Consider the following 57,671-nt stretch of genomic DNA (forward strand, 5'->3'; position numbering starts at 1 on the left):
CTAGTCTAAAAACTAGTATTAAGACTATCACTAACTTAAGTGATACCAACTGTCTGGAGATTCATGGGGCCAGTCTACAATCTTCAGCACGACAAAAAGCGATTGATGATCTTCTTAGCTACCCGCCAGTTGATGATATCGATGCTAAAGCAAAAAAGATCAGACAGCAGATGACCCCGAAAGTCGTTATGGTCATGCCGGATAATTGTGTGAACAAGCAGCAGCAGGCTGCTCTGGTAGCTAAACGTTCGGAAGAAGATCGGAAGTTACAGCAATGGGTAGCACAACAAAGTTTGACGGAGCTATGTCGTCGTACTGGCAACTGCTAAGGGCCTTCCAACAACACCAAAGCGACCCCTTACCAAAATCAGGAGCATCATTTTTGAACCAATTTCTTAAAGCCCTACCTTTCATCGCAGGTTTGACGTGGTGCCATTCGCAACCCGCACAGGCCGACGAACAACGCTATATCAGTATCCGTAACACCGATACAGTCTGGACTCCCGGCAATATTTGTGTTTATCAGTTTCGCCTCGATAACGGCGGAAGTGGGACAGGTTTCGGCCAACTGAATGTGTCACTGGATTTGAAAGACAAAGCTGGCAGAACGCTCGCGCAGGGCGTCATGGAAGTTGGTCCCTTTGGAGAAAGCGACGCAACACGTTCACAGGACGCTTTTCTGGAGCATGAATGTGTTGAAGGTGTCAGTGCCGTTGAAATTTTGAAGGTAACTGAATTACATGCAGGTCATCAGACTGATCTGCCACTGTCCATCTTCGATCCGCAATATTACCAGCCATTGTCAGTATCAGTTGCCGTGAATTAATCGTCGCGGTTGGCTGAGACGGGCATCTGCCACACCTCAGCTACCACTCACTTAAAACATGCCAGGCCATGCCTCCTACGGGAAGCATGGCCTTTTTGTTTTCAAACCACTCATACGGAATCACCATGAATCAAACCACATCACCCGTCACCGCTTCACCTGTACCCGACAGGCAGCGTCTCAACTTCTGGCCCAAGCACTTCGGCAAAATCCCTCAGTGGATGCTGCTGGAGCCCCGCGCCTTCGCCTGGATGGATCGCCTGTGCGAATCCTACAACGGTGGATACTGGAATTATTACACGCTCAGCAACGGCGGTGCCTTCATCGCACCTGACAGTGAGGATAACTGGGCCATTTTCAACAAACTGAATGGCAACAGCGCGGAGATGAGAAGCGAAGCCGCTGGCATCGCCGTCTGCCTGCTGAACTGGAGCCACCACGCCTGCAGAACCGGCAGCCCCGCCATGAGCGAACACTACTATCGCCTGCGCGAATTTGCGCTGAGCCATCCTGAAAGCAGCGTCATCATGCACATAATCGACTGATGCCGGAGGACGTTATGGAAACGACTGCATTATCTCTTCCTCTTTCATCACACCGCACCATAAAACGCGCCCTGACGCTGATCGAAAATCACCTGCGTGAGCCGGGCGTGTCGTTTACCTCAGCATCACTCACCCGCGACTGGCTGCGGCTGAACCTCGCAGGGCTGGAGCGTGAAGTGTTCATGGTGGTGTTTCTGGACAATCAGAACCGGCTACTGGCACACGAAATGCTGTTTCACGGTTCCATCGCGAGCACGGAAATTCATCCCCGCGAAGTGGTTAAAGCCGCACTGCGGCACAACGCCGCTGCGGTCATCTTTGCCCACAACCATCCCTCCGGGTATGCCGAGCCCAGTGACGCAGACCGACGCATCACTGAACGGCTGAAAAAAGCGCTGGCGCTGGTAGAGGTGCGCGTGCTGGACCATCTGATTGTCGGCAGCAAAGAGATTGTCTCGTTCGCCGAACGCGGCTTGCCCTGAAGGAGGACATATGCATTCTCAACAATGGGGGCTTACGTGCAGTAAAACACCGAGCTTCGATGCCAGGCTGGTGCAGGAAGGCAACCGACTGCACTTTCTGGCGGACCGGGCAGGATTTACCGGCGACTTCAGCGACGATGAAGCACTACGCCTTGACCAAGCTTTTCCGCTGATAATGAAAAAGCTAGAGCAGATGCTTACAACCGGTGAGCTGAATCCTCGCCATCAGCAACGTGTTATCCTGAATCACATTGAACTGACCTGCGAAGCCGACACGCTTGGCTCGCACGGTTACGTTTACATCGCGGTTTACCCGACAACTCAGTAGCTCTCTCAAAGGAAAATCAATATGCCAACCTCAGCAATAAACCCGGGGCGGGCGGCATCGTGCAGCCTGTCACCTATAGCGCACTGGCGAACACTGCTTGTCTACCTGCTGGAAAAGCACTACGGGCTGGAATTAAACGATACGCCATTTTGCAGTGAGTCAGTAATCCTGCAACACATTGAGGCGGGTATTACCTTGGCCGACGCCATCAATTTTCTGGTGGAAAAATATGACTTGGTGCGTATCGATACCCATGGCGATACCTATTCAGAGCCAGAAATCTTCCTGACCGCCGCCGACATACTGAAGGCAAGTCACGCTACCGGATTAACGCAGCGTAATCTCGATTAAATTCTGCATAGCGAATTCCAGATTTACCTTTCTGCTGCTTTTCTCTTCTATCTAACAACGCATAATGCCTCTGCCATCACCGGCAGAGGCATTTGCCTATATGGATTTTTTGCGATGCAAACAAAACCTGAAGTGATTACCGAACATACTGAGCTGATTAACTCGACCAGCATCGAACGCATCGTCACCGGGCGTGATGCAGCGCTGCTGCAGATTGAACAGTTGATTCAGCAGCTCAACGCCATTTCCCAGCTCACTGCCGGAATCGGTGGCGGCAACGCTGCCGACTGGGCGATGAAGCAAGGACATCGCTATGACTGCTGGCTGATGGAAAAGCCGGAGAAAGCGATGCCAGCAATCACCCGCAATGTTGACCGCAGCCTGTGGCGCGACCTGATGCTGAAATCCGACATGCTTTCGCTAATGGATGCCCAGGCGCGTGACCAGTGGTATCAGAACCTCGAAGATGGCGACCTACCGGCCATCAGTGAAGCCAATATTCTCAGCACGTTTGAGCAGTTGCACCATAGCAAAACGGAGGTGTTTGAGCGGGGGATTATCAACGTTTTTAAAGGTCTATCGTGGGATTACAAAACCAACAGCCCTTGCTACTTTGGCAAGAAGATCATCATCAGCAACCTTGTAACGCACAACCGCTGGGGCTACAACCTGACATGGGGGTTTCGTCGCGACCAGTTGGCAGACCTAGAAAGGATGTTGTTCTTGCTCGATGGCAAAGCGATACCTGACAATCGTGCAAATATTTCCATTAACTTGATGAATCACATTCGCGATAACCCTGGCAAGGATGTTTATGACGATTCATACTTCTCCATCCGCTACTTTCAGAAGGGTACAGCGCATCTCACGTTCAAGCGCCCTGATTTAGTCGAGAAGATGAACGACATTATCGCTAAGCATTATCCGGACCAGCTCCCAGCTTCTACTAAACAGCGTTGTTAGGTGATGAAAAACGAGCTGAAAAAAATGAAAAAATGTTTTAGGCACCCTCTTAGGCACCAATGAAAAGTTGAATTGATAAATTAAGGATTTAATTCATTTAGTTAGCAAACCAATTCAGACTCCGCCAGCCCACCAAAATTCTCCATCGGTGATTACCAGAGTCGACTGATGAAGTCCTGAAAGCCCGCACGGCGCAAGCCCTGCGGGCTTTTTTGTATTTATCATTGTCCGAGAACATCCGGCTAAATCCGGTGATTATTGGTATACGTTTAGGTAAACGGTAGGATGTATACCTAAAGCTCATACCAATTCATGAAGGAGCGGCCACAGTGGCACGGACAACACGCCACCTGACCAACACCGAAGTTCTGCGTGCTAAAGCGCTAGAGAAGGATCTAACGCTGCATGATGGCGACGGGCTTTTCCTGATAGTGAAAACCAGTGGCAAAAAACTCTGGCGTTTCCGTTATCAACGTCCGGCAACAAAGCAGCGGACAATGATGGGGCTCGGAGCCTTCCCCGCCCTATCACTTGCAGATGCCCGAGGGTTAAGAGCGGATTACCTTGCCTTGTTAGCTAATGGCATCGACCCTCAAGTTCAAGCTGAAGTTGCAGAGGAAGAGCAGCAAATCGCTCTGGACAGTATTTTTTCGACAGTTGCCGCTAACTGGTTCCAACTCAAAAGCAAAAGCGTTACCCCTGATTACGCAAAAGACATTTGGCGCTCACTGGAGAAAGATGTATTCCCTGCCATCGGTGAGATCCCCGTTCAGCAAATCAAAGCCCGGACACTGGTTGAAGCTCTTGAGCCAATCAAAGCTCGTGGGGCGCTTGAGACTGTACGTCGGCTGGTGCATAGCATTAACGAGATAATGATTTATGCCGTAAACACTGGTCTGATTGATGCCAATCCAGCATCAGGTGTTGGAATGGCCTTTGAGAAACCCAAAAAACAAAACATGCCGACACTACGACCAGAAGAATTACCAAAGCTAATGCGTTCTCTGGTGATGTCGAATCTCTCTGTTTCGACTCGCTGTCTGATTGAATGGCAACTTTTGACCCTCGTGCGCCCCTCTGAGGCCTCCGGTGCACGTTGGGCTGAGATCGATCTCGATGCAAAGCTCTGGACTATTCCAGCCGAGCGGATGAAGGCCAAGCGTGAGCATATTGTTCCCCTATAGCCGCAGGCATTAGATATTCTAGAAGTGATAAAGCCAATCAGCGCTCATCGTGAACATGTTTTTCCGAGTCGAAATGACCCAAAACAAGCAATGAATAGCCAGACGGCAAATGCTGCTTTAAAACGAATTGGGTATGGAGGTAAATTGGTTGCACATGGATTGAGGTCTATTGCAAGCACAGCTTTAAATGAAGAGGGTTTTAATTCTGATGTCATTGAGGCAGCTTTAGCGCACAGCGATAAAAATGAAGTCAGGAAAGCTTATAATCGCTCTACGTATCTTGAACACAGGAAACAACTAATGGATTGGTGGGGGAACCATGTATCTTCTGCGTAATAATAATTTTAAGGGCAGCATAAGTACTGCCCTTACCTCTATACAATATACACACCTATAATGTTTCGATAATAAATAGCTGCCCCTCCCCCTCGTACAATAACCTCCATTGTATGTAAGCCTCTAAAAGATGTTGCTTCTGACAAGGTTAATATTAAACCTTCGCTATCGCGTTTTAAATTTATTCGAGAAGCGTTATCCACCTTAATTAAGTTTTCATTTTCCACACGAACAACATAATCCTCGGATAAATCATCCTTAGCTTCTTCCCCATGATTTTTTTTGCAAAAAATTATATTTAGATTACCTAATCCAGGGTAAATCCTTAATTTAAATATTAATTTTTTTTGTTTTGGCAAAAATCGAGATATTGATTTATATTCTACTTCTTTATCATCCTCGTCAACATAACAACCAAAAATAAAATGATTAGGATGTAAAACAGATGAGGACATTTTTTTATCATTCAATTTGAATGGCAACAAGCTTTGATATTCATCCATATTTAATAATCGAATTCGCCTGTCTATAGGCCTTCCTTCCTTATTCGTTATATTCGGCTCTATAAACTTAATCTCTCGCCCTGCTTTACTCTTCAATGAAGTATATTCCAAAGGAAAATCAATATAATCTAAAATCCCTTGTCCTAACATGGCTGTATTTTTGTCTGCTAGTTGTTGTAACTTGGCTGTCATATCAACTGGAAGCCCTAATGCTGTTACTTCGCACGATTCTCCTAAACCAAAGTTACCCCAAATAACTTCATCTTCTGACCCATAATCCAAGCCAATTCGGACACCTAGATCAATTTCAGTGCCAAGGTCCTCGTTCAAAGATGGGAATATATATTCCTTCAAAATCAATCTGAGTGTTGATGCAGCGTTTATAGCATCTGCTATTGCATCCTCTTTGCTTACATCAGACCTACCAAAGAAGGCCATCAAAGCATCGCCCATAAGTCGATGAGGATAACCATCTAGCGCTCGAACAATGTCAATGCAAGCTTGAAGTATTCTATTTTTAACGATATATGCTTGTTCTAGCGGCAATAAAAGTGATAAGCGGGAGCTTTTACGTATATCAATAAACATCGTCACTATGTATTGATTATGCGTTACACTAAGACCATTTAACATTGTAAGTTCAGGATGGGTGCCAATTTTATGTTCGTTTAATCCAAGCTTATTAAACAGAGGTCTAATTTCACGCTGATAATCATACTCCAAGAAATTGCTCGGGCTTGTTGAAAAAGATTCTGAAATAAGTACCGAATCTCCCCTCCGACTTTCCATACCAACAGACAAAGCGCCATCCATGGTCATTCCTTTTCTTAAGGTTATATTTTTTATACCCTTAAAGTTTTTCTCGGTAATATCTTTAAAACTCATAATAGAACTCCATTTGCAAAATCAACGAATTTTGAAAAGCAAAGACAAATCATGCAAAAATATGCATATTTCAAATATCTAACCGCATCAGAAAACAACAAGAACTTTTCCTTGGCAATTCCCGCCAAAATATAGCTTTGAGCACACATATCCCTTAATAACCCTTCATCATCTTCGTCATTATATTTTGAAAAGTATTCATTCACATCGTTTAGATTACCAATAAAGACAAATGAAACCAGTGATCCACTTGCCTCGTGAACTTTATTTACCGCCTTCATTTTTGGAATAATACTTCGCAGCGAATAAACCACAGATAAAACAATAAAAAAACCGATCAAAAAAACCATTACACAAAAAAACAAGTTATACAAATTGCTACCTAGAAACAAACCTTTAAAGCTTCCTATTTTATTCGAGAATATTGTTAAACTTGCCCCACCCGCAGCCAAAAGCAAGGCTGCCTTGTTATTTGTGGTGGAAATATAACCATCAGTCCTTTTTATTATATCAAACTGTAGTTTTATTTTCTCTTTGTTTTCTTGAATATCCACTTTACCCCCTCAGACATATACTTTTAATATTATTTTTTTGTCGCCCATCTTACAACTTACTCTCCAAAAAATTTGTTATGCATCACAATATATTCTTGAAGCATTGCTATTGAATCTTATAACACTAACTTCTAATAGATGTGACACTTCATAATCATAATGCATAATGCATAATGCATAATGCATAATGCATAATGATTATGCCCGCACAATTCCCTCCCCCACACACCAGGCCGCATATACTACGTGAATGTACGGATTGGGCACTACAGAATTCAAATGTAATCACTTATCTCCTAAATGAACGATTTCTGTTAACTCAAGGTAGCGCTTGTAACACCTTGATGAAACGCCTCACAACATCATCATTTTGTCTCCACTTATATTGGCCATAAATCTCTTGGTGAATCCGCGTGTCACTGAGACTCGTTCAGACAGAGAAAATAAATAAGCGAATTACTTCTGGCGCGCAATGCTCTCCCCGCCACGCCTGCCCGCTTAAGGGGGCGCTTTTAATGCAGATGCAAGACCAGCTTCAGGGTGCGCCAGTGCTGGTGCTGGCGGGGGATCCAGTGTCGCTAAAACGCATGCAAAACCATGCACCTTATGCATGCATGGCTTTTATACGTAAAAATGGCGGGATTTTCGGGAATTTTTAAGCGAACTACTGCACGGCCAGTTCTGCACGGCGGCGGGTGTAATTCAGGTTCTGTGCAGGCGTGAATTTTTCACGATTATCATCGCGCGAAGCCGCGTCAGGCCTGAAACCGATGGCCGTTAAAATGTCATTATCCTGCGCCAAATAATTAATTTTTTTTCACCGGCTGACAGCCAGAGCTGTAGCGCCTCGCGCAGATAATCGAGTGAGTGCTGCATAGCGCAGCGCTGAACGGCGGAATGTTGCCCGGAATAATTCATCAGTTCAAGGGCAAGGGCGGCGGCCACCTCCGCGCCGTGCGCCTGCATAAAATCATTTAATCGGTCGCAGATGCTGATGCGCTGCACCTCCTCATGCGAGCGGATATAACGCCCGGCAGCCTGATTAATTTCCCACTTTTTCACGTCAATAATTTCACGCAGCGTTTGCAGGCTCCGGTCGCTGTGCCCGCTGCCGGCAAGCTGTTCGCAGTATATCTGTTCGGCCTGCGTCAGCTAATTCCTACGTTGTAGCCAGGCGGAATTATTTGCCTGACAGGCCTCAAAGGATTTCCGTAGTATCAGTGTGGTCCCGTAAGTTTTCAGTTATGCCTGATCGTGTTAACGCATCTGCGCGGTAGCGGTGGCTCCCGGTGCAGGCATGTGGATAACCGGCTCAATCGCCGGTGAACGAGTAATCCCTTAAGTGGATTAAAGTGCGCGGAACGTGCAGTAAAACATGCTTATGCCACATTTCAATAAGCCATCTTTAGCCTGCTTTTCGAGAAGAACATAAAATCGGCCCACAACCAAAGAGCGTTGAACCATCAAAGTAATCCCCATTAACAACAATCTCTATTCTTTTTAAAAGGCAAATCGTTCATAACGAAGCCCCCTAACGCACCTCATATAACATTGAAAGAAAAAGGAAAAATATAAAACTTAAAGCTTGCCTAATAAATATTAAAAAGACGTTTTGCCGATAATGTGCTAGAAATTTGTTCAACGCATCTCAGAGCCAATGACAGGAACAATGAGAATATGGATACGACGTTGCTGAGCGCATTAGATACCGATGGACGCGACAAATTCGAAAGCGCGATGAATGCCTTACAAGGCGATGTTTCCGCTGCGGCCGCGAGGTTGTCAGTTGATCCCCGCTTACGCCTTGAGTACTCAAAAAGAATCAAAGAAATGTCCGTAGACTTACGCGCAAAGGCCAATGCTGGTGTGATCTCCTGGGACAAAGCGGCACGAGAGGCTCAGGAAACGAGAAATTTGATCATGGAGATGGTGCGCTCTCGCAGCACTCCACTCGGACGGGCAATGGCCGAACGAATAAAAAGCGAGGGTAAGACGCTTAATGAGTTGGTAGCAAAAAAAGCGAAAGCTTTATTCGGCCCACAGGCAAATTTTAACAACCTTTCGGAAGTACAAAAAAATCAGATATATGCAGGTATCGTTGAATCCGCAGGCAAGTCTAACCCACAGGTAAACATGAAAATGATGCAGCTCTCGCGCGTTGGAAGGGGGTTAATTGTTCTTTCGATTGCGATTTCTGTTTACGAAATTTATGCCGCTGATGATAAGGTTTCTGAATCAGGCAGACAGATAGCGATTAATGGTGCAGGTATTGCCGGTGCTGCCGCAGGTGGTGCAATGGCGGGATTAATGTGTGGGCCAGGCGCACCTGTTTGCGTGCTCATCGGTGGCTTCGTCGGCGGCGCGCTTGCCGCATGGGAAATGGGACGTTTGTGGAATTGATTATGCAACAGGTTAATTCAATAACATTGGTTAAGGTTAGTGACGCGACCGATGTATCCCAGGCTCAATCTGACGTTGTGCTCAATGGTAAAAGCACCGGCATTAATGTGCCGGGGCAAGTGCTTGAAGCAGCGGTCCAGGTTAATGAGCAACGTTATATCCTGTTTCTGACGGATGACATTATTTTTGAAGAGTCCCTGACGATTGCCCTTATTGACGTTCATGACGGGCTTAAAGAAATTGTTCGCTTGGGCAATGAGTACTCGACAGGAACTTTTGCGGATCTCCAGGTCACTGACGATAGCGTGGACTTCAGGTTTATTGGGGGTTATATCTGGACACTGAAAGTATCCGATTCACCTCGCCTGCGGCTTCCTTTTGTTTCCGATCCAAAAGGTGTTAAACGGGAGTCTGGTCTGAAAAAATACATAACGATCTCTGCCACACCGGCGTCGGAAAACGTAAGCTGAAGTCATTATTTAACAGAATGAAAAGGCTTTCTGCTGAGCGGGATAAATGCACTTGAGAATTATGCAAACTCAGATAGCCAACCAGAATCTCCATCAGTAATAACCCTATTTATCTGATGAAATCCAGAAAGCCCACACGGTACAACCCCTGTGGGCTTTTCAGTACCATCCCCCCACCGTTTTCCTCTCCCTTTGACCAACATCAACGACACCGCCCCTCCCCCTATGGAGAATAAAAAAACACCCCCACCCAGCGCTACGGAATAGCCGCTCAACCCGGAAGGAACCCCATCATGTACAGACCCATAACCGTCATAATATTCATTCTCCTGACGCTCGCCGCCCTCGCGGAAATAGGCGTTTTATCCTTTGGATAATCCTCAGGCTAAATACCTCTCATCAGGGCATGTTGATCTCATTACAGTTTTTTCCTAAAGCCATCCCGTTTCGCCTGTGCCATGCTGAATCACGCTCATAACCGATAACGTTAAATGAGGATATTATGAAAAAAACAATTATCGCATTATCTGCCGTTCTGCTGGCTTCCCCAGTATTTGCTGCGACCACACATGCAACTGACGATACCGTCGCGGCGGCGAACGCAAACGCCAACGAGGCGAAGCAAAAACTGCACGAAGAGCAGAACAAAGGTGAAGAGCTGAAGCTGAAACAGAAGCATGCTGCGGAAGGTAAAAGCGAAAGCTTTGGCAGCAAGGTCAGCGAAGATTCCCAGAAAGCCTGGCATAAAACCAAAGAAGGCACCGAGAAAGGGTGGGATGCCACCAAAGAAGGCGCGGAGAAAGGCTGGAACAAAACCAAAGAAGGTGCCAGCGAGCTGGAAAAGAAAGTCACTGAGTAAGTCGTTATACTCACGAAAAGGTCGCGCTTGCGGCCTTTTTTATTTCTTCGAATATAATTTGCACCTCAGGCGTTTACGCAGTGCGCACTTATCGGAGAAACCACTATGTATCGCCTTTTGGCCTTTCTGACCGTTCTGCTGTTATGCCCTTCCCTGCATGCTGCCCCGAAAAGCTACCTTATCGACACCGAAAACACCGCCATTCGGCTCTCGTGGCATGCCTTCGGCGGCATACTCTCCTGGGCGACGTTCAGCGGCGTGACGGGTGCCGTAACGCTCAATCCGGATAACGACGTTGACGACCACATCCACGTCACCATTCCAGTGGCCACCCTGGTGGCCTCAAACACGCTGCTCGCCTGGCAATTAAAAAGCGACATGTTTTTTGATGCGGAGCACTACCCGACCATCGAGTTTATCAGTTCCCGGGTGGTCGCCCAGGGCGGCGGACGGTTCAGGGTGTTCGGCACGCTGACCGTTCGAAACATTGCCCGGCCGGTGATCCTGGAGGCCGGGGTGAAAGACCCGCATGCGCAGGCCCTCACGCTGGATGCCACCACCGCGATATCACGCGCGTCCTACGGGATGGATAAGTTTGCCCTGGTCGTGGACGATCGTATTGCCATCGCCATTGCGATAAAGACTAACAAGGTGCCGTCATCCTGAGATCACGCGCTGTAGCCGCTCAGCGTTTCCCCGCAGGTGAGACGGCGGGTTGCGGCCAATCAGGACAAACTGATAGCCCGCCTCCTGCCACCACGCCAGGTTCATGCTGTGCCGCTGCTCCTGTTGGAGCGAGACCGTCGTCTTCTCATCAACAGGCGAAATACAGAGGGCCATCGGGCCGTAGTCGGCGTTGATCCAGGCTATCTGCGCGATAGACGTCGTTTCATAGCGCAGCATGCGCACCATTTTAAGCTCTGCCCCCTGCAGGGTAAGCTGCGACAGGTTTAGCGTCATGCCGATGTCCTGCGCGGCCCGTTCCAGCCCGCGCTGCAGAACCGGCGTTGCGCCGTCCATATCCAGCAGCGTCTCGACGCTGTACAGGGACATATATTGCGCTTCGAGGTCGCGGATATGGGCGTTCTCATCCGCAGGCGCAGCTGAGGGACGCAGCAGATACCCCAGCCCGGAACCCACCAGCAAAAAGCTGGCCGAGGCGGCGATCAGCGCCCGTCGGCTGACGCCAGCCGCCGTCGAGACCTGCGGGTCGGGAAGTGCCGCAAGACGCGCCTGCATCCTCTCAAGAGGCGCATCATCCAGCAGGCAGGCAAACGCCCCGGCGTAATCCTGGCTGCTTTTCATCAGTTCGTCGGTTCGCCCGGCGAGGCGTTCGTCACATTTTAACTGTTCTTCAAATAACTGCGCGTCGGCGCGGCACATCTCGCCATCTATCCAGGCCACGATGGCGTCGTCGTTATAGGGCGGTGCAAAACGGTGCGCGTTCAAGAGCGTTTCTCCTTTACCGGAGGCAGTGCGTCAGCGGATTTGGCAAGCCGAGCCCTCGCCGTCGCCAGCCGGCTCATCACGGTACCGATCGGCACCGCCAGGGTCTCCGCCGCCTCCTGGTAGGTAAAGCCTTCGACATAAACCAAAAATACCGCGTTGCGCTGGGCTTCGGGCAGCGCGTTCACGCGCTGCATCACCTTCAGGTAATGCAGGCGCGTCTCATCCTGTTCGCGGGTGTCGGGCGCCAGCAGCTCGTCGCTGGGGACAAATCCCTGCCCCTGGCGAACGTGTCGTGCCCGAAGCTCAGAGATCCAGATGGAGTGCAGGATCGCGAACAGCCACCTGTCGATGCGCGTGCCAGGCGTGTACTGGCCGCTTCTTTCAAGCGCGCGCACGCAGGTGGACTGAACCAGCTCTTCGGCGATATCCCTGTTTCGCGACAGCACCAGCCCATAACGCCAGAGGCGCGTCAGGTGTGCGGCGAGCTGTTGACGAACCTCACGGGATGCGATGGGTTTTCCCTCCACGAGAAAATCAGGATTCCGGGTGTCCATTGATGGCGGCCTGCAGGTCACGGTACTCCTCGCAGGACTGGCCACAGATTCCGGCAATGACCTTCAGCTGTTCTTTCGCGAGGTCGGGACGTCCTTTCACCATCCACGCTTCACCGAGATACTCCCGGGCTTTGGCGTAATCCGGGGCGATAGCCAGCGCACGCTGGTAATAACCAATCCCTTCGTCCGTTCGGCCCAGTTTGCGCGTGGCGAACCCGCGATAGTTCCACGCTTCAGCCGTGTTGCTATTTTTCAGCGAATCCAGCAGGTTCAGCGCCGCCTGGTACTCGCCTTTCTTCGCGAGATGGTACGCATAGTTGGTTTTGTCCTGGTCGCTGAGGCTGCTGCTTTTGTCCGGCACGCATTTCTGCGTGGCGCTGTCATACACCTGTCCGGAAGGACAATCAGGCGTTTTGCTCTCGGTACTATTATTGCCCATGGCCAGCGCCAGTGGAGACAGCAGAGAAAAAATCAGCACCGGGATCAAACGAAACGAGGTTGTGCGCATATAAAACTCCAGGGTGAGTGGGGAGTGACGTCAGTAAACGTCCGGGTGAGGATTTTTATTCATTCTTCGGTGAATTTTTTTCTGTCCTAAAACCCTGCCTGCACTTCAGTTGTAAAGGTAATAAACCAGGGTATTTTTTGTCTTCTCGTTATTATTACTTGCGCCCACTAGCAGAGTTTTAACCCTGTACAAGAATATATTTCATTACCTAAGTGACATAATATATCTTACATCAAAAACGTTACCCTAACTTAAACACACATTAAGCGCACTTAAATAATAACGTTTGGCATGATATTTAAAATGCTCCCTACCAATTATCATACTGGGTCGTAAACGTTAAATAACAGAACCACAAAAGAAAACAAAAAGACAATAAAAACAATTATATAAAAAACAACAATTATAAAAAAGAGCAATCCATTAATGCCCCACTCATTGTTTCCATCTTTATTTACCAAAGCTTAATTTGCACAACCCTCATTTTCTGTCTATATCATTTTTATATTCCAGAAACCAATTCCTCTATTAATTACAGGGTTTTATAAAATACAAAACACCCATTAAACGTTTTTTTCATAAGTCATTAGATTCGCTCTGATGTTGCCACTCTGACGCATGGCGGGCATCGTGCGCGCTGAAATCTACGGTGAGCGCTGTTTTATAACAGCAACTGCGCCGGGGGCGCCCTTTACCTTCAGCAGAGATGGCTCGTCTTGCTCGCCGTTCATGACACTTCTGCTGGAGTAATAACGAAATGAGCCAAATCTCTGTTATTTCAAAACTTACTGGCGTAGAAACGACCCTGGAAGGTACACAGGTTACGCTGAACCATTCCTCTGTCGTTGAGCTTCACGTCGAGCGAGCGAGCGTCTCACACTTCGCGCGAAGCGGTAACGACCTGCTGGTGACATTGCACTCCGGCGAGGTGATCACCCTTAAAAACTTCTATGTGGCGGACGCGCAGGGCGTGAGCCAGCTGGTTCTGCAGGACAGCAACGGCGCATTATGGTGGATTGAAGATCCGACCGGGGCCGCCACGTACGAATCTATCGCGTCCACGGACGTGCTGCTTGCGGCGTCAGGAAGTGACGCTGGTGGTGCCGCCATCTGGCCATGGGCCCTGGGTGGTATTGCCGCTGCAGGGGGCATCGCGGCCGCGGCAAGTAGCGGCGGCGGTGGCGGCGGTGGTGGCAGCAGTAACAATTCGGCCGATCCGGATACGACTGCACCAAATGCACCTTCCGGCCTTAAGTTCTCCTCAGACGGTAAAACCGTCACCGGTTCCGCCGAACCCGGCAGTACCATCACGCTGAAAGACGCGAACGGCAACGTCATTGGTACAGGAAAAACGGGCAGCGACGGCAACTTTAGCGTCTCCCTCGGGACACCGTTGACCAACGGCGAGCAGGTAACAGCCACCGCAACGGATAACGCCGGGAATATCAGCCAGGGTTCAAGCGTCACCGCACCGGATCTCACCGCACCCGATGCACCAACGATTGGCAGCGTAATCGACGATATCGCCCCTCAGACGGGGACGGTGACCAACGGTGGCAGCACCAACGATCGGCGGCCGCAACTCTCCGGCACCGCCGAAGCGGGCTCCACCGTGACGATTTATGACGGCGGAATAGCCATTGGCACCGCGGTCGTCGCCAGCAATGGCACATGGACATTCACCCCGTCCATCGACCTGAACGAAAGCATCCACCAGATTACCGTACGGGCAACCGACGCCGCCGGCAACACCGGGCCAGCCTCACCGGTATTCACCCTCACCGTCGATCTTACCCCTCCGACAGCGCCCACCGCGATTGTGCTGCTCGACGATACGGGCCTTATCCGAGGAACAATCACGTCGGGCGTGCCTACCGATGCCTCGCAGCCGATCCTGGCGGGAACGGGCGAACCCGGTGGAACCATCACCATTTACGATAACGGCGTGGCGATTGGCACAACGACGGTGCTGCCTAACGGTACATGGAGCGTTACCCCAGGGGGCCCGCTCCCGGACGGAACGCACTCGATCACCGTCACTGAAACCGATGCCGCCGGAAACCAGAGTACGGCCTCTGAGCCTATCATCTTTACCGTGGACACCACGCCGCCGTCGGCCCCAGGAAACCTCGTGGTGTCGAATGATGGCGGCACCATCAGCGGCATTGGAGAAGCAGGCAGCACGGTGACCATTCGTGAAGGCGATTTCACCCTTGGCACAGTGGTTGTTGATAGCCAGGGGAACTTCAGCCTGACGCTGAGCCCGCCGAGGATCAACGGCGAAATCCTGACCGCTGACGCCACCGACACGGCGGGTAACACCAGTCCGACCACCTCCGCGGCGGCACCGGACATTACCCCGCCGCAGACCCCGGTCATCCTGTCGGTGATCGATGACGTGCAGGCCACCACCGGCCCCGTGGCCCAGAATGGGCTGACCAACGACCGGGCACCGACCGTGAACGGCACGGGCGAGGCAGGTTCGACCATCACGATTTATAACGGCAGCGATGCCCTCGGTACGGTGGTTGTTCCCTCCTCCGGCCAGTGGAGCTTTACGCCGCCCACACCGCTGACCGACGGCACCTGGGTGCTGACCGCGAAGGCGACGGATCCCGCCGGTAACCCGAGCGGGATATCAAACACGTGGACAATTAACGTTGACGGGACGGCACCTGGCGCCCCGGTGATTTTACAGGTTGTAAACGATATTCCAGGGCAGACCGGCGCGATCGACGTGAACGGGACCACCAACGACGCCACCCCGACGCTCAGCGGTACCGCTGAAGCAAACGCGACGATCAGCCTGCGCGTGGACGGTGTGGAAATCGGTACAACCGTTGCCAATGGCCTCGGCGTATGGAGCTTTACCCCTTCCTCCTCAATCGGTGAAGGCCCCCACGCCCTGACCGCCGTCGCAACCGATGCGGCAGGCAACCCCGGCCCCGTCTCCAACACCTGGACCCTGACGGTTGACAGCGTCGCGCCTGCGGCGCCGGTCATTACCCAGGTGCTGGATGATGTGCCGGAGCGCCTCGGCGCCCTCAATTCTGGCGACAGCACCAACGACACCACGCCAACGCTCAGCGGCACGGCTGAACCGGGCTCAACCGTCACTATTCGCCTGGATGGCGCCGATCTTATTACGATCCCGATCGATGGCAGCGGCACCTGGACCTATACCCTTTCCACGCCGCTTGACGAAGGTCCTCATACCTTTAGCGTCATCGCCACCGACGCGGCGGGTAACACCAGCCAGCCGTCAGACGACTTCACCCTGAACGTCGATATCGCTGCGCCAGCGGCGGCCACCATCGCCACCGTGACCGACGACGTCGGCGGCGTACTGGGTTCGCTCAACAGCGGCGATACCACGGATGACACTCGCCCCCTGCTGCAGGGCACCGCCCCGGCAGACACGGTGATCACCGTCTATGACGGCACGACTCTGCTTGGCACCGCCATCCTCAACGGCAGCGGCGGCTGGAGCTTCACGCCCGTGACCCCGCTCACCGACGGTCCGCATTCCCTGACGGTGCACGCCACGGACGCCGCGGGCAATACCACCATCTCAACGCCATTTGAACTGACGGTGGATACCGTTGCGCCTGCCACGCCGGATATCCCGGCCATTACCGTCAATCCTGACGGCACAACAACGCCGCTGAATCCGGGCGAAACCACCCGCGACACCACGCCAACCCTGAGCGGTACCGGCAATCCAGGTGATACCGTGACGATCTACAACGGCGGCGTCAAACTTGATGATGTGCTCGTGGACGGTAACGGTAACTGGACATGGACACCAGCCACCCCGCTACCTAACGGAACCTATGACATCACTCTGACCGTCACCAACATGGACGGCACGGGCAACGAAAGCGCCCCGTCGCAGCCGGTCACTATTACCATTGATACCGAGGCGCCGGCTACGCCTGCGGCACCGATCGTCACCGACAGCGTCACCCAGATCACCGGCCCCGTCCCCAATGGCGGCACCACCAACGATCCGCGCCCGGTGCTGAGCGGCACCGGTACGCCAAACGACGTTATCAACATCACTGACACCGTTAACGGTACACCGACCGTTGTGGGCACCGTCACGGTAGACAGCAACGGCAACTGGAGCTGGCGTCCCGGCAGCGACATTGCCGAGGGCAGCCACGCCTATACTGCCACCGCCACCGATGAAGCGGGCAACGTCTCTGACCCGTCGTCAGCGATTACGATCATCGTGGATACCCTGGCGCCGGATACACCGGTGATTAGTGCAGTGGGAGGTGCGCCTGATGGTGGCTTTATCACAGATACCAGGCCGACAGTGGGCGGAACCGGGGTTAACGGTGAGACGGTGATCGTCTACAACAACGGCGTCGAATTGGGCCGTGTCGTGGTGGTGAACGGAGAATGGAGCCTGACGCTGCCAGCGCAAACGGACGGCCCGCTGAACATTACCGTAGCGGGCGTGGACGCAGCGGGCAACCTCAGCGCGCCGAGTTCAGTCTTTACCGTCACGCTCGACACCGTTGCGCCCGGGATACCGCAAATTAATGCTGTCTCAGACAGCCAGCTCACCAACAACGTGCTCTACACCCGCGACGGTACGCCGACCCTAACCGGGACCGGCGAGCCCGGCACCACCGTTATCGTCTCCGTCGACGGTACTGCGTCAGGTGTGCCGATCACGATCCAGCCGGACGGCAGATGGAGCTGGACCGCAGGCACAACGCTCTCAGAGGGTCCGCATACCTTCACTGTCTCCGCTACCGATCCTGCGGGTAACGCTTCAGGAAGTTCAGCCCCGCTGAACGTGACGGTGGACACCCTCACCCCGGACGCCCCTGACAATCTGAACCTGGCACCAGAAGGTACGCCACTAACCGGTAGTGCCGAAGCGGGAAGCCTTATCACGGTGAAAGACAGTAATGGCAACGTCATTGGTACCGGGGTTGCCACCGGCGGTAACTTCTCCATCGCTGTCAGCCCCGCTCAGCAGGATGGCGCGACCCTGACCGTGACCGCGACAGATGCTGCCGGGCATGAAAGTCCCGTTGCGAATTACACCGTCACCGGCACGGAGCCGAATCTTCCTGATGTACCCGTCATCACGGCGATCAACGATGACGTCGACCCAATCATCGGCGACGTGAAAGGCAAAACGACCAACGACACCACCCCAACCCTCACCGGTACGGCTCAGGCGGGAAGCCAGATCGCTATCTACCTGGACGGTGGCGTGACGCCCGTCTCGACGGTCACTGCTGACGGCAGCGGCAACTGGAGCTATACCCCAGCCGCGCTTGGCGAGGGGCTGCACACCTTTGAGGTGACCGCGACCCTTAACGGCCAGACCAGCGGCCGCTCTCCGGCGGCCAGCGTCACCGTTGACCTTACCGCACCGGGCACGCCGACCATCGGCGCCGTGATTGACGACGTTGGTCCGGGCACCGGCCCGCTGACCAGCGGCCAGACCACCAACGACAACCAGCCGACGCTCACCGGCACCGGCGCGGTGGGCGATACCATCTCGATCTACAACAACGGCGTGCTGCTGGACAGTGTGGTAATCGGCAATACCGGCACCTGGAGCTACACCACGCCTGTCCTGGCAGAGGGCAATCACGTCCTGACCATCCGCGAGACCGATCCGGCGGGGAACCAGAGCGGTCCTTCGGCGGGCTTCACCGTCGTGGTGGATTCCGTTTCCGCCACGCCGGTCATCACCAACGTCACGGATAATGTGGGCAATGCCGCCACCACGGTGGTCAGCGGCGAGCTCACCAACGACGCCACGCCAACCCTTACAGGGACAGCAGACGCAAACAGCGTGGTGACTATTTTCGACGGCGGCACCCAGATTGCCGTGGTCACGGCTGACAACACGGGTACCTGGACGTTTACTCCTGATACCGCCCTCGGCGAAGGCTCGCACAGCTTCACCGTCCGGGCGACCGACCCGCAGGGCAACCTCAGCGCGGTCTCCGCCCCCTGGAGCGTGGTGGTTGACCTGACTGCTCCGACGGTTCCGACGCTGGATAATGTGAACGACGACGTCTCTGGCGGCGTCCAGGGTAACCTCACCAGCGGCCAGGTAACCAACGACAGCACCCCAACCATCAGCGGCACCGGGCTGGCGGGCAGCACTATCCACATCATGAATAACGGCACGCAGATTGGTACTGCAACCGTTGACGTAAACGGGAACTGGTCCTTTACCCCAACCACGCCGCTGGGCGACGGCAGCTACTCCCTGCGCGCGTATGCAACGGATGCGGCAGGCAACGCCTCGGCCAACTCATCGGTCTTCGCCTTTACCGTGGATACCGCAGCCCCTGGTGTACCGGTAGTCACCAGCGTGGTTGACGATGTCGGTCCGGTCACCGGGACGCTCACGTCGGGTAACAGCACCAACGACGCGCGTCCGACCTTCAGCGGCACGGGCGAAGTGGGTTCTACCGTGCACGTGCTCGTTGATGGCAACGAAATTGGCACGGCGGTGGTCAATGCCCAGGGCAACTGGAGCTTCACCCCGGGCAGCGATCTGGCCGAAGGTCCACACGCCATCACCTTTAACGCGACCGATGCGGCAGGCAACACCGGCGCCACAACGGCACCGTTTAACCTGACGGTCGATACGGGCGTGCCGTTAGCGCCGGTCATCTCGACCGCGGGTGACAACGTGGGCAGTATTCAAACCCCGCTCTCTTCCGGGCAGAGCACCGACGACACCACGCCGACGCTGAACGGCACCGCGACCGCCAACGCCACGGTTACCGTGTATGAAAACGGACAGCCGGTCGGCACCGTGCAGGCGGACGGCACCGGCGCATGGAGCTTTACGCCATCAGCGCCGCTGGGCAACGGCAGCCATACCTGGACCGCCACGGTCACCGATGCAGCGGGCAACGTCAGCCCGACCTCGCCGGGCTTTACCCTGATTGTTGATACCGCGGCACCGAACGCGCCGGTTATCAGCCAGGCAATCGACGTCGTGGGCAGTATCACCGGCCCGCTCACGTCCGGACTGACGACCGACGACACCCAGCCGCAGCTTGTTGGGACCAGCGAACCGTTTGCCACCGTGAAGATCTATGAGGGCACCACCCTGGTCGGCACGGGCACCGCGGACGGCAGCGGCAGCTGGAGCATCGTGCTCACCCCTCCGCTGACCGCGGGCGCGCACAGCTTTACCGCGCAGGCCACGGATGCGGCAGGCAATACCAGCTTGTCGTCCACCAGCTTCAGCCTCACCGTCGACACCACGCCGCCTGCGCTGCCGGTGCTGACCAGCATTCTGGATGACGTGGGCAATGCGGCGACGCCAGTTGCCAACGGTGGGTTCACCAACGACGCGCAGCCGACCCTCAGCGGTACGGCGGAAGCGGGAGCCACGGTGAAAATCTTTGATAACGGCGTACAGATCGGCAGCGTGACGGCGACCGGCGGCGCGTGGAGCTTTACGCCATCTCCGGCGCTGAGCAACGGCGCGCACACGTTGACCTTCACCGCCACCGATGCGGTGGGCAACGCCAGCGCCCCCACCGCCGGATATGTCATTAACGTCGATACCCTCCCGCCAGCCGCGCCGGTCATCAGTTCGGTCATTGATGATGTCGGCAGCGTCACCGGGCCCGTGACCGGTACGAACCCGACTAACGACACCCGCCCAACGCTGAGCGGGACCGCCGAAGCGAATGCCACGGTCCGGATCTACGACGGCATCACGCTGGTGGGCACGGTCACCGCCGATGGCAGCGGCAACTGGACCCTGCCACAAACCACCACCACGTTGACGCAGGGCACGCATAACTTTACCGCGACGGCCACCGATGCGGCGGGCAACACCAGCGTGGCGTCAGCCGTGACGACGATTATCGTCGATACGACCGCGCCAACGGCGCCGACCGGCACCTTCAACGCCGACGGTAGCATCCTGACCGGGAGCGCGGAGGCGGGCAGCACCGTCACTATCCGCCTTGCAGACGGTTCAACGGTGACCGCCATTGCGGGCAGCAACGGCACCTACAGCTACACCTTCATTAACAAACAGATCGAAGGCCAGACGCTGCAGATCACCGCGACCGACGTCGCAGGCAACACCTCCCTGCCGGGCTCTGCCCTTGCGCCGGTGGTGCCGCTCTCCGCCAGCAATAACGTTGAGGAGCTGAACCTCAGCACCACGGCGACCGTGACCAACAGCCAGTACAGCGACTACGGCTTCCTGCTGGTCGGCGCCGTGGGCAACGTCCTGACGCTGATCGGTAATGACACCGCGCAGGTGAACTTCACGGTGGGCAACGGCGGCAGCGCGGACATCGTGGTAAACGCCAACGCCACGGGGGCGGTGCTCTCTCTGCTCAATACCCTTGAGCTGGTGGTGCAGCACTACGTCAACGGTGTCTGGACAACCGTGGTGGATACCGGCCAGCCGCAGTTTGCCGATCTCCTGACCCTCGGCGCCACCGGCGTCTCGCTGAACCTGACCGGGCTGGCCGACGGCAACTACCGCGTGCTCAGCTATAACACCAACCTGCTGGCGACCGGTTCCTACACCAGCCTCGACGTGGCGGTGAAAGAGACCGGTCCGGGTACGGTCACCGGCGATACCAGCCTCAACGGCAACGTGATCCTCGATACGGACCCGACCGCCGGCAGCGACAACGCGCCGGCCGGCACCACTATCTCCACGGTCACTAACGCGCAGGGCGTGACCACCAGCGTGAACGCCGACGGCACGGTGATCCAGGGCAAATACGGTACGCTGACCATCAACCGCGACGGCAGCTATACCTACAACCTGACCGACACCAGCGCCGCGGTCGTTGGCCGGACGGAGAGCTTCACCTACACCATCACCCATAACGGCGTCAGCGCGTCGGCAAACCTGGTGCTGTCTCTGGGTGCCGGTACGGTCATCAACGGCATTGTGGCAGTGGACGACACGGCCTCGCTGACCTTTGACACCACCGTGAGTGAGGTGAATAACGGCGCCTCGTCTCAGAACGGTTTTACCCTGGTGGGCATTAATCTCGGCAGCACGCTGGGGCTTAACCTGCTGGACGACCTGACCAACCCGATTATTTACAACGTGGAGGAAGGGACGACCCGTACCATGACCATCCAGGCCTCCGTGGGGGGCGTGGCGCTGGCATCGGTGTTCGATCTGTACGTCTATAAGTTCAACAATGCGACCCAGACCTTCGAGCAGGTTCGCGTCGAGTCGGGCTGGCTGCGCGCGCCGCTGCTGGGGGGCACGTCACCGCAGCTTACGCTGAACCTGCCTGCCGGGGAGTACCTGTTCCTGCTGAATACCGCGTCCGGGATCACCGCCCTGACGGCCTACACGCTGAGCGTCCTGCAGGACCATGTCTACAGCGTGGCGAGTATTAGCGAAACGACCACCGGCGACGTGCTGGCGAATGACCCGGTTCCGGCGGGCACGCTGGTTACCGAAGTGAACGGCGTGACGGTCAACAGCAGCGGCACCACCACCATTCAGGGGGAATACGGCACGCTGACCATCAATGCGTCCGGTCAGTACACCTATACCCTGAGGAACGGCGTAGGCGCGGACCATATCAGCACGCCGGATACGTTCGTCTACACCGTTACCGCGCCTGACGGCTCGAAGGATACGGCATCGCTCAACATCACCCCAACCGCGCAGGCAATGAATGCGGTCAACGATGTCAGCGCCACGATGGACCTTACCTCGGTGCACCACACGTCGGTCTACTCGGATACCACCGTGGGCGTCGCCAGCTGGACCACGGCCCTGCTCTCGTCAACCCAGGGCAGCGGCAGCGGAACCTTTGTGGTCGACCCGAACACCGCGCTGCACAACGCGTCGCTGCACTTTAGCGTGGCCTCGCTGCTGGCGCTGGGCGGGCTGACGGTGAACTGGACGATTAGCGATGCCAACGGCGCGATCCGCAGCGGCTCCTTCAGCGGCGCCTCGCTGCTGGGCGGCAGTATCGACGTCCCGCTGACCGGGCTGGATCTCAACGCCGGGACCTATACGCTGAGCTTTACCGGTAGCGTACCGGGGCTCAGCGTTGGGACCATCACCATCACGCCAAGCGTAAACGGCACCACCTACTCGCTGAGTAATTTCGACGTCACCGGCAGCCACACCGTCAACGGCAATATCTTTGACGGCACCGACTCTGGCGGCGTGCTGGATCAGCTCCACTCGGTGGATACCCGTCTGAGCGTGACCGGCTACAACGGCGTGACCACCACGCTGGATCCGTATACCGGCAGCGCAACGGTGAACATTGTCGGCCACTACGGCACGCTGGCGATCGGCGCTGACGGACACTACACCTATACCCTGAACAGCGGGGTATCGCTCTCAACCATGACCTCGAAGGAGACCTTCAACTACACCCTGACCGACTCTGCCGGAAGAACGGATACCGCTACGCTGACCATCAATATGGCGCCGCAGTTCATCAGCTCGGAACATAACGACGCCATCACCGGTACGGCCTACGGCGATACGCTGATTTACCAGGTGCTGAACAGTACGGTGGGGAATGCCACGGCGGGTAACGTCAGCAGCGCCGGAGGCGATCACTGGACCGGGTTCTCGCTGGCGCAGGGAGACAAGATCGACATTGGCGATCTGCTGGTGGGCTGGGACGGTAATACCGCCTCGTTGGGGAATTATATCCATGTCACACAAAGCGGTAGCAACACTGTGATCTCCATCGACCGTGATGGTGCAGGGTCCACCTACACTAATACTGCACTCGTTACGCTTGATAACGTTCAGACCACGTACGACGAGCTTGTTAACCAGCAACACATCATTACCTGATAGCACCTGCAACAGATGACCCGGGCGCACAGCGCCCGGGCATTAATAATAAAGCTGTACTTTTTTATTAGGGACATGACATGGGAATGAAGATGCCTTACTGGTGGCTCTCGTGCTGCCTGATATCTGTGCCCGCTTTCTGCGCAAATCCGGCGGCAACCATCAATACCGGACAGCTTCGCGAAACGCAGGAACTCCCCTCGCTCAACGGTCGCGTGGCCCCGGTGGCTGGCAACGCCGCGCCCGGCTCATTACAGCTTGGCGAGGCCGTCAACCGTGCCGTCACCTGGCATCCGGCCATCAGCGAAGCCGTGGGCAAACTCTACCAGCAGAGCGAAGAGGTGGACGTCGCAAAATCAAAATACTATCCGCAGATTAATGCCGGCGTGGACAACGGGTATTCCCACGACGGCGACCAGAACGGCTTTACGCCGTCGCTGGTGCTTTCCCTCTCACAAATGCTCTACGACTTCGGCAAGGTGGCCAGCCAGGTGCGCGCCGAAAGCGCCGGCGTGGCCCAGCAGCAGGCTAACGTGCTGGTGAGTATCGACACCATCGCCCACGATACCGCCGTCGCCATGGTACAGGTGCAAACCTGGCAGCAGATGGTCGACACCGCCAAAGAGCAGCTTGAGGCTCTTTCCTCCATTGGCACGCTGACCCGCCAGCGTAACGACGAGGGGGCTACGTCGCTCTCTGACGTGGTACAGACCGATGCCCGTATCGAAGGCGCGCGCGCCCAGCTGATGCAATACCAGGCCAGCCTGGACAGCGCCCGCGCGACGCTGATGAGCTTTCTCGGCTGGAACAGCCTGAACGCGATCAGCAATGATTTTCCGCAAAAGCTGGCCCGCAGCTGCGATGTCGCCGAGCCGGACGACCGACTGGTTCCCGCGGTACTCGCCGCCTGGGCGCAGGCTAACGTCGCCCAGGCTAACCTCGACTACGCCGACGCGCAGATGACGCCCACCGTCTCGCTGGAGCCGGAGGTGCGCCACTACATGAACGATCGCTACGCGGGCAGCGACACGCGGGATCGCACCCAGTATTCCGCCTGGGTGAAAGTGCAGATGCCGCTCTACCAGGGCGGCGGCCTCACCGCCCGGCGTAACGCCGCCGGACACGCGGTGGAAGCGGCACAGTCCACCATTCAGCGCACGCGCCTTGACGTTCGCCAGAAACTGCTGGAAGCCCGCAGCCAGGTGATGAGCCTGCAAAGCACGCTGCAAATTCAGGGTCGCCAGGAGGCGCTCAGCGCCCGCACCCGCGAACTGTACCAGCAGCAGTATCTGGACCTCGGCTCGCGCCCCCTGCTCGACGTGCTCAACGCCGAACAGGAGGTTTATCAGGCGCGCTTCACCCAGCAGCAGACCGTTGGTCAGCTGCACCAGCTGCAGCTCAACTGCCTGTATAACACCGGGCAATTGCGTCATGCGTTCGACCTTGATAACCGCACCATCCAGACCGTGGAGATCCAGCCATGAAGCAGCGTGATATCCCGCAAGGTGAAAACATGACGGATGCGGCCCTGGCGCAGTGGGCGCAGGCCTTTGGCTTTATCGCCACCCGCTACCGCGTTGCCTGCTCGCCCGGCGCGCTGATCGCAGGCGCACCGTGGCTGAAAGGCAAACCGATGGTGCCCGCCCTCACCCAGCTCGCCCGTGAAGCGGGGCTGTCGTTTCAGCTGCTCACCGCTGACCAGCAGTCAATCAACAGCTGGCGTCTGCCGGTGGTGGTGGCGCTGAATGACGGCCGGGTCGGGGCGATCGAGCACTTCGACGGCGACGACACGCTGGAAGTCAGCTTCTTCGACGACCAGACCTACACCAACCGGCTGTCGATGACGGCCATGCTGCCCGCTATCCGCCACGTCATTGCCCTGCGTCCCCTTGCCGCGCTGAAGGACAGCCGCGTGGATGCTTATATCTCAAAATATCGCCCGGACTGGCTCTACCGGCTGGTGATGCGCGATCTCCGCCCCTACAGCTGGGTGATGCTCGCCGCGCTGTTTATCAACGTGCTGTCGCTTTCCGGGATCGTCTTTTCCATGCAGGTGTATGACCGGGTGATCCCCGCCCAGTCCTACCCGACGCTGTACGTCCTGACCATCGGGGTGCTGATCGCCACCCTGTTTGGCTTCGTGCTGCGCGTGGCGCGCGGCCACATTATGGATCTGCTCGGCAAGCGCTCGGATATGCGCGTCTCGGATCGCGTCTTCGGCCACGCGCTGCGGCTGCGCAACAGCGCGATTCCCCGCTCCACCGGGAGCTTTATCTCACAGCTGCGCGAGCTGGAGCAGATCCGCGAGATGGTCACCTCGTCCACCATCTCGACGATTGTCGACCTGCCCTTCTTTCTCCTGTTCGTGGTGGTGCTGGCGATCATCGCCCCGCAGCTGGCGTGGATCGCTCCGGTCGCGGCGGTGATCATGGTCCTGCCCGGCCTGCTGCTGCAGAAGAAGCTGGCGGAGCTGGCAAAGCAGTCGGCCCATGAATCGACCCTGCGCAACGCGGTGCTGGTGGAGAGCGTGCAGGGGCTGGAAGACATCAAGCTGATGCAGGCGGAAAACCGCTTTTTGCAGCAGTGGAACAGCTATATCCAGATCACCGCCGAATCCGGCCTGCGCACCCGCGAGTTGACGCAGAACCTGATCAGCTGGGGGATGACCATTCAGAGCCTGGTTTACGCCGCCGTGATTGTGGTCGGCGCGCCGATGGTGATCGACGGTACCCTGACCACCGGCTCGGTGGTCGCTGCATCGATGCTGGCCTCCCGCATGATCGCCCCGATGGCGACACTGTGCGGCGTGCTGGCCCGCTGGCAGCAGGTCAAAGCGGCAAAAGAGGGGCTGGACAGCATCATGCAGCTTCCCACCGAAAACCAGCGCGAGGAGACGCCGATCCGCCAGGACGTGCTGCGCGGCCACTACCTCTTCGAGCAGGCGCAGTTCCGCTATCAGCCGGACGATCCGCGCATGGCGCTGCGCATTAACCGCCTCGAGATCGGGCCGGGTGAGAAAGTGGCGATCCTCGGGCGCAACGGCGCGGGCAAATCGACCCTGCTGCAGGCGATGGCGGGCGGGATGGATCTGGCGGCGGGCGAGCTGCGGCTCGACGGCTTCAGCCTGCCGCATCTCGACGTGGCGGACGTGCGGCGCAACGTCGGCTTTATGACCCAGAACGCGCGGCTGTTTTACGGCACCCTGCGCGAGAACATCACCCTCGGCATGCCGCGCGCCACCGACGAAGAGATCTTCGAGGCGCTGGAGCTGACCGGCGCGGCGGGCTTCGTGCAGAAGCTGCCCAAGGGGCTGGACTACCCGATCATGGAAAACGGCGTGGGGCTCTCCGGCGGGCAGCGCCAGTCGATTCTGCTGGCGCGAATGCTGCTGCGCGATCCGAATATCGTGCTGATGGATGAACCCACCGCCTCGCTGGACGAGCACACCGAGCGGGAATTCATCCAGCGGCTGGGCGACTGGCTCGGGCACCGCACCCTGATCGTCGCCACCCATCGCGTACCGGTGCTGGAGCTGGTGGAGCGCGTGGTCGTGTTGAAAGATGGGATGCTGGTGATGGACGCGCCAAAAGCCCAGGCGCTGAGCAACAGCCGCATGCAGCAGCAACAGCAGCAGGCAGCAACCGGACGGGAGTGGAAAAATGAAAATCAGTCAGCGTGACGTGGCGGCAATGGACGATCTGGATAACGCCCTCGACTCCGAAAGCGGCTACACCGGCGCGCGCCGGATCGTGATCTTCTCGCTGCTGATGTTTGTGGTGCTGGGCGTCTGGGCGTGGTTTGGCGTGCTGGATGAGGTGTCAACCGGATCGGGGAAAGTGATCCCCAGCTCGCGCGAGCAGGTCTTACAGTCTCTCGACGGCGGGATCCTCACCGAGCTGAACGTCCACGAGGGCGATCAGGTGCAGGCCGGGCAGGTGCTGGCGCGGCTTGATCCGACCCGTTCCGAGTCAAACGTCGGCGAAAGCGCGGCGCGCTACCGCGCCTCGCTGGCCTCCAGCGCCCGCCTCTACGCCGAGGTAAACGATCTGCCGCTGAAGTTCCCGCCTTCGCTGGCGAAATGGCCGGATCTGATTGCCGACGAAACCCGGCTGTACAACTCGCGCCGCGCGCAGCTGGAGGATACCCAGCGGGAGCTTCGCGCCGCGTTAGATCTGGCTAACAAAGAGCTGGCCATTACCCAGCGGCTGGTAAAGACCGGGGCCGCCAGCCACGTGGAGGTGCTGCGCCTGCAGCGGCAGAAAAGCGATCTGGAGCTGAAGCTCACCGACGTGCGTTCGCAGTATTACGTCCAGGCCCGCGAGGCGCTCTCGAAAGCCAACGCGGAGGTGGATATGGTCTCGGCGATCCTCAAGGGCCGTCAGGATTCCGTCACGCGCCTGACGGTGAAATCGCCGGTGCGCGGGATCGTCAAAAACATCAAGGTCACCACCATCGGCGGGGTGATCCCGCCCAACGGCGAGCTGATGGAGATCGTGCCGGTGGACGATCACCTGCTGATTGAAACCCGCCTCTCGCCGCGTGATATCGCTTTTATCCATCCGAACCAGGAGGCGCTGGTCAAAATCACCGCCTACGATTACGCCATTTACGGCGGGCTGCACGGCGTGGTCGAGACCATTTCCCCGGATACCATTCAGGACGAGGCCAAGCCGGAGGTGTTTTACTACCGGGTATTTATCCGCACCAGCCAGGATTACCTGGTCAATAAGGCGGGCAGGCATTTCTCAATTGTGCCGGGGATGATTGCGACGGTGGATATTAAAACCGGCGAGAAAACGGTGCTGGATTACATGATTAAGCCGTTCAACCGGGCGAAAGAGGCGCTGAGGGAGCGGTAGTCAATCGCCGGGTGGCGGCTGCGCCTTACCCGGCCTACATGGTTTTCTCCCTCTCCCTGTGGGAGAGGGTTGGGGTGAGGGCATCAGACCGGAACCCGGGCGACATAGACTCCAACATAGCGCGCAAATTTCCCGATAAAGACGCCGGCAAACATGCCGCCGGAGACGATCGCCAGCGCGCTCATGGCGGGCTGCTGCATCGTCTGGGGAGAGACCGCGCTCATCACGCCCAGCACATACTTCACCCCGAACGCCAGCATCATAAACGGCAGCGCGGTGTAGTCGGCCTGCCGGTAAAGGCTGCGCGGCGCCTCTGCGCGGGTAATCACAGCCTGCTTAATCAGGACATACCCCAGCGCGGCACCGGCAAGGATCCCCGCCGTCCACAATGCAACAGTCCCGGGAGTCAGCGTGCGATAGACTATCAGATCGTAAATATCCCAGATAAGAAAGATGCCCGGAATAATGGCAAGCCGCTCCAGCGTCACGGTGGCGGGCCGTCGGGCTTTAATGCCGCGGGAGATAAGGAAGATAAACAGCACCCACACCCAGACGGGCGTGTGCGTCACAACACCGATCAGAAATTCAAACATGGAGATCTCCATGGACGATTGCGGCCCGTGCCGCCCTGAACGCGTATTGCGCATAACGGCAAAACTACCGTTATGCGCAGGTCTTTTACAGCGATTTTTTCAGGCGTCGAACCGCTTCTATCAGCTGCTCATCCGTTGGGGTGACGAATGACATGCGCAGCGTTGTCTGGTCCGGCTCGTTGCAGTAGAAAAATTCGCCCGGCACAAAGACCACGCCGTTGCTTAAGGTTTTTTCCAGCCAGCGGGTAGTGTTCATGCCGTTGTTCATTTTCGCCCACAGGAACATGCCGCCCTTCGGCTTGTGGAACGACATCACGTCGCCCAGCTCGGCTTCCAGCTCCGTGGCGAACGTCCGGTATTTCTGGCGATAGGCCTCGCGGATCGTTTTAATCTGATCGGCCAGACGGCCGGTCTTCAGGTACTCGTATGTCATCAGCTGAGACAGCGTGCTGGTGTGCAGATCGGTGGTTTGCTTAAGGTTCACCACCGCGCGCTTCAGCCACTCCGGTACCACCACCCAGCCCACGCGGGTACCCGGCGCGAGGATTTTAGAGAAGGTGGAGGTATACACCACGTTCTCTTCGTTGCCGATATCTTTGGCATGGGCAATTAACGGGCGGAAGACCTCATCGGTATAGTTAATTTCGCTGTACGGATCGTCTTCGATAATCACGAAGTCATAGCGCTTCGAGAGTGCCACCAGCTGTTTACGGCGCGCCTCAGACAGCGTAACGCCACCTGGGTTACCAAAGGTTGGAACGATATAGACCGCTTTGATGGTTTTCTTTGCCACCAACGCCTCAAGTTCATCGACCTTCATGCCGTCACCGTCGGTGCCGACGGATTCAAAGTTGGCCTGCGCCAGGCCAAAGACCTGCAGCGCAGCAAGATAGGTTGGACGCTCAACGACAACCGTATCGCCCGGATTAATTAACGCGCGCGCCAGCACGTCCAGAGATTGTTGAGAGCCGGAGGTAATGACGACATCATCGGCCTTACAGGTGATGCCGCGCCCCTCGCAGATGCGTTTAATTTCCTCGCGCAGCCCCGGCACGCCTTCCGTCAGGCCATACTGGAATGCTTCCCCAAAATGCTGCGATAAGACGGCATCAGAGGCAATTTTCAGCCCTTCGCGATCGAACAGGTCCGGGTTTGGGATACCCCCACCCAGCGAAATCACGCCCGCCATTTTGCTATGTTTTAATAATTCACGGATGGCAGAGGATTGCAGGCCCTGCGCGCTGCGGGCGAGTTTGTTTGCAGACATTCTTTGATTACCTTCTTTTTTTATATTGTGCCCAATCTTAGCAGAATATGGGCAATAAATTCCGTCAGCTTAGGCAGCGGCCGCAAATCCTGACGCCACAGTAAATGCACCGGCCTCGGCGCGGGCGTATACGGCTCCAGCACCCGAACCAGCCTGCCGCTTGCCAGCTCTTCCGCCACCAGCACCTCCGGCTGCAGCAACAGCCCCGCCCCCGCGCGCGCCGCCATGCGTAAGCCGTAGCCGTCATTGCATCGTAAAACGGCATCGCGCTTCCAGCGGACCTCCCCTTCCACGCCCGGCAGCCGCCACTCGTTGCGCGCGGTCCACACCGTGTGCGAAAGACAGAGGTGATCCACCAGATCGTCTGGCGTTTGCGGCGTGCCGTGTTGCGCTAAATAGTCCGGCGCGGCACAGATCACCATGTTGTAGGGGCACAGGTATTTCGCCACCAGATCGTCGTTGTGAATGTCGCCAATGCGAATGGCCAGATCGACGCCCTCTTCCACCAGATCGACCATCCGGTTAGTCAGATCCAGCTCGATGCGTACCTCCGGGTAGCGCTGCAAAAAGGTTGCCGTCAGCGGGGCGATCGCGCAGCCGCCAAACGACGTAGGCGCCGTGACGCGCAGGGTGCCTGACGGCGTGGCACGCAGCCGTTCAACCGCGCTTTCGGCAATCGACACCTGCTCCAGAACCCGTCGGGCTTCTTCAAAATAGACGCGTCCGGCATCCGTCAGGCTCTGGCGGCGCGTGTTACGCTCCAGCAGTCGGGTGCCCAGCTGTGCTTCCAGCAGCGCAACGTATTTGCCCACCATCACCGCCGACATCTCCAGCCGCGCCGCCGCGCCGGTGAAGCTGCCGCTTTCCACCACGGCAATAAACGTCTCCATGCTGCGAAGCTTATCCATATTCCAAACCTCTGGTTAGCAATCTTCTAACTTTAGCCCAGTTTATCCGACTTTTAATTTATTAAAGAATGAAGGCTCACAACATAAGGAGTCGGCTATGAAAATCGTCATTATTGGTGCCAGCGGTACGGTCGGTCGTGCGGTAACGGATGAGCTGAGTCGTCGCCACGAGGTCATCCGCGTGGGCCGCACGCAGGGCGACGAGCAGGTAGATATCACCTCGCAGGCGAGCGTTCAGGCGCTGTTTGAGAAAATCGGCCAGGTGGATGCCATTGTGTCCGCCAGCGGCGGCCTCTACTTCGGCCCGCTCGCGACCATGAAGGACAGTGACTTCAACCAGGGCCTGCAGGATAAGCTGCTCGGGCAGGTGCGTCTGGCGCTGACCGGCCAGCACTACCTGAAAGAAGGCGGCTCGATTACGTTGATAAGCGGGATCGTGGCGCACGAGCCGATTGCGCAGGGGGTAAATGCCACCACGGTGAATGCCGCGCTGGAAGGGTTTGTTCGCGCCGCAGCCTGCGAACTGCCGCGCGGGATCCGCATCAACCTGATTAGCCCAACGGTGCTCACCGAATCGGTCGACACGTACGATGGCTTCTTCCCGGGCTTCGAAAGCGTGCCTGCCGCCACGGTGGCGCAAGCCTATCGTCGCAGCGTGGAAGGCGTGCAGACCGGGCGGGTGTACAAGGTCGGCTACTGAGCCTTGCGGGCGGCGATCAGCACCAGCATCGGGCGCTCCGACTCTTCGGCCAGCGCGGGCCAGGCGTCAATCTGCGCCTGCGTTGGCCCCCATTCGTTGACGTTGCTTATTGTTAATCCGGCCTTGATCAGCGCGTTAAGCGTGGTGCCCAGCGTACGATGGTATTTGATCACCCCGTCCGCCAGCCAGTTGCTGACGCGCTGGCCTTCGTCCTGATAATGGTTCACGCCCCAGAACCGCTCGCCGTTATCATCGGTCAGCCAGCCCTGACGCGAGGCGCAGGTGTAAATCGGGTGCTCCATGGAAAAGACCAGCCTGCCGCCGGGCTTGAGCGCGCGCTGAACCCTGGCAAATAACGTGTCCAGTTCCGGAAGGTAATGCAGCGCCAGCGAGCTGTAGACGAGGTCGAGGCGGCTTTCGTCGAGCTTGAGAGCGTCCAGATCGCTCCGCTGATAGTGAATCTGTGGGTCCACCGTAAGCTCCGCTGCGCGGGCGAGCATCTTTTCGGAGATATCAACGCCCGTGACCTCAGAGGCGCCCAGTTCGCGCGCGGCGCGGCAGAACCAGCCGTAGCCGCAGCCGAGATCGACAACCGATTTGCCGGTTAAATCGGGCAGCATGGCCTTAAGCGCGGGCCACTCCGGCGCACCGTCCAGCCCCTGCACCGAGCGCGGAAGCTGGGCGTAGCCTTCGAAAAACGCCGGGTTGTCGTAGATGTTTTGTGCCATGGCAGATCCCTCTTTAATAATGTGACTCCCAGTATAAAACATTGCCGGGTGGCGCTGCGCTTACCCGGCCTACGATTTGAGGGTTTCAGTAGGCCGGGTAAGGCGAAGCCGCCACCCGGCTCGCTTTTAGCCCACCGTACCCCAGACCAGATTGCCCTTATGGAACGTCGCGGTGCGCGGGGAGATGCGCGCCACGGCTTCGGCGGAACAGGAGGCGTTCACCAGCACAAAGCTGGCGTCGTCCTGCGCTTTCGGCCACACGCGTTCGCCTTTGTCGTTCAGCGGCAGCACGTCGCCGGTCGCAATTCCCAGCGCGCGGGAGAGCGTCTGCTCGTTCGGGCGAATGTAGAGCTGGGCGTAGAGATTCGCTTTTTCCAGCATGTCCCCCAGACCGTACGGCGACCAGTGGTCGATTACGCTGTCGGTGCCGGTCATCACAAACACGCCTTTATCGCGCAGCTGCTTCAGCGGCATATGCAGGGTGCCAATCGGCACGGTGGAGGCGATGGTCACCTGCTGCGCCGCCATGCGGGTAGCAATCTCATCCACCTGCTGCTCGTTGAGCATCGCCAGCGCGAAGGCGTGGCTGATGGTCAGCTTGCCCTTCAGTTGCGGGGTTTTCTCCACCGTTTCGACCATGTAGTTCACCGCCGCCACGCCCGCCGGGCTGGTTTCGTGCAGGTGAATGTCCACCCCTTTGTCATAGTCCAGCGCAATCTGGAACATCAGATCGAGAGATTTCTCCATCGCCCCGTCGACGTTGGTCGGGTCCAGCCCGCCCACGTAGTGCGCCCCGGCCTGCATCGCCTCGCGCATCAGCTTTTCGGAATTCGATAGCAGCAGCCCGTGCTGCGGGAAGGCGACGATTTCGCAGTCAAATCCGGGTTTGCGGCGCGCCAGGACCGCCTGCAGGTTTTCGAGATTCTTCAGGCCGGAGGTCGGCTCTATATTGCAGTGGCTGCGGGCGAGGGTGGAGCCTTTTGACTGGATCAGGTCGATCAGCTTTTCCGCACGCTCCTGGGTGTAGGGCTGCAGCTCAGGCAGCAGCTTCTGTTCCAGGCGGATCATATCCTGAATGGTGGTGCCCGCCGGGCGGTTGAGGGAACGCCACGGGCCGCCGTAAAAGGTTTTATCCAGGTGAATGTGCATGTCGCGCATCGCCGGAAGCATCAGCTTTTTACCCGCGTCGTAGTGCGGCAGGGTCGCGTCGGCGTGGCTGCCGTTATCGCGCAGGGCGACAATTTTCCCGTCTTTGATCTCCAGCGTTTTCAGCTCGGTGCGGGTGCTCGTCGCCACGTTGCCGTCGAAGTTAAACCCGGCTTCGAGCAGCACGTTGTCCAGATAGTAATGTTTCGCGGTGATGGTCATCGGTTTACCCGTCTCGCAGGTTGGTTTTGCGGAGTCGGCAGCATACGCGACGGAACCGGTCGCGCCAAACAGCGCGCAGGCGGTCACCATTTTTCCGCTCTGGCTGATGAATTCACGGCGGCTTTTATTTTCACTCATCTTATCTTCCTTCATTCACAATATGGGTACCGGTTTCTCCGCGCAGCGCGGCGGGCAGGCAGTCCGGCGAGGTGATAATCACGCGCTTGCCGCCGTGGTGTAAAAACGCCAGCGAGGCGACGATTTTGGGTAGCATGCTGCCCGCCGGGAAATGGCCCTCGTCTTTGTAACGCGTCATCTGCGCCACGCTCACCGCGTCCAGCGCCTGCTGATTCGGCTTGCCAAAGTGGATGCACACTTTTTCAACCCCGGTGGTGATCACCAGCACGTCGGCGCGAATCTCGCGCGCCAGCAGCGCGGTGGAGAGATCTTTATCAATCACCGCGTCGACGCTCTGGTAATCGCCCTGCTCAGTACGCACCACCGGAATACCGCCGCCGCCCGCGCCAATCACCACAAAGCCTTTTTGCGTCAATGTCTTGATCGCATCGGCCTCGACAATGCGCAGCGGCTGCGGGGAGGCCACCACGCGACGGTAGCCCCGGCCCGAATCCTCAACAAAGTGCCAGTCCGGATGCGCGCGCTGCAGCTCGTCGCGCTGCGCCTCGCTGAAGAACGCGCCGATCGGCTTCGTCGGGTGCGTAAAGCCGGGATCGTTTTTATCCACCTCCACCTGCGTGACGACCGTGACCGCTTTTTGCTCCCCGCGCGCGGCAAGGCGGTTGTTCAGCGCCTGCTGAATGAGGTAGCCGATGCCGCCCTGGGTGTCCGCCACGCAGTTTGCCAGCGGGGTCAGCGGGAGCCCTTCCCGCTCGTGGGCGATTTCGGCGCGGCGCAGATCCAGCCCCACCTGCGGACCGTTGCCGTGGGTGAGCACGATGTCATAGTCGGAGGCCAGCATTTCGAGCACCGACTCTGCCACCGCTTTAACCGCCTGCGCCTGATGTTCAATCGACTGGCTGGCGTTGTCTTTGATAATGCTGTTGCCGCCGATGGCAACGACCATAAGCTCTTTCATACGTGTTCCTTCGCAACAGTACCCGACGCAGCGCTCGTCACTTCCCGGCTGTCGAGAAAATGCTTCACCACAAACATGCCGCCCATCATCAGATACGCGGTGACGAACATCAGCGAACTGCCTTCGGCAAAGCCCACCACCGGCGCGTGGATCACCCCGAACAGCGCCAGCAGTGCCCCGCCCGCAGCGGCCACGGCGCCGCGCAGCGGTTTATTGATGATGGCGAAAATGGCGATACAGCCCCAGAGCATACTGGCGAGCGGTGCCCCGTTCCCCAGATGGACGAGTCCTTCGTAGTAGATCCCTTTGCTGTGCAGCACATCGGTACCGATTTTGGCGGCATTCGTGCCCGCCGCCCCCATCACGCTGTTCATCATGGTCAGCGCCCAGTTGGCGATCCACGGGAACAGGCAGATGAAGATCACCGGCACTTCCACTTTCGGCGTTTCCCTCACCACCTGGTTGGCGGTGACCACGCCGATAAACACCAGAATCGGCACGATGGCGGTCATCGGGATGATGGCGAGCATAAAGGCTCCCAGCCCGAACAGCGGCACGATGAACATGGTCACGCCGGAAGCCAGGGTGTAGCCGATGCTCGCGCCCATCGCTTTCCAGCCGGGATGGCCGACGTAGACCGTCACCGGGAACGGGTTGCCCATCAGGCAGCCGAGCATGGAGGCCAGACCGTTCGCCAGCATGACTTTACGCGTCGGGTATTCATCCCCCGCCGCGTGAGCGCTTTCGATGTTCTCCAGGTCAAAGATGTAGTTCGCCAGCCCCAGCGGCACGGCAGAGGCCAGATACGGCAGCGCGTGCGGCAAGCCCTGCAGGAAGCCCTCCACATGCACCTGCGGCGGGTTAAAGCCGAACGATGACATGGAGGCTTTGATCGCTTCCGGGCTTTGCAGACCGGAGATCCACGCCAGGGCCGTACCGGCAATCAGCAACAGCAGACCGGTCGGGATTTTGGCGAAAATCGGCTTTTTACCGAACCAGTTGATGAAGATCAGCAGCAGGACGATGAACGACACGGTCGGCGCTTCGAACGCCTGCAGCATCGGGTTCATCGCCAGCAGCAGCAGGCCCAGGCCGGAGAGGCACGACAGCAGCACGGTGCGCGGGATCATCTTGCGGATGGTTTCACCGAGGAACGAACCGCCCGCCAGGATCATCGCCTCCACGAAGCACCACACCAGGCCAATCTGAATCGCGAACTCCGCATCGCCCGTTTGCTGATAGACCGGCATCAGCACCAGGAAGGTCACGGTAAAAATGGACGGCGCGCTGGGGCCGGACGGCAGCGCGGTGACGTCCGTACGCCCGGTCTGGCGCGCCATCTGCATGCCGAACCACGCATAGCAAATACTCGCGGCCAATACCGCCAGCCCGAAGGCTGGCGCAATGCGTCCATAAACAATCTCCTTCGGGATGCCGACGACAAAAATGAGCAACCCCATCATGGTCAGCAGATTGGTCAGGTTGTTGGTCATCAACCCGAAATACGCCGCCCAGTCACCTCTTTTCCACTCCAGTTTCATGTTTTTCATGGATGCATGCCTTATAAAAAGTAGCGATCGCGGAAGGTCAACAGCGCCTTTTCAAAACAGCTAAACGGCGGGTGAACGATGCCCGCCCCAATCATGCCGATGCCCGCGTCTTTGTGGGCAATGGCGGTATTAATGACCGGCAGAATACCGCTGCCCGCGACCTTCGTGATGTCGATGGCGGTCGGGATCCCCATAAAGGAGAGCAGCGGAATGGTGACGTTCGGGTTTTCGCCAAGGGTGATTTCGCGCATCTGACGGGAGAAGTCGATGGCTTCCTCCACCGTGCCGCCCACCAGCGCCACGATTGCCGGCGCCGTCGCCATCGCAAAGCCGCCGATGCCGTAGGTTTCGGTGATCGCGCTGTCGCCGATGTCCAGCCCGGAATCCTCCGGCTTATAGCCCGCGAACATTGGGCCAATCACCTGCTGCGCCGGGCCGGTGAACCACTGCCCCGGCAGGCCGGAGACGCGCAGGCCGAACTCGTAGCCGTTGCGCGCCATGGTGGTCACGACGGTGCTGTATTCAATGCCGTGGGCGGCGTCCAGCGCGGCTTTACACATCGCCATCCACGTCGGGCCGGAGAAGTAGTCGCTGCTGGCGACAAACTCGAACACCTCGCGCTGCTGCTTAACCGGATAGCCCGCCTGGATCAGCCCCGGGGTCAGCGCCTGGATCAGCAGCGTGGTGCCCGCATTGTTGCGGTTGTGGCACTCATCGCCCATGTGCAGCGCCTGGGCCAGCATCAGGCGCAGGTCGATTTCGCCGATAATCTTCATCGCGTCGCGCAGCATCGGGCCGAGCACGTCGCGCATCCAGTTCAGGCGATCGATGACGCTCTGGTCGTTGGCGCCCATGCGCAGGATCTTCGCCATCTGCTCGCTGAGGTTGGTGAACGCGCGGTTGCCGTAGGTTTTGTTCTCCACGATGTGCATAAACATCGACGCGGAGGTGACGCCCGCCATCGAGCCCACGCAGTCGTGCTCGTGGCACGGCGAGAAGGCGATCTCCCCGGAGGCGGCAAGCCTGGCCGCATCCTCCAGATCCGTCGCCAGACCTTCAAACACCAGCGCCCCGGTGACCGCGCCTTTCATCGCGCCGCACATGTTTTCCCAGGAGACTGGCGGACCGGCGTGCAGAATGGTGGTGCGGGTCATCCCCGGCACAACGTTAATCGCCTGGTCATACCCCACCAGCACCGGATGGGACTGAATAATGCGCTCAAGGGCGATTTGGTTAGCGGCGGCAATCTTCTCCGCCAGCGGTTTTTTCGCCAGCTGGTCGAGCGCTTCCACCACCTGCATATTGCCCTGCCCCGGCGGCGTCCAGTCGAGCGGGGTCACGGGTACGTGCTGCTTTTTAAGATCGTCGCTGAACATCGCGAGACCCACGTTAATGACGTTCAGCGGCTGGTTAAATAAGGTGGTCATTATGCGTTCTCCCCTTTGCAGACAAATTCGCGTGCGAGTAATCCGGTATTGGTGCTGCTGCTGGCCCAGATGACGCCTGCGTCGGTCAGCCGCTGGCACTGCTGCGCCAGCGACTGCGGATCCTGGTCGGTGCCGAGCACGTAGCCGAGGATCTCAAGCCGACGGTTATCGGCCTTCGCCATGGCCTGCGCCTCTTTGATCGCCTCGATCATCACCCCTACCGGATCTTCGTGCGCGCCGAAGCCCAGCACGAAGTCCATCACGATGACGCCCACTTCCGGATCGCGCGCCTCCTGCAGCAGGCGGCTGATGCGGTTGGTCGGGTCGATCATCGGGTGCGGCTTGCCGTTGGTGAACTCATCGTCGCCAAAGTCGAGGAAGGTATGGGCTTTACTGACGCTTATGTCGCTCAGGCGCTTAGCCGGATCCGGCTGGATGTTGCTGTAGACGTCGTCGAATTTCGCAAGCGCCGCAAACATCGCCTCGTCGCACAGGGTGCCGCCGCAGAACAGGCCGCGAATGTACTTCTGCTGCGGGGTCAGGCGGGCGCGCACCTCTTCGATCAATGGCCAGTTGAGCGGGTGCAGATCGAGGGACTCTTTTTTGATGCCGGTAAGCAGAACGGCCTTCAGCGCCGCCTCTTTGGTGCCGCGCGCAAACTGCAGTCCGTCCTCATCGGCGGGCGGTTCATTGCGCCCGAGGAAGCAAACAACCACCGGCTTGCGGCAGGCTCTGGCGCGGGCCAGCACCTTTTCTGCCACGGCAGGAGCCGCTGGTTTGGAGATCAGCGCGATAACCTCTGTGCCCTCGTCGGCTTCCAGCATGTCGATGGCGTCGAGCATCATCAGGCCGCCGATCTTCTCGCTAAGATCGCGCCCGCCGGTGCCAATCAGCTGCGACACGCCGCCGCCGAATTCATGGATGCGCACGCTTAACTCCTGGCTGCCGGTGCCGGACGCGCCGACGATGCCAATCGGCCCGCGACGCACCGCGTTGGCGAAGCACAATCCCGCGCCGTTGATAATGGCGGTGCCGCAGTCCGGCCCCATCATCAGCAGTCCTTTCTGGTGCGCCAGCTGCTTCAGCGCCAGCTCGTCGTCGAGCGACACGTTATCGGAGAAAAGCATCACGTTGAGATCGTTTTCCAGCGCCTGGCGCGCTTCGCGGGCAGCGAAGGTGCCGTTAACGGAAATCACCGCGAGGTTGCTCTCCGGGCGATGTTTTTTGGCGCTGGCAATCGTCGCGTAGCGTGCTTCATGGGTGCCGCTGCTCGCTTTATGGGTAAATAAAGCTTCTATTTCCGCCAGCGTTTCATCGTTCGCCGCGTCGCCTTTAATCACGATCATCAGGTCGCCATTTTTGGCTTCCGCTAATTCCGGCGTGAGCAGCCCGAGATTTTTCAGAACGCCTTTATTCATTTCCGTCGCCATTGCCACAAACGCCTGTTCGACGCCCGGCAATTTATTGGCTTTGGTGGAAACCGACATTAAGGAAACCGAATCGAAATACGTGTTCTTTTTTATGACGATTTTGGTTGGCATTGTTTTCTCCTGAATACGGATAAAAGGGGGCCGCCGTCGTGCAAAATGCACGTCGGTAAAAATGCTTTTTTAAATTAGCGGCCAGCCGGAACGGGCTGACCGGTCGTTTTACGCGCCCGCGGCCAGCAGCAGGTCGGCAATCTCAGTGAAGCCTTTCTCCCGCGCCAGTTCGAGCGGGGTTTTGCCGTATTTGTCGGTCATGTGCGGGTTCGCGCCGTGATCCAGCAGCAGCTTCACAATCTCTTGCTGTTTCGCACCGCCGTCGTTTAACACAATGGCTTCCAACAGCGGCGTCCAGCCGACAAAGTTGGTGTGGTTAACGTTAATGTCGGTTTTTTCCAGCAGCTCGCGCACGATCTCCACGTGCCCTTTTTCACTGGCAGGGGTAATGCCCACGCCGCCGAAGCGGGTAAGGCGGTCGAGATCCGGATTCGCGGGTAATACCAGCCGCAGGAGGGTTAAATCGTTCGTCAGGCAGCTGATCAGGAAGGGGTTAAAACAGGTCTGGTCCTGTTTATCAATATCTGCCCCGGCGGCAATTAATAACGCCACGCAGGAATAGTGTTTTTTGAGGCTGGCAATCGTAACGGCGGTTCTTTTCTGGCGGTTAGTGGCGTTAATATCCACGCCTTTTTCCAGACAGGCTTTTAGCGCATCGCTATTTCCCTCTTCTGCCGCCAGCAGAAATTCCGTAACCAGTTCAGTTGCAGACATATTCAGACTCCCGATGTTTTATTGCTCTTGACCCGAGAATAGCAACAGCCTGGTCATAAAAGAATCCGCTTAAAAATGATTCATCGACAGTGAATTCATTGTTGAGATAAATTCAACAGTAGGGATAAAACGTGCGTCCGTGCAACCTTTTTCTTATGTTTAACCGCTTTTTAGCGCCTCAGGCTGCATTATCCTTATGGTTGAAAAAGCCTTGCATGACGGGGCTCTGCGTAAAGGGTCAGAACTGTGATCGGCTTCAAATGTGTTGTAAAGGCGTTGTTAAAATATGTTCAAAACTGATGACTGAGGAAGCTATGATATGAATTCCATCTTTACCGAAGAGAACCTGCTGGCCTTTACCACCGCCGCACGCTTCGGCAGCTTCAGCAAGGCGGCTGCCGAGCTGGGGGTCACCACCTCGGCCATCAGTTACACCATCAAGCGGATGGAAACCGGGCTGGACGTGGTGCTGTTTGTGCGTAACACGCGCAGCATTGAGCTGACCGAGTCCGGGTTCTACTTTTACCGCAAAGCCACCGACCTGCTTAACGACTTCCACGCCATCAAGCGCGGGATTGATACCATTTCACAGGGCATCGAGGCGCGGGTGCGCATCTGTATCAACCAGCTGTTATATACGCCGCGCCATACCGCGCGGCTGCTCCAGGTGCTGAAAAAGCAGTTTCCTACCTGCCAGATCACCGTCACCACGGAGGTCTATAACGGCGTGTGGGATTCGATCATCAATAACCAGGCCAATATCGCCATTGGCGCGCCGGACACGCTGCTCGACGGCGGCGGAATTGACTACACCGAGATCGGCGCCATCCGCTGGGTGTTTGCCATTGCGCCGACGCATCCGCTGGCGTTCGTTCCGGAACCGATAGCGGAGAGCCAGCTGCGCCTGTATCCCAACATCATGGTGGAAGATACCGCACACACCATTAACAAGAAGGTGGGCTGGCTGCTGCACGGTCAGGAGGCGATTCTGGTGCCGGACTTTAATACCAAATGCCAGTGTCAGATCCTGGGCGAAGGGATAGGTTTTTTACCGGAGTATATGGCGCGGGACGCGGTGGAAGACGGGCTGCTGGTGACGCGACGTATCAATAACCCGCGTCAGGACTCGCGCATGCTGCTCGCTACGCAGCATGCCGCGACAGGCCAGGTCACGCGCTGGATCAAACAGCACTTTGGTCCAGCGGGGATGCTGACCGATATCTACAGCGATTTACTGTGGCGCGCTTAGCTTTTGCTCTGTACCCAAAATGCGTGAATGAGGCCGGGGAAGTAGCCCAGCAGCGTCAGAAGAATGTTGATGATAAACGCCCAGCCAAGCCCTTTGCCCAACAGCACGCCCAGCGGCGGCAGCAGGATGGTAAAAACAATACGCCAAAAACCCATATTAACACTCCGTGCAAGCTAATCCATTGAAAATAATAGAGAGAACCCTTTCTAAGCATAGCCAGTTTACCTGTCTGCGCCAGTTCTCTGCTCCGCGTTTACCCTCTTTTACGCTTTTGACGCTGGCGTAATGCGCACAATTACTTTAGCATTACCTTAATTAAGAAAACTCTAAAGTACTATGACTGAACTCGAACAGCTTCAGGCCAGCGCAGAGCAGGCCGCAACGCTTTTAAAAGCGATGAGCAACCCGCGTCGGCTGCTGATCCTCTGCACGCTGTGCGCCGCCCCCGGCACCAGCGCGGGGGAGCTGGCCCGCGCGACGGGTCTGAGCCCTTCCGCCACGTCGCAGCATCTGGCGCGCATGCGTGAGGAAGGCCTGATCGCCAACACCCGCGAGGCGCAGCGCATTCTCTATTTCATTAAAAACGACGCGGTGCATCAGCTCATCAGCACCCTGAAAACCCTTTATTGCCCGTAAGGAGCCGCCATGTCACTTCCCCTTCTTTCGCCGCGCGAGGCCTATGCCCGCATCGCCGATGGCGCAAAACTGATTGATATTCGTGATGCCGACGAGTACGCCCGCGAGCATATTCCCGCCGCGCAGTCCGAGCCGCTGGATACCTTACCCGGCGGACTTAAAACGCAGGCGGGTGAAACGGTGATTTTTCACTGCCAGTCTGGCGCCCGCACCTCAGGCAATGCCGATCGCCTTGCGCAGGCTGCCGCCCCCGCTCAGGCATTTGTGGTCGAAGGAGGCATTCAGGGCTGGAAGCAGGCGGGTCTGCAGACAGTCGAAGACAAAACCCAGCCGCTGCCGCTGATGCGTCAGGTGCAAATCGCTGCCGGGCTGCTCATTCTCTGCGGCGTAGTGCTGGGCTATAGCGTCTCAGACGGCTTTTTCCTGCTCAGCGGCTTCGTGGGGGCCGGGCTGCTGTTCGCCGGTGTGACCGGTTTTTGCGGCATGGCGCGGCTGCTGAAGGTGATGCCCTGGAACCGGCGTACCTCATAAGCAGTAATCGGTGAAATACGCTGTACCCGGTGTCATACGTGGGCTAAGGTGAAGATCGCTAAAACGATGAGGAGGTAATATGTTTTCTGTCGGTGATTATGTACAACCGCGTAAAGGCGGCCCGAAGCTGAAAGTGCTCGAAGTGAACGGTGAAAGCGTGGTGGCGGTACAGGCCAGCAATGAACAAGGCGAGAAATATACCCTGAAAGCCGCCGAGCTGGCGCCGTATACCGAAGACGGTGATTTCGGCGTCTGCTGAAAAGAGTGCCGGGCGGTATGTTCCGCCCGGTTCACGCATTAGATCAGAAAATCATCCAGTGATTTCCCCTCTGCCAGCGCGCTGGCAATAGGCTTTGGCGTACGGCCCTGGCCGGTCCACGTTTTCTCTTCACCGTTCTGGTCAATAAAGCGGTATTTCGCTTCACGCGGCTTACGCTTTTTCGTGGATTTACCCGTCTGCGCCAGTTCAGAGCCCAGCAGATCGGTCGGTGAAATACCATCGGCTTTCATCCGCTCCAGCAGAGCATTAATTTTCTCCTGCTGCTCGGCTCTCTGCTGCTCTAATTCCGCCAGCTCACTACGTTTCTCTTCAGCAACGACCCTGACTTTTTCCAGCATTTCCTCAAGAACGTCCAGGGATAATTCGCGTGCCATGGCGCGCAGAGTTCGGATATTATTAAGATTCTGTAACGTCAAAGACATATTATTTGAAAACCTTTTGTTTAGGGTAAATAGATAAATCACCGACAGAATAATTCATTTCCGCTGAAATATCTACCCGCAGGCTGGCCAGTCAATAGCGTAAATATGTTTAACTGTCGCCGTTAATATTATCTTATAACGTCTGAGCGATACGCAGGGATTCAATCATCACTGCAATATAAAGGGTCAACCTTAATCAAAATTTCAGCATTCTGCGCTACCCACAAAAGCACTGACTCACCTTTCAACATCAAGATAGTTAAGCCAATGATTTAAAACCAAAAATCATCGCACGAGACAGATTATAACGAAGCGAACAAAAAACCATCAATTTTAGAGAGTTTTGTGGACAAAACGCGATTAAATAAAAATTAATCACTAGTTGTCACTTCAAACGTAGAGATATACGCTATACACGTCAAACAAACCAACCTAAAGCACTAACCGCTTCGGGAAAATCGTTTCTTTTGTGTTCTTCTCAAGGAGTTCAGACATGTTCTCACCGCAATCACGCCTTCGCCATGCTGTGGCGGATACTTTCGCGATGGTTGTCTACTGTTCCGTTGTGAACATGTTGATCGAAATATTCCTCTCCGGAATGTCCTTCGAGCAGTCACTTTATTCTCGTCTGGTGGCGATTCCGGTCAATATTATTATTGCCTGGCCTTACGGTTTATACCGCGATGCCGTCATGCGCTTCGCGCGGCGTATCAGCCCCGCAGGCTGGGTGAAAAACCTGGCAGACGTTCTGGCCTATGTGACGTTCCAGTCGCCGGTTTACGTGGCCATTCTGCTGACGGTGGGCGCGGACTGGCACCAGATCGCGGCGGCGGTCAGTTCGAATATTGTGATTTCAATGCTGATGGGGGCGGTGTATGGCTATTTCCTCGACTACTGTCGCCGCCTGTTTAAGGTCAGCCAGTACAGCCAGGCTAAAGCGTGATGTGAAGCGACTGGCGCAGGCCAGTCGCAAATTTACTGTACGTCGCCAAACAGTCCCTTCAAAAACCGTTCCAGCGCCATACGCGAGCTGAAACCATGCGGAATACCATAATGCTCATGCGTCTCTCCGCCTAAATAGAGCGGAAATTGCTGATAATGATCGCAGGTTTTAATATCCGAGGCAGGCTCAGCAAATGACAGACTTCTGTCTTTCAGCGTCGGGTGAATAATGAGAGCGGTACGGCCCATTCTTGCTTCACGATTAACGTAAACATAATTCTCGCCACGGCGATATCCATACGCTTTTGGCGTCACCTCATCCATGGTGAATCCCTCTTTTTCAAGAACGCGTGCCACCTCGTCAGGTCGTAAATACATATCTTTTCCTCGTTATCTTTTCCTGCCCGGCAACCTTACAGTATTCAGCATTAGCAGGGCTTTCAGAATAGTCCATAAACTGGCGGATATCGCGTGATGCGCTTCAGATATTAAATTTCTGAACTAAACTGAACGGGAACACAAAATTACGGAGGATCGTATGTTTAACAGACCGAACCGAAACGATATTAACGACGACGCTCAGGATATTCGTAATGATGTCAGCCAATTAGCAGACACGCTGGAAGAGGTGCTGAAATCCTGGGGAAGTGACGCGAAGGACGAAGCGGATGCCGCAAAACGTAAGGCTCAGTCTCTGCTCCGTGAAACCCGCGCACGCCTAAATGGCCGCACGCGTACCACACAGGCTGCCTGCGATGCGGTCAGCTGCGCAACGACCTTCGTACGCGAAAAACCGCTCTGCACGCTCGGCACGGTAGCGGCAGTCGGGATCTTCGTCGGCGCTCTGCTTAGCCTGCGTAAGTAAGCGCGAGCCATCAGCCCCGGTCGCCGCTGGCACCGGGGCTTTTTAATGCCCGCAAGCCTGAAAAACCCGTACAACATCCCCTGCCCCGCCGTGCTCATCATCAGGGCATCATCAATCTAAATTTCCCATATCTTGTATGGTTGAAACTTAAGACAACTACATCTAGTATTCCTTTTAGCAAGATACACACAACCTGACGCGATGATTCGCGCCGCTCTCTCATTTTAAATGGAAATACGAATCATGAGCATTATTATTTACACTCGTAACGATTGTGTTCAGTGCCACGCGACCAAACGGGCGATGGAAAGCCGCGGCGTGGCGTTTGAGATGGTGAATATTGACCAGCAGCCCGAGGCCGCCGATACCCTTCGCGCGCAGGGTTTCCGTCAGCTTCCGGTGGTGGTGGCCGGGGAGACCAGCTGGTCTGGCTTCCGCCCGGACATGATCAACCGCATCGCCGCGCAGGCCGCACGGGCATGAGTGGGCTAGTCTTCTTCTCCAGCAGCTCGGAAAACACGCTCCGTTTTATGGCGCGCGTCGGGCTGCCTGCGGTGCGCATTCCCCTTAACGAGCGGGAGCGCATCCGGGTAGAAGAACCGTACATTCTGGTGGTGCCCAGCTACGGCGGCGGCGGTACGGCGGGCGCAGTGCCTCGCCAGGTGATCCGCTTTCTGAACGATCCGCATAACCGCGGGCTAATCCGAGGCGTGATCGCGGCGGGCAATCGCAATTTCGGCGATGCCTTTGGCCGCGCCGGAGATGTCATCTCTCAAAAATGCGGCGTGCCGTATCTCTATCGCTTTGAGCTGATGGGGACGCAGCAGGACGTCGAAAACGTGCGTAAAGGAGTGAACGAATTTTGGCAACGACAACCGCAGAACGGGTAATACAGGCGACGCCGGATTACCACGCATTAAACGCGATGCTTAACCTCTATGACCGGGAGGGACGCATTCAGTTTGATAAAGACCGTGAGGCGGTGGACGCCTTTTTTGCAGCCCACGTGCGGCCCAACAGCGTGACCTTCGCGAGCCAGGATGAACGTCTCGACCACCTGGTTAACGAAGGTTACTACGACGCACGCGTCCTCACCCGCTACGCACGCGCCTTCGTCGTGAAGCTGTTTGAACGCGCCCACGCCAGCGGCTTTCGTTTCCAGACGTTCCTTGGCGCGTGGAAGTTCTACACCAGCTACACCCTGAAGACCTTCGACGGTAAGCGCTACTTAGAAAGCTTTGAAGATCGCGTGGTGATGGTCGCGCTGACCCTGGCGCAGGGCGATGAAGCGCTGGCGCAACAGCTCACCGACGAGATCCTCTCCGGCCGCTTCCAGCCCGCCACGCCAACGTTCCTTAACTGCGGAAAAGCCCAGCGCGGCGAGCTGGTCTCCTGCTTCCTGCTGCGCATTGAAGATAATATGGAGTCGATAGGCCGCGCGGTGAACTCGGCGCTGCAGCTCTCCAAACGCGGCGGCGGCGTGGCGTTTCTGCTCTCGAACCTGCGTGAAGCGGGCGCGCCGATTAAGCGCATCGAAAACCAGTCCTCCGGCGTGATCCCGGTCATGAAGATGCTGGAAGATGCCTTCTCCTACGCCAACCAGCTTGGCGCGCGTCAGGGCGCGGGCGCGGTTTATCTGCACGCGCACCACCCCGACATTCTGCGTTTCCTCGATACCAAGCGCGAAAACGCCGACGAAAAAATCCGCATCAAAACCCTGTCGCTGGGCGTGGTGATCCCGGATATCACCTTTAAGCTGGCTAAAGAGAATGCCGACATGGCGCTCTTCTCGCCGTATGACGTTGAGCGGATTTACGGCAAAGCCTTTGGCGACGTGGCGATAAGCGAGCTGTACGACGAGCTGCTGGCCGACGATCGCATCCGCAAAAAAACCATCAACGCCCGCGATTTCTTCCAGACGCTTGCCGAAATTCAGTTTGAGTCCGGCTATCCGTACATCATGTACGAGGACACGGTGAACCGCGCAAACCCGATTGCCGGGCGCATCAACATGAGCAACCTGTGCTCGGAGATTTTACAGGTCAACAGTGCCTCCCGCTATGACGAGAATCTGGACTACGCGGAGATCGGCAAAGACATCTCCTGCAACCTCGGGTCGCTGAATATCGCCCACACCATGGATTCCCCCGACTTTGGCCGCACGGTGGAGACCGCCATTCGCGGGCTGACGGCGGTGTCGGACATGAGCCACATCCGCAGCGTGCCGTCCATCGAGGCGGGCAACGCCGCGTCGCACGCCATTGGCCTTGGGCAGATGAACCTGCACGGCTACCTGGCGCGGGAAGGCATCGCCTACGGCAGCCCGGAAGGGCTGGACTTCACCAACCTCTATTTTTACACCGTCACCTGGCACGCGCTGCATACCTCGATGATGCTGGCGCGCGAGCGCAACCAGCGTTTCGCGGGCTTTGAACAGTCGCGCTACGCCAGCGGAGAGTATTTCAGCCCGTATCTTGAAGGCGACTGGCAGCCGAAAACGGCGCGAGTAAGGGAGCTGTTTGCCCGCGCCGGGATCGTTCTGCCCACGCGCGAGATGTGGCAGCAGTTGCGTGATGACGTGATGCGCTACGGCATCTACAACCAGAACCTGCAGGCGGTGCCGCCAACCGGTTCGATCTCCTACATCAATCACGCCACGTCGAGCATTCACCCGATCGTGTCGAAGATTGAAATTCGCAAAGAAGGCAAAACCGGACGCGTTTACTACCCTGCGCCGTTTATGACCAACGAGAACCTGGCGCTGTATCAGGACGCATACGAGATTGGCCCGGAAAAAATCATCGATACCTACGCCGAGGCGACGAAACACGTGGATCAGGGGCTGTCGCTGACGCTGTTCTTCCCGGATACCGCCACCACGCGGGACATCAACAAAGCGCAGATCTACGCCTGGAAGAAAGGTATCAAGACGCTCTACTACATTCGCCTGCGCCAGCTTGCGCTGGAAGGCACCGAAATCGAAGGCTGCGTGTCCTGCGCGCTGTAAGGAGAAAGGATGAAACTGTCACGCGTGAGCGCCGTTAACTGGAACAAGATCCAGGACGAGAAAGATCTGGAAGTGTGGAACCGCCTGACCAGCAACTTCTGGCTGCCGGAAAAGGTCCCGCTCTCCAACGATATTCCGGCCTGGCAAACCCTGAGCCACGCCGAGCAGCAGCTAACGATCCGCGTCTTTACCGGCCTGACGCTGCTGGACACCATTCAGAATACCGTTGGCGCACCGGCTCTGATGGGTGACGCGCTGACGCCGCACGAAGAGGCGGTGATGTCGAACATCAGCTTTATGGAGGCGGTGCACGCCCGCTCCTACAGCTCGATTTTCTCCACGCTGTGCCAGACCAAAGACGTGGACGCGGCCTACGCCTGGAGCGAAGCGAGCGAGTCGTTACAAAGAAAGGCGGAGCTGGTACTGACGTATTATCGGGCCGACGAGCCGCTGAAGAAGAAGATCGCCAGCGTGTTTCTGGAATCATTCCTGTTCTATTCTGGCTTCTGGCTGCCCATGTACTGGTCGAGCCGGGGCAAGCTGACCAACACCGCCGATTTGATCCGGCTTATCATTCGGGATGAAGCGGTACACGGGTATTACATTGGCTATAAATATCAGAAAGGGCTGGAAAAGGTCAGCGACGCGGAGCGCGAGGAGCTCAAAGGGTTTGCGCTCGATTTGCTGATGGATCTGTACGACAACGAGCTGAGCTATACCGAGGAACTGTACGCCGGCACCAGCTGGGAGGAGGACGTGAAAGCCTTCCTCTGCTACAACGCCAACAAGGCGCTGATGAATCTCGGCTACGACGCGCTGTTCCCGCCAGAGATGGCGGAGGTTAACCCGGCGATTCTCTCCGCGCTGTCGCCCAACGCCGACGAAAACCACGATTTCTTCTCCGGATCGGGTTCGTCGTACGTGATGGGCAAAGCGGTGGAAACCGAGGATGAGGACTGGGATTTTTAATGAACGTTAACGTTCGTTAATTTAATATAAACCCAACAATTTCCTCTCCAATATTTACAAAGCAACTACACTGTCATTTCCGCGCCCTATTCGCCTGAATCACCCGATTCAGGCGAAATTCCCCGATGCCGCAGCAAAAAATTGAGAAAAATTCAAATCCCGCTCAGCCCTTTACTCATGGGAAATTCAGCCGTTTCGCCTCCCTGAAAATTTACGTCATAAGCAAACCCAGGGTTGTCTCAGATTCTCAGTATGTTAGGGTTATGCCCGTTAACAATTTACCATGGTAATCATATCGACATAAACAAATAACAGGACACTCTCTATTGCATGGCAATTAAATTAGAAGTGAAAAATCTTTATAAAGTATTTGGCGAGCATCCTCAGCGCGCATTCAAATATATTGAGAAAGGCCTTTCGAAAGAGCAAATTCTGGAAAAAACCGGGCTATCGCTTGGCGTTAAAGACGCCAGTCTGGCCATTGAAGAAGGCGAGATTTTTGTCATCATGGGATTATCCGGTTCGGGTAAATCCACTATGGTTCGCCTTCTCAATCGCCTGATTGAACCCACCCGCGGACAGGTGCTGATTGACGGCGTGGATATCGCCAGAATATCAGACGCCGAGCTTCGCGAGGTGCGCAGAAAGAAGATTGCGATGGTATTCCAGTCATTCGCACTGATGCCACATATGACGGTGCTGGATAATACCGCTTTCGGCATGGAATTAGCCGGCACACCCGCGCAGGAACGTCAGGAAAAAGCCCTTGACGCCCTGCGTCAGGTTGGGCTGGAAAATTATGCGCATGCGTACCCGGATGAACTTTCCGGCGGCATGCGTCAGCGCGTGGGATTAGCCCGCGCATTAGCCATTAATCCAGACATTTTATTAATGGACGAAGCCTTCTCTGCCCTCGATCCGTTAATTCGCACCGAGATGCAGGATGAGCTGGTAAAATTACAGGCGAAACATCAGCGGACCATTGTCTTTATTTCCCACGATTTGGATGAAGCCATGCGTATTGGCGACCGTATTGCCATTATGCAAAATGGTGAAGTGGTGCAGGTCGGCACGCCGGATGAAATTCTCAATAATCCGGCAAATGATTATGTGCGCACCTTCTTCCGCGGCGTGGATATTAGCCAGGTCTTTAGCGCCAAAGATATTGCCCGTCGAACGCCAAACGGCATTATCCGTAAAACGCCTGGCTTCGGCCCGCGCTCCGCGCTGAAGCTCCTGCAGGACGAAGACCGTGAATACGGTTATCTGGTTGAACGCGGCAATAAATTTGTTGGCGTTGTCTCCATCGATTCTCTGAAAACCGCGCTCAGCGAAAACCAGGGCATCGATGCGGCGTTAATTGACGCTCCGCTTGCCGTGGACGCCGAAACGCCGCTCAGCGAGTTGCTCTCTCACGTGGGGCAGGCGCCTTGCGCCGTACCGGTCGTGGGTGAGGAACAACAGTACGTCGGCATCATCTCCAAACGGATGCTGCTGCAGGCTTTAGATCGCGAGGGGGCAAATAATGGCTGATCAAACTAACCCGTGGGGCACCACTGAAGCGGCGGACAGCGCTGCGCAATCCGCCGACGCGTGGGGTTCCACGCCAGCACCCGCCGACGGTGGCGGTGCGGCGGACTGGCTGAACAGCGCCCCCGCGCCTGCGCCAGAGCACTTCAATATTATGGATCCGTTCCACAAGACGCTGATCCCGCTGGACAGCTGGGTCACGGAGGGGATCGACTGGGTGGTCACGCACTTCCGCCCGGTTTTCCAGGGGATCCGCATCCCGGTGGATTACATCCTGAACGGCTTCCAGCAGCTGATGCTGGGCATGCCGGCCCCGGTGGCGATTATCCTGTTCTCCCTGATCGCCTGGCAGTTTGGCAGCGCCGGGATGGGTGTCGCCACGCTGATTTCGCTGATTGCCATCGGCGCGATTGGGGCCTGGTCGCAGGCGATGATCACCCTGGCGCTGGTGCTGACCGCCCTGCTCTTCTGCATCGTCATCGGCCTGCCGATGGGGATCTGGCTGGCGCGCAGCCCGCGGGCCGCGAAGATTATTCGACCGCTGTTGGATGCGATGCAGACCACTCCGGCGTTCGTCTATCTGGTGCCGATTGTGATGCTGTTCGGCATCGGCAACGTGCCGGGCGTGGTGGTCACCATTATCTTTGCCCTGCCGCCGATTATTCGTCTGACCATTCTCGGGATCAATCAGGTGCCTGCGGACCTGATCGAAGCGTCACGCTCGTTCGGCGCCAGCCCGCGCCAGATGCTGTTTAAGGTTCAGCTCCCGCTGGCGATGCCGACCATCATGGCGGGCGTGAACCAGACGCTGATGCTGGCCCTTTCGATGGTGGTGATTGCCTCGATGATCGCCGTTGGCGGTCTCGGTCAGATGGTGCTGCGCGGCATTGGCCGTCTCGACATGGGGCTGGCTACCGTCGGCGGCGTCGGGATTGTGATCCTCGCCATTATTCTTGACCGCCTGACCCAGGCCGTCGGTCGCGATTCACGCAGTCGCGGCAACCGTCGCTGGTATTCCACCGGCCCCGTCGGGTTACTCACCCGCCCCTTTAGAAAATAAGGAACAACGATGCGACATAACGTACTTTTTGCCACAGCGTTTGCCACCCTTGTCTCCACCAGCACGTTCGCGGCTGACCTGCCGGGCAAAGGCATTACCGTGCAGCCGGTGCAGAGCACTATTTCGGAAGAGAGCTTCCAGACCCTGCTGGTCAGCCGCGCGCTGGAAAAACTGGGCTATACGGTTAACACGCCGAGCGAAGTGGATTACAACGTGGGCTACACCTCGATTGCCTCCGGAGACGCCACCTTTACCGCCGTAAACTGGCAGCCGCTGCATGACGATATGTATGCCGCCGCCGGTGGCGATAAGAAATTCTACCGTGAAGGCACCTTTGTCACCGGCGCGGCGCAGGGGTACCTGATCGACAAGAAAACCGCCGACCAGTACCACATCACCAACATCGAACAGCTGAAGGATCCGAAGATCGCCAAACTGTTTGACACCAACGGTGACGGCAAGGCCGACATGATGGGCTGCTCGCCGGGCTGGGGCTGCGAAGCGGTGATTAACCACCAGAACAAGGCGTTCGATCTGGCGAAAACGGTCGACGTGAGCCACGGCAACTATTCAGCGATGATGGCCGACACCATTGCCCGCTTCAAAGAGGGTAAACCGGTGATCTACTACACCTGGACGCCGTACTGGGTGAGCGACGTGCTGAAGCCGGGTAAAGACGTGGTGTGGCTGCAGGTGCCGTTCTCCTCCCTGCCGGGCGAGCAGAAAGATATCGACACCAAACTGCCGAACGGCATGAACTACGGCTTCCCGGTGAACACCATGCATATCGTGGCGAACAAAGCCTGGGCGGAGAAAAACCCGGCCGCGGCGAAGCTGTTCTCGGTGATGAAGCTGCCGCTGGCGGACATCAACGCCCAGAACGCGATGATGCACGCGGGCAAATCGTCTGAGGCGGATGTTAAAGGCCACGTCGACGGCTGGATCAAGGCCCACCAGCAGCAGTTTGACGGCTGGGTGAAAGCGGCGCTGGCGGCGCAGAAGTAAAACCTTTTCCCTCACCCTAACCCTCTCCCCGGATCGTACACTGGGAGAGGGCCGGGGTGAGGGGATCAGACCGCACCCAACCTAAACCGCACAATCCAGCACGTAACAATCCCCCCACATTCACAATCATTGGCTATTATGGTTTCCGGAAAAATAATCACTTCACTAACGATTCCTGAAACTAATGACAAAAACCACTCAAGGGCTTAGCCCCGCACTCATCCTTTTAATGTCCGTGGCAACGGGTCTGGCCGTCGCCAGCAACTATTACGCGCAGCCTCTTCTCGACACCATCGCCCGCGCGTTCAATCTCTCCGCCAGCTCCGCAGGCTTTATCGTTACCGCCGCCCAGCTCGGCTATGCCGCCGGGCTGCTGTTCCTGGTGCCGCTCGGCGATATGTTTGAACGCCGGATGCTGATCGTCTCCATGACGCTTCTGGCCGCCGGCGGGATGCTGATCACCGCCAGCAGCCAGTCGCTGACGATGATGATTATCGGTACCGCGCTGACGGGGCTGTTCTCCGTGGTGGCGCAAATCCTGGTGCCGCTCGCCGCGACCCTCGCCTCACCGGAAAAACGTGGCAAGGTGGTGGGCACCATCATGAGCGGCCTGCTGCTGGGGATTTTGCTGGCGCGTACCGTCGCCGGGCTGCTGGCAAGCCTCGGCGGCTGGCGCACCGTATACTGGGTGGCGAGCGTATTGATGGTCGTCATGGCGCTGGCGCTGTGGCGCGGGCTGCCAAAAGTGAAGCAGGAAAATCACCTGAATTACCCGCAGCTGCTGGCCTCCGTTTTCAGCCTGTTCACCCAGGATAAACTTCTGCGCACCCGCGCCCTGCTGGGCTGCTTCACCTTCGCCAACTTCAGTATTCTCTGGACGTCGATGGCGTTTCTGCTGGCCGCGCCGCCGTTTAATTATTCCGAAGGGGTGATTGGCCTGTTCGGCTTGGCCGGTGCCGCAGGCGCACTGGGCGCGCGTCCCGCAGGCGGGCTGGCCGACAAGGGCAAATCCCATCTGACCACCTCCGCGGGACTGGTGTTACTTCTGCTCTCCTGGGCGGCAATCTGGTATGGGCACGTCTCGGTGCTGGCGCTGATCGTCGGTATCCTGGTACTCGATCTCACCGTGCAGGGCGTTCACATTACCAATCAGACCGTCATCTATCGCGTGAAGCCGGAGGCGCGTAACCGCCTGACGGCCGGGTACATGACCAGCTACTTTATTGGCGGCGCGGCGGGCTCGCTCATTTCCGCCTCGGCGTGGCAGCATGCTGGCTGGTCAGGGGTATGTGCAATTGGCGCCATCGTCGCCACGATTAACCTGCTTGTATGGTGGCGCGGGTACCATCGCCAGGATGCAATTCACTAAGTTTTACATTGCTTTGGGCCTCTTAGGGTGTAAAGGGGCCCCTCACTCTGTTAATGTAAACGTAATCATTTATCCCAGAAATTTTAATGTGGGTGACATATTTACAATCGGCATGAATAGTTCAGACCCCCGTCCTCACATCCTCTCTTCAGCGGGTTCATCCCCTACGCTTTCTGTGCTCACCGGGTCACGGACTTACCCGGCGCTTTCTGATGGTGACATTAATTTGGCGGATATAACCGCACAAATAATTCATTTACATTATTTGTCACTATCGTTACTATATCGGCTGTAATTAATGAGGTTATGCCCAAATGGATAGTTCGTTTACGCCCATTGAACAAATGCTTAAATTCCGCGCCAGTCGCCATGAGGACTTCCCGTATCAGGAAATCCTGCTGACTCGCCTGTGCATGCACATGCAGGGTAAGCTACTGGAAAACCGCAATAAAATGCTGAAAGCTCAAGGGATTAACGAGACATTGTTTATGGCGTTGATCACGCTGGAGTCTCAGGAAAACCACAGCATTCAGCCTTCTGAGCTGAGCTGCGCGCTGGGCTCCTCCCGCACCAACGCCACCCGAATTGCCGATGAGCTGGAAAAGCGCGGCTGGATTGAGCGCCGTGAAAGCGATAACGATCGCCGCTGCCTGCATCTGCAACTGACCGATAAAGGTCACGAATTCCTGCGCGAGGTGCTGCCACCTCAGCACAATTGCCTGCACAAACTCTGGTCCGCTCTCAGCACCGCCGAGCGCGACCAGCTTGAGCACATCACTCGCAAGCTGCTCACCCGTCTTGACCAGATGGATGAAGAAGGCGCCGTTCTTGAGGCGCTGCGCTAACGCGACGACACGCTCAACAATCCAGATTTATAAGAAAACCGACAGGCCAGCACGTCACACTGCTGGCCTTTCTGACAACAGGTCGGCTCAGCCGATGTGAAAATAAGAAGATCGTGGAGAACAACAATGAGCGCAAATGCGGAGAGCACTACCCCGCAGCAACCGGCCAACAAGAAAGGCAAACGTAAGAGCGCCCTTCTTCTGTTGACCTTGCTCTTTATCATTATTGCCGTGGCATATGGGATCTATTGGTTTTTAGTACTGCGTCATGCTGAAGAGACTGACGACGCGTACGTGGCAGGGAACCAGGTACAAATTATGGCGCAGGTGTCGGGCAGCGTGACGAAAGTCTGGGCTGACAATACCGACTTTGTGCAAAAAGGCGATGTGCTGGTGACGCTCGATCCAACCGACGCCCAGCAGGCGTTTGAAAAAGCACAGACCGCGCTGGCCTCCAGCGTCCGTCAGACCCGCCAGCTGATGATCAACAGCAAACAGCTGCAGGCCAACATCGACGTGCAGAAGACCGCACTCGCGCAGGCGCAGAGCGATCTGAACCGTCGCGTGCCGCTCGGCACCGCCAATCTGATTGGCCGTGAAGAGCTGCAGCACGCCCGCGACGCCGTCGCCAGCGCTCAGGCACAGCTGGACGTGGCCATTCAGCAGTACAACGCCAACCAGGCGATGGTGCTGGGCACCAGCCTGGAAAACCAGCCTGCCGTTCAGCAGGCAGCGACTGAAGTCCGCAACGCGTGGCTTGCCCTGCAGCGTACTAAAATCGTCAGCCCAATGACCGGCTATGTCTCCCGTCGTTCCGTCCAGCCAGGGGCGCAGATCAGCCCAACCACGCCGCTGATGGCGGTTGTGCCGGCGGACAACCTGTGGGTCGACGCCAACTTTAAAGAGACGCAGCTTGCGCATATGCGTATCGGCCAGACCGCAACGGTTGTCAGCGACATCTACGGCGATGACGTGAAGTACACCGGCAAAGTGGTGGGTCTGGATATGGGGACCGGCAGCGCCTTCTCCCTGCTGCCTGCGCAGAACGCCACCGGTAACTGGATCAAAGTCGTACAGCGTCTGCCCGTGCGTATCGAACTGGATGCCAAACAGCTGGCGGATCACCCGCTGCGTATCGGCCTCTCCACGCTGGTGACGGTTGACACCGCCAACCGCGACGGTCAGATCCTGGCAAGCCAGGTGCGTAGCAGCCCGGTTTATGAAAGTAACGCCCGTGAAATTAGCCTCGATCCGGTCAACAAGCTGATCGATGACATCGTGAAGGCAAACGCCGGTTAATCCGAAGGTGAGCGTTATGCAACAGCAAAAGCCGCAAAAACCGCTGGAAGGCGCGCAGCTGGTCATTATGACCATCGCGCTGTCGCTGGCGACATTCATGCAGGTGCTGGACTCCACCATCGCAAACGTGGCGATCCCGACCATCGCCGGTAACCTTGGCTCGTCGCTGAGCCAGGGGACCTGGGTCATTACCTCGTTTGGGGTGGCAAACGCCATCTCCATTCCGATCACCGGCTGGCTGGCAAAGCGCGTCGGTGAGGTGAAGCTGTTCCTCTGGTCCACGGTGGCGTTTGTTCTGGCCTCGTGGGCGTGCGGCATGTCCAGCAGCCTGACGATGCTGATTTTCTTCCGCGTCATTCAGGGGATTGTCGCGGGGCCGCTGATCCCGCTCTCCCAGAGTTTGCTGCTGAGCAACTACCCTCCCGCAAAACGTTCCGTCGCGCTGGCGCTCTGGTCGATGACCGTTATCGTCGCGCCTATCTGCGGACCGATTCTGGGCGGGTACATCAGCGATAACTACCACTGGGGTTGGATCTTCTTCATCAACGTACCGATTGGCGCCGTCGTGGTATTGATGACGCTGCAGTCGCTGCGGGGACGAGAGACGCGCACCGAACAGCGCCGTATCGACAGCATCGGGCTAGCGCTGCTGATCCTGGGTATCGGCAGTCTGCAGATCATGCTCGACCGCGGTAAAGAGCTCGACTGGTTCAACTCGCAGGAGATCATCATCCTGACCATTGTCGCGGTGGTGTCGATCAGCTTCCTGATCGTCTGGGAGCTGACGGACGACAACCCGATCGTCGATCTCTCGCTCTTTAAGTCGCGAAACTTCACCATCGGCTGCCTGTGTATCAGCCTCGCCTATATGCTCTACTTCGGCGCGATTGTT

At 56.9% G+C, this 57,671-nt stretch carries 51 protein-coding genes and 3 pseudogenes (1 of these 54 running past the window's edge); 35 read left to right on the top strand and 19 right to left on the bottom strand.

Features of this window, described 5'->3' with window-relative positions:
* The 8 genes and pseudogenes from C6A40_RS14490 to C6A40_RS14525 form a co-directional block, all read left to right on the top strand.
* A pseudogene (locus C6A40_RS14490) lies at positions 1-329 on the top strand (hypothetical protein); the annotation flags it as partial.
* A 53-nt stretch (positions 330-382) separates the two neighbouring features.
* Positions 383-826, top strand: a complete 444-nt coding sequence (locus C6A40_RS14495; protein ID WP_053337478.1) for an IrmA family protein — start codon at positions 383-385, stop codon at positions 824-826.
* 125 nt (positions 827-951) lie between these two features.
* Positions 952-1,371, top strand: a complete 420-nt coding sequence (locus tag C6A40_RS14500; protein WP_114191302.1) for an antirestriction protein — start codon at positions 952-954, stop codon at positions 1,369-1,371.
* Between the two features lie 14 nt (positions 1,372-1,385).
* On the top strand, positions 1,386-1,853 hold the full coding sequence (gene radC / locus C6A40_RS14505) for a RadC family protein (RefSeq protein WP_114191303.1): 468 nt from the start codon (positions 1,386-1,388) through the stop codon (positions 1,851-1,853).
* 10 nt (positions 1,854-1,863) lie between these two features.
* On the top strand, positions 1,864-2,181 hold the full coding sequence (locus tag C6A40_RS14510; protein ID WP_114191304.1) for a type IV toxin-antitoxin system YeeU family antitoxin: 318 nt from the start codon (positions 1,864-1,866) through the stop codon (positions 2,179-2,181).
* Between the two features lie 21 nt (positions 2,182-2,202).
* Positions 2,203-2,532, top strand: coding sequence for a TA system toxin CbtA family protein (locus C6A40_RS14515; RefSeq protein WP_114191305.1), 330 nt, complete (start codon positions 2,203-2,205; stop codon positions 2,530-2,532).
* 114 nt (positions 2,533-2,646) lie between these two features.
* Entirely contained in the window at positions 2,647-3,495 is an 849-nt protein-coding gene (locus tag C6A40_RS14520; RefSeq protein WP_114191306.1) for a DUF4942 domain-containing protein, read from the top strand.
* Positions 3,496-3,824: 329 nt separating this feature from the next.
* Positions 3,825-5,015, top strand: a pseudogene (locus tag C6A40_RS14525) (integrase domain-containing protein).
* Positions 5,016-5,053: 38 nt separating this feature from the next.
* Here the strand turns inward: C6A40_RS14525 and C6A40_RS14530 are convergent.
* Both C6A40_RS14530 and C6A40_RS14535 read right to left on the bottom strand, forming a co-directional pair.
* Positions 5,054-6,403: a nucleotide-binding domain-containing protein gene (locus tag C6A40_RS14530; RefSeq protein WP_045336585.1), complete on the bottom strand. Its 1,350-nt coding sequence runs from the start codon at positions 6,401-6,403 to the stop codon at positions 5,054-5,056.
* Positions 6,400-6,957: a Pycsar system effector family protein gene (locus C6A40_RS14535; RefSeq protein WP_045336587.1), complete on the bottom strand. Its 558-nt coding sequence runs from the start codon at positions 6,955-6,957 to the stop codon at positions 6,400-6,402. The genes C6A40_RS14530 and C6A40_RS14535 overlap by 4 nt, the downstream gene beginning before the upstream one ends.
* Positions 6,958-7,472: 515 nt before the next feature.
* On the opposite strand from C6A40_RS14535, the gene C6A40_RS14540 reads away from it, so the two are divergent.
* The gene (locus C6A40_RS14540) at positions 7,473-7,616 is read left to right on the top strand and encodes a hypothetical protein (protein WP_045336589.1); all 144 of its coding nucleotides are present in this window, start codon (positions 7,473-7,475) and stop codon (positions 7,614-7,616) included.
* Between the two features lie 5 nt (positions 7,617-7,621).
* Here C6A40_RS14540 and C6A40_RS14545 read toward each other — a convergent pair.
* A pseudogene (locus tag C6A40_RS14545) lies at positions 7,622-8,199 on the bottom strand (phage polarity suppression protein).
* Positions 8,200-8,634: 435 nt separating this feature from the next.
* Here C6A40_RS14545 and C6A40_RS14550 point away from each other — a divergent pair.
* The 4 genes from C6A40_RS14550 (at position 8,635) to C6A40_RS14565 (ending at position 11,352) form a co-directional block, all read left to right on the top strand.
* On the top strand, positions 8,635-9,357 hold the full coding sequence (locus C6A40_RS14550; protein WP_045336591.1) for a hypothetical protein: 723 nt from the start codon (positions 8,635-8,637) through the stop codon (positions 9,355-9,357).
* A 2-nt stretch (positions 9,358-9,359) separates the two neighbouring features.
* Positions 9,360-9,827: a hypothetical protein gene (locus C6A40_RS14555; protein WP_045336593.1), complete on the top strand. Its 468-nt coding sequence runs from the start codon at positions 9,360-9,362 to the stop codon at positions 9,825-9,827.
* Positions 9,828-10,329: 502 nt separating this feature from the next.
* Complete coding sequence (locus C6A40_RS14560) at positions 10,330-10,686, top strand: hypothetical protein (RefSeq protein WP_008502540.1); 357 nt, start codon at positions 10,330-10,332, stop codon at positions 10,684-10,686.
* 105 nt (positions 10,687-10,791) lie between these two features.
* Positions 10,792-11,352, top strand: a complete 561-nt coding sequence (locus C6A40_RS14565) for a YceI family protein (RefSeq protein ID WP_045336595.1) — start codon at positions 10,792-10,794, stop codon at positions 11,350-11,352.
* On the opposite strand, the gene C6A40_RS14570 is transcribed toward C6A40_RS14565, so the two are convergent.
* Genes C6A40_RS14570 through C6A40_RS14580 form a run of 3 tightly spaced genes read right to left on the bottom strand, consistent with a single transcriptional unit; the run spans position 11,344 to position 13,197 of the window.
* Positions 11,344-12,135, bottom strand: coding sequence for an anti-sigma factor family protein (locus C6A40_RS14570; RefSeq protein WP_045336598.1), 792 nt, complete (start codon positions 12,133-12,135; stop codon positions 11,344-11,346). The genes C6A40_RS14565 and C6A40_RS14570 overlap by 9 nt on opposite strands.
* On the bottom strand, positions 12,132-12,689 hold the full coding sequence (locus C6A40_RS14575) for an RNA polymerase sigma factor (RefSeq protein WP_045336600.1): 558 nt from the start codon (positions 12,687-12,689) through the stop codon (positions 12,132-12,134). Before C6A40_RS14575 ends, C6A40_RS14570 begins: the two co-directional genes overlap by 4 nt.
* Positions 12,670-13,197, bottom strand: coding sequence for a tetratricopeptide repeat protein (locus C6A40_RS14580; protein WP_045336602.1), 528 nt, complete (start codon positions 13,195-13,197; stop codon positions 12,670-12,672). The genes C6A40_RS14575 and C6A40_RS14580 overlap by 20 nt, the downstream gene beginning before the upstream one ends.
* 757 nt (positions 13,198-13,954) lie before the next feature.
* Between C6A40_RS14580 and C6A40_RS14585 the strand changes: the two genes are divergently transcribed.
* The 4 genes from C6A40_RS14585 to C6A40_RS14600 all read left to right on the top strand — a co-directional run bounded on the left by C6A40_RS14585 (position 13,955) and on the right by C6A40_RS14600 (position 28,878).
* Positions 13,955-24,019, top strand: a complete 10,065-nt coding sequence (locus tag C6A40_RS14585) for a BapA/Bap/LapF family large adhesin (RefSeq protein ID WP_045336608.1) — start codon at positions 13,955-13,957, stop codon at positions 24,017-24,019.
* Positions 24,020-24,099: 80 nt separating this feature from the next.
* A complete protein-coding gene (locus C6A40_RS14590) occupies positions 24,100-25,503 on the top strand; it encodes a TolC family outer membrane protein (RefSeq protein ID WP_031275130.1) in 1,404 nt (467 codons plus the stop codon).
* On the top strand, positions 25,500-27,698 hold the full coding sequence (locus C6A40_RS14595; protein WP_045336610.1) for a type I secretion system permease/ATPase: 2,199 nt from the start codon (positions 25,500-25,502) through the stop codon (positions 27,696-27,698). Before C6A40_RS14590 ends, C6A40_RS14595 begins: the two co-directional genes overlap by 4 nt.
* Positions 27,699-27,708: 10 nt before the next feature.
* Positions 27,709-28,878, top strand: coding sequence for an HlyD family efflux transporter periplasmic adaptor subunit (locus C6A40_RS14600; protein WP_085930317.1), 1,170 nt, complete (start codon positions 27,709-27,711; stop codon positions 28,876-28,878).
* Between the two features lie 83 nt (positions 28,879-28,961).
* Here C6A40_RS14600 and C6A40_RS14605 read toward each other — a convergent pair whose 3' ends face one another.
* The 3 genes from C6A40_RS14605 to C6A40_RS14615 all read right to left on the bottom strand — a co-directional run bounded on the left by C6A40_RS14605 (position 28,962) and on the right by C6A40_RS14615 (position 31,646).
* Positions 28,962-29,471, bottom strand: a complete 510-nt coding sequence (locus C6A40_RS14605) for a DUF6622 family protein (RefSeq protein WP_045336612.1) — start codon at positions 29,469-29,471, stop codon at positions 28,962-28,964.
* A gap of 85 nt (positions 29,472-29,556) precedes the next feature.
* Complete coding sequence (locus C6A40_RS14610; RefSeq protein ID WP_045336614.1) at positions 29,557-30,738, bottom strand: aminotransferase-like domain-containing protein; 1,182 nt, start codon at positions 30,736-30,738, stop codon at positions 29,557-29,559.
* 20 nt (positions 30,739-30,758) lie between these two features.
* Complete coding sequence (locus C6A40_RS14615) at positions 30,759-31,646, bottom strand: LysR family transcriptional regulator (RefSeq protein WP_045336616.1); 888 nt, start codon at positions 31,644-31,646, stop codon at positions 30,759-30,761.
* 97 nt (positions 31,647-31,743) lie between these two features.
* Between C6A40_RS14615 and C6A40_RS14620 the strand changes: the two genes are divergently transcribed.
* Positions 31,744-32,346: a short chain dehydrogenase gene (locus C6A40_RS14620; protein ID WP_045336617.1), complete on the top strand. Its 603-nt coding sequence runs from the start codon at positions 31,744-31,746 to the stop codon at positions 32,344-32,346.
* On the opposite strand, the gene C6A40_RS14625 is transcribed toward C6A40_RS14620, so the two are convergent.
* The 7 genes from C6A40_RS14625 to C6A40_RS14655 all read right to left on the bottom strand — a co-directional run bounded on the left by C6A40_RS14625 (position 32,340) and on the right by C6A40_RS14655 (position 40,770).
* Positions 32,340-33,074 (bottom strand): class I SAM-dependent methyltransferase, encoded by a 735-nt coding sequence (locus tag C6A40_RS14625; RefSeq protein ID WP_045336618.1) that lies wholly within the window; start codon positions 33,072-33,074, stop codon positions 32,340-32,342. The two genes, C6A40_RS14620 and C6A40_RS14625, sit on opposite strands and share 7 nt — an antisense overlap.
* Before the next feature lie 126 nt (positions 33,075-33,200).
* Positions 33,201-34,580: an amidohydrolase family protein gene (locus C6A40_RS14630; protein ID WP_045336619.1), complete on the bottom strand. Its 1,380-nt coding sequence runs from the start codon at positions 34,578-34,580 to the stop codon at positions 33,201-33,203.
* 1 nt (position 34,581) lies between these two features.
* Positions 34,582-35,538, bottom strand: coding sequence for a carbamate kinase family protein (locus tag C6A40_RS14635; RefSeq protein WP_045336620.1), 957 nt, complete (start codon positions 35,536-35,538; stop codon positions 34,582-34,584).
* On the bottom strand, positions 35,535-37,088 hold the full coding sequence (locus tag C6A40_RS14640) for a hypothetical protein (protein ID WP_008502557.1): 1,554 nt from the start codon (positions 37,086-37,088) through the stop codon (positions 35,535-35,537). The genes C6A40_RS14635 and C6A40_RS14640 overlap by 4 nt, the downstream gene beginning before the upstream one ends.
* A gap of 11 nt (positions 37,089-37,099) precedes the next feature.
* Positions 37,100-38,515: a DUF1116 domain-containing protein gene (locus C6A40_RS14645; RefSeq protein ID WP_045336623.1), complete on the bottom strand. Its 1,416-nt coding sequence runs from the start codon at positions 38,513-38,515 to the stop codon at positions 37,100-37,102.
* Positions 38,515-40,056 carry an acyl-CoA synthetase FdrA gene (gene fdrA / locus C6A40_RS14650; RefSeq protein WP_045336625.1) on the bottom strand — a complete coding sequence of 514 codons (1,542 nt, stop codon included), beginning with the start codon at positions 40,054-40,056 and terminating at the stop codon, positions 38,515-38,517. Before fdrA ends, C6A40_RS14645 begins: the two co-directional genes overlap by 1 nt.
* Before the next feature lie 108 nt (positions 40,057-40,164).
* Positions 40,165-40,770 (bottom strand): ankyrin repeat domain-containing protein, encoded by a 606-nt coding sequence (locus tag C6A40_RS14655; protein WP_008502560.1) that lies wholly within the window; start codon positions 40,768-40,770, stop codon positions 40,165-40,167.
* Positions 40,771-41,089: 319 nt separating this feature from the next.
* On the opposite strand from C6A40_RS14655, the gene C6A40_RS14660 reads away from it, so the two are divergent.
* Positions 41,090-42,019, top strand: coding sequence for a LysR substrate-binding domain-containing protein (locus tag C6A40_RS14660; protein ID WP_045336627.1), 930 nt, complete (start codon positions 41,090-41,092; stop codon positions 42,017-42,019).
* On the opposite strand, the gene C6A40_RS14665 is transcribed toward C6A40_RS14660, so the two are convergent.
* Complete coding sequence (locus tag C6A40_RS14665) at positions 42,016-42,174, bottom strand: YqaE/Pmp3 family membrane protein (RefSeq protein WP_008502562.1); 159 nt, start codon at positions 42,172-42,174, stop codon at positions 42,016-42,018. The genes C6A40_RS14660 and C6A40_RS14665 overlap by 4 nt on opposite strands.
* A 181-nt stretch (positions 42,175-42,355) precedes the next feature.
* On the opposite strand from C6A40_RS14665, the gene C6A40_RS14670 reads away from it, so the two are divergent.
* The 3 genes from C6A40_RS14670 to C6A40_RS14680 all read left to right on the top strand — a co-directional run bounded on the left by C6A40_RS14670 (position 42,356) and on the right by C6A40_RS14680 (position 43,445).
* On the top strand, positions 42,356-42,655 hold the full coding sequence (locus C6A40_RS14670) for an ArsR/SmtB family transcription factor (protein WP_045336629.1): 300 nt from the start codon (positions 42,356-42,358) through the stop codon (positions 42,653-42,655).
* A 9-nt stretch (positions 42,656-42,664) separates the two neighbouring features.
* Positions 42,665-43,186 (top strand): rhodanese family protein, encoded by a 522-nt coding sequence (locus tag C6A40_RS14675; protein WP_045336631.1) that lies wholly within the window; start codon positions 42,665-42,667, stop codon positions 43,184-43,186.
* 79 nt (positions 43,187-43,265) lie between these two features.
* On the top strand, positions 43,266-43,445 hold the full coding sequence (locus C6A40_RS14680; protein WP_008502565.1) for a hypothetical protein: 180 nt from the start codon (positions 43,266-43,268) through the stop codon (positions 43,443-43,445).
* Positions 43,446-43,483: 38 nt separating this feature from the next.
* Here C6A40_RS14680 and stpA read toward each other — a convergent pair whose 3' ends face one another.
* Entirely contained in the window at positions 43,484-43,888 is a 405-nt protein-coding gene (gene stpA, locus C6A40_RS14685; protein WP_008502566.1) for a DNA-binding protein StpA, read from the bottom strand.
* Between the two features lie 493 nt (positions 43,889-44,381).
* On the opposite strand from stpA, the gene alaE reads away from it, so the two are divergent.
* The gene (alaE, locus tag C6A40_RS14690; RefSeq protein ID WP_114191307.1) at positions 44,382-44,831 is read left to right on the top strand and encodes an L-alanine exporter AlaE; all 450 of its coding nucleotides are present in this window, start codon (positions 44,382-44,384) and stop codon (positions 44,829-44,831) included.
* 32 nt (positions 44,832-44,863) lie between these two features.
* On the opposite strand, the gene C6A40_RS14695 is transcribed toward alaE, so the two are convergent.
* Complete coding sequence (locus C6A40_RS14695; RefSeq protein ID WP_008502568.1) at positions 44,864-45,208, bottom strand: DUF2002 family protein; 345 nt, start codon at positions 45,206-45,208, stop codon at positions 44,864-44,866.
* Between the two features lie 160 nt (positions 45,209-45,368).
* Here C6A40_RS14695 and C6A40_RS14700 point away from each other — a divergent pair, with 160 nt between their 5' ends.
* From C6A40_RS14700 to emrB, 12 genes are all read left to right on the top strand, one after another.
* A complete protein-coding gene (locus C6A40_RS14700) occupies positions 45,369-45,695 on the top strand; it encodes a DUF883 domain-containing protein (protein WP_008502569.1) in 327 nt (108 codons plus the stop codon).
* 243 nt (positions 45,696-45,938) lie between these two features.
* Positions 45,939-46,178: a glutaredoxin-like protein NrdH gene (gene nrdH, locus C6A40_RS14705; RefSeq protein WP_008502570.1), complete on the top strand. Its 240-nt coding sequence runs from the start codon at positions 45,939-45,941 to the stop codon at positions 46,176-46,178.
* A complete protein-coding gene (gene nrdI, locus C6A40_RS14710; RefSeq protein WP_044597751.1) occupies positions 46,175-46,585 on the top strand; it encodes a class Ib ribonucleoside-diphosphate reductase assembly flavoprotein NrdI in 411 nt (136 codons plus the stop codon). The genes nrdH and nrdI overlap by 4 nt, the downstream gene beginning before the upstream one ends.
* On the top strand, positions 46,558-48,702 hold the full coding sequence (gene nrdE / locus C6A40_RS14715; protein WP_045336633.1) for a class 1b ribonucleoside-diphosphate reductase subunit alpha: 2,145 nt from the start codon (positions 46,558-46,560) through the stop codon (positions 48,700-48,702). Before nrdI ends, nrdE begins: the two co-directional genes overlap by 28 nt.
* A gap of 9 nt (positions 48,703-48,711) precedes the next feature.
* Positions 48,712-49,671, top strand: coding sequence for a class 1b ribonucleoside-diphosphate reductase subunit beta (nrdF, locus tag C6A40_RS14720; RefSeq protein ID WP_045336635.1), 960 nt, complete (start codon positions 48,712-48,714; stop codon positions 49,669-49,671).
* A 330-nt stretch (positions 49,672-50,001) separates the two neighbouring features.
* The gene (gene proV, locus C6A40_RS14725) at positions 50,002-51,204 is read left to right on the top strand and encodes a glycine betaine/L-proline ABC transporter ATP-binding protein ProV (protein ID WP_008502574.1); all 1,203 of its coding nucleotides are present in this window, start codon (positions 50,002-50,004) and stop codon (positions 51,202-51,204) included.
* Positions 51,197-52,261 (top strand): glycine betaine/L-proline ABC transporter permease ProW, encoded by a 1,065-nt coding sequence (gene proW / locus C6A40_RS14730; RefSeq protein WP_023617661.1) that lies wholly within the window; start codon positions 51,197-51,199, stop codon positions 52,259-52,261. Before proV ends, proW begins: the two co-directional genes overlap by 8 nt.
* A gap of 9 nt (positions 52,262-52,270) precedes the next feature.
* Entirely contained in the window at positions 52,271-53,266 is a 996-nt protein-coding gene (proX, locus tag C6A40_RS14735) for a glycine betaine/L-proline ABC transporter substrate-binding protein ProX (RefSeq protein ID WP_045336637.1), read from the top strand.
* Between the two features lie 184 nt (positions 53,267-53,450).
* Positions 53,451-54,635 (top strand): MFS transporter, encoded by a 1,185-nt coding sequence (locus tag C6A40_RS14740; protein WP_023325947.1) that lies wholly within the window; start codon positions 53,451-53,453, stop codon positions 54,633-54,635.
* A 314-nt stretch (positions 54,636-54,949) separates the two neighbouring features.
* Positions 54,950-55,480: a transcriptional repressor MprA gene (gene mprA / locus C6A40_RS14745; protein WP_008502578.1), complete on the top strand. Its 531-nt coding sequence runs from the start codon at positions 54,950-54,952 to the stop codon at positions 55,478-55,480.
* A 126-nt stretch (positions 55,481-55,606) separates the two neighbouring features.
* A complete protein-coding gene (gene emrA, locus C6A40_RS14750) occupies positions 55,607-56,779 on the top strand; it encodes a multidrug efflux MFS transporter periplasmic adaptor subunit EmrA (protein ID WP_021241959.1) in 1,173 nt (390 codons plus the stop codon).
* 16 nt (positions 56,780-56,795) lie between these two features.
* On the top strand, positions 56,796-57,671 hold the 5' portion of the coding sequence (gene emrB / locus C6A40_RS14755) for a multidrug efflux MFS transporter permease subunit EmrB (RefSeq protein WP_008502580.1). 672 nt of this gene lie beyond the right edge of the window; the window shows 876 of its 1,548 coding nt (coding positions 1-876); the start codon lies at positions 56,796-56,798; its stop codon lies beyond the right edge, outside the window.

This window comes from Enterobacter sp. GER_MD16_1505_Eko_090 (assembly GCF_003331015.1).
GTDB classification, from domain to species: Bacteria; Pseudomonadota; Gammaproteobacteria; order Enterobacterales; family Enterobacteriaceae; genus Enterobacter; species Enterobacter roggenkampii.

What these genes read in the sequence shown, in the direction of transcription:
- C6A40_RS14515 (WP_114191305.1), top strand. Translation starts at nt 2,203, where the DNA reads ATGCCAACCTCAGCAATAAACCCGGGGCGGGCGGCATCGTGCAGCCTG.
- C6A40_RS14675 (WP_045336631.1), top strand. Translation starts at nt 42,665, where the DNA reads ATGTCACTTCCCCTTCTTTCGCCGCGCGAGGCCTATGCCCGCATCGCC.
- C6A40_RS14555 (WP_045336593.1), top strand. Translation starts at nt 9,360, where the DNA reads ATGCAACAGGTTAATTCAATAACATTGGTTAAGGTTAGTGACGCGACC.
- nrdI (WP_044597751.1), top strand. Translation starts at nt 46,175, where the DNA reads ATGAGTGGGCTAGTCTTCTTCTCCAGCAGCTCGGAAAACACGCTCCGT.
- C6A40_RS14615 (WP_045336616.1), bottom strand. Translation starts at nt 31,646, where the DNA reads ATGGATAAGCTTCGCAGCATGGAGACGTTTATTGCCGTGGTGGAAAGC.
- C6A40_RS14695 (WP_008502568.1), bottom strand. Translation starts at nt 45,208, where the DNA reads ATGTATTTACGACCTGACGAGGTGGCACGCGTTCTTGAAAAAGAGGGA.
- C6A40_RS14680 (WP_008502565.1), top strand. Translation starts at nt 43,266, where the DNA reads ATGTTTTCTGTCGGTGATTATGTACAACCGCGTAAAGGCGGCCCGAAG.
- C6A40_RS14625 (WP_045336618.1), bottom strand. Translation starts at nt 33,074, where the DNA reads ATGGCACAAAACATCTACGACAACCCGGCGTTTTTCGAAGGCTACGCC.
- C6A40_RS14560 (WP_008502540.1), top strand. Translation starts at nt 10,330, where the DNA reads ATGAAAAAAACAATTATCGCATTATCTGCCGTTCTGCTGGCTTCCCCA.
- C6A40_RS14600 (WP_085930317.1), top strand. Translation starts at nt 27,709, where the DNA reads ATGGACGATCTGGATAACGCCCTCGACTCCGAAAGCGGCTACACCGGC.
- C6A40_RS14585 (WP_045336608.1), top strand. Translation starts at nt 13,955, where the DNA reads ATGAGCCAAATCTCTGTTATTTCAAAACTTACTGGCGTAGAAACGACC.
- C6A40_RS14590 (WP_031275130.1), top strand. Translation starts at nt 24,100, where the DNA reads ATGGGAATGAAGATGCCTTACTGGTGGCTCTCGTGCTGCCTGATATCT.
- C6A40_RS14595 (WP_045336610.1), top strand. Translation starts at nt 25,500, where the DNA reads ATGAAGCAGCGTGATATCCCGCAAGGTGAAAACATGACGGATGCGGCC.
- emrA (WP_021241959.1), top strand. Translation starts at nt 55,607, where the DNA reads ATGAGCGCAAATGCGGAGAGCACTACCCCGCAGCAACCGGCCAACAAG.
- fdrA (WP_045336625.1), bottom strand. Translation starts at nt 40,056, where the DNA reads ATGCCAACCAAAATCGTCATAAAAAAGAACACGTATTTCGATTCGGTT.
- proW (WP_023617661.1), top strand. Translation starts at nt 51,197, where the DNA reads ATGGCTGATCAAACTAACCCGTGGGGCACCACTGAAGCGGCGGACAGC.
- C6A40_RS14610 (WP_045336614.1), bottom strand. Translation starts at nt 30,738, where the DNA reads ATGTCTGCAAACAAACTCGCCCGCAGCGCGCAGGGCCTGCAATCCTCT.
- proX (WP_045336637.1), top strand. Translation starts at nt 52,271, where the DNA reads ATGCGACATAACGTACTTTTTGCCACAGCGTTTGCCACCCTTGTCTCC.
- C6A40_RS14550 (WP_045336591.1), top strand. Translation starts at nt 8,635, where the DNA reads ATGGATACGACGTTGCTGAGCGCATTAGATACCGATGGACGCGACAAA.
- proV (WP_008502574.1), top strand. Translation starts at nt 50,002, where the DNA reads ATGGCAATTAAATTAGAAGTGAAAAATCTTTATAAAGTATTTGGCGAG.
- C6A40_RS14640 (WP_008502557.1), bottom strand. Translation starts at nt 37,088, where the DNA reads ATGAAAAACATGAAACTGGAGTGGAAAAGAGGTGACTGGGCGGCGTAT.
- mprA (WP_008502578.1), top strand. Translation starts at nt 54,950, where the DNA reads ATGGATAGTTCGTTTACGCCCATTGAACAAATGCTTAAATTCCGCGCC.
- C6A40_RS14575 (WP_045336600.1), bottom strand. Translation starts at nt 12,689, where the DNA reads ATGGACACCCGGAATCCTGATTTTCTCGTGGAGGGAAAACCCATCGCA.
- stpA (WP_008502566.1), bottom strand. Translation starts at nt 43,888, where the DNA reads ATGTCTTTGACGTTACAGAATCTTAATAATATCCGAACTCTGCGCGCC.
- C6A40_RS14565 (WP_045336595.1), top strand. Translation starts at nt 10,792, where the DNA reads ATGTATCGCCTTTTGGCCTTTCTGACCGTTCTGCTGTTATGCCCTTCC.
- C6A40_RS14540 (WP_045336589.1), top strand. Translation starts at nt 7,473, where the DNA reads ATGCAGATGCAAGACCAGCTTCAGGGTGCGCCAGTGCTGGTGCTGGCG.
- nrdF (WP_045336635.1), top strand. Translation starts at nt 48,712, where the DNA reads ATGAAACTGTCACGCGTGAGCGCCGTTAACTGGAACAAGATCCAGGAC.
- C6A40_RS14700 (WP_008502569.1), top strand. Translation starts at nt 45,369, where the DNA reads ATGTTTAACAGACCGAACCGAAACGATATTAACGACGACGCTCAGGAT.
- C6A40_RS14500 (WP_114191302.1), top strand. Translation starts at nt 952, where the DNA reads ATGAATCAAACCACATCACCCGTCACCGCTTCACCTGTACCCGACAGG.
- radC (WP_114191303.1), top strand. Translation starts at nt 1,386, where the DNA reads ATGGAAACGACTGCATTATCTCTTCCTCTTTCATCACACCGCACCATA.
- C6A40_RS14520 (WP_114191306.1), top strand. Translation starts at nt 2,647, where the DNA reads ATGCAAACAAAACCTGAAGTGATTACCGAACATACTGAGCTGATTAAC.
- C6A40_RS14660 (WP_045336627.1), top strand. Translation starts at nt 41,090, where the DNA reads ATGAATTCCATCTTTACCGAAGAGAACCTGCTGGCCTTTACCACCGCC.
- C6A40_RS14580 (WP_045336602.1), bottom strand. Translation starts at nt 13,197, where the DNA reads ATGCGCACAACCTCGTTTCGTTTGATCCCGGTGCTGATTTTTTCTCTG.
- C6A40_RS14620 (WP_045336617.1), top strand. Translation starts at nt 31,744, where the DNA reads ATGAAAATCGTCATTATTGGTGCCAGCGGTACGGTCGGTCGTGCGGTA.
- C6A40_RS14655 (WP_008502560.1), bottom strand. Translation starts at nt 40,770, where the DNA reads ATGTCTGCAACTGAACTGGTTACGGAATTTCTGCTGGCGGCAGAAGAG.
- C6A40_RS14645 (WP_045336623.1), bottom strand. Translation starts at nt 38,515, where the DNA reads ATGACCACCTTATTTAACCAGCCGCTGAACGTCATTAACGTGGGTCTC.
- C6A40_RS14670 (WP_045336629.1), top strand. Translation starts at nt 42,356, where the DNA reads ATGACTGAACTCGAACAGCTTCAGGCCAGCGCAGAGCAGGCCGCAACG.
- alaE (WP_114191307.1), top strand. Translation starts at nt 44,382, where the DNA reads ATGTTCTCACCGCAATCACGCCTTCGCCATGCTGTGGCGGATACTTTC.
- C6A40_RS14510 (WP_114191304.1), top strand. Translation starts at nt 1,864, where the DNA reads ATGCATTCTCAACAATGGGGGCTTACGTGCAGTAAAACACCGAGCTTC.
- C6A40_RS14605 (WP_045336612.1), bottom strand. Translation starts at nt 29,471, where the DNA reads ATGTTTGAATTTCTGATCGGTGTTGTGACGCACACGCCCGTCTGGGTG.
- C6A40_RS14635 (WP_045336620.1), bottom strand. Translation starts at nt 35,538, where the DNA reads ATGAAAGAGCTTATGGTCGTTGCCATCGGCGGCAACAGCATTATCAAA.
- C6A40_RS14530 (WP_045336585.1), bottom strand. Translation starts at nt 6,403, where the DNA reads ATGAGTTTTAAAGATATTACCGAGAAAAACTTTAAGGGTATAAAAAAT.
- C6A40_RS14740 (WP_023325947.1), top strand. Translation starts at nt 53,451, where the DNA reads ATGACAAAAACCACTCAAGGGCTTAGCCCCGCACTCATCCTTTTAATG.
- C6A40_RS14665 (WP_008502562.1), bottom strand. Translation starts at nt 42,174, where the DNA reads ATGGGTTTTTGGCGTATTGTTTTTACCATCCTGCTGCCGCCGCTGGGC.
- nrdH (WP_008502570.1), top strand. Translation starts at nt 45,939, where the DNA reads ATGAGCATTATTATTTACACTCGTAACGATTGTGTTCAGTGCCACGCG.
- C6A40_RS14630 (WP_045336619.1), bottom strand. Translation starts at nt 34,580, where the DNA reads ATGAGTGAAAATAAAAGCCGCCGTGAATTCATCAGCCAGAGCGGAAAA.